Consider the following 56,988-nt stretch of genomic DNA (forward strand, 5'->3'; position numbering starts at 1 on the left):
TGTGGAGTCTCACAAGGTTGTCCTCAGGTAGACCGAGGACGCTGATGGGTGGCTGCTTGTTCAGGCTACCGTGTGGGCGGTGCCAGTTGTAGTCGTGGATCCATCGGGGCAGATGGCGTTTGCGCTCCTCTGACGTGGCGTAGGTGAAGGCGTAGGCCCACTCGCGCAGGGCGGTCTGGATAAAGCGCTCGGCCTTGCCATTGGTTCGCGGCGTGTAGGGCCGGGTGCGGCGATGGCGGATGCCCAGTCGGCGGCAGGCCTGGCTGAACGCCCGGGCGTGGTAGCAGGGTCCGTTGTCGGTCAGGACCCGTCGGATGGTGATCCCCAGGGTGGCGTAGTAGCGCACGGCCGCCTCCAGGTGCGCGATCGCATCCTGGGCCCGCTCGGCGGGATGGATCTCGCTGTAGGCGATGCGCGAGCGGTCGTCGATGGCCACATGCACGTACTCGTAGCCCGCTCCGATGGAGTCCTTGGCGCGGACGCCGGTCACGCGGTGGCCCGGGTGACGGAAGCGCGCCAGCTTCTTGATGTCGAGGTGGAGCAGATCGCCGGGGTGTTCGTGTTCGTAGCGCCGGGGTGGCTCGGCCGGCTCCAGTGCGCTCAGGCGGTTCAGGCCCTCGCGCCGCAGGATGCGGCTGACGCTGGCCCTCGAGATCCTTGTGAAGGTCGCGATGCGATCCATGGTCCAGCGCTGGCGCCGCAAGGCGACCACCTGCCGTTGGATCCGTCGGGGGGTTCGCCGCGGCTGGCTCCGCGGCCGGGACGAACGGTCCACAAGTCCGGAACGGCCGGCCTCCTGGAACCGCTGGACCCAGCGCTGCACGGTCTTCGGATCCACGTCAAAGGCGCGGGCCGCTGCACGAAGGCTCAGGCCGTGATCCACGACCAGGCGAGCCATCCGCTCTCGACCGCGGGGACCCATTAAGGCATTTTGATGAAGGTTCACGGGGCGTCCTCCTTGGGAATGGCTCAGTCCGCAAACTCAGCATCCTTCGGAGTCGTCCCGTGGACAACCTATTGAGAGATCACACCTAGAGGCACTGAAAGGCGACCGCGCGGGTCAATACAGCATCAGGATCAACGACCAGTGGCGCATCTGTTTCGAATGGCGAGACGGTCACGCCTACAACGTCGAGATCGTGGATTACCACTGATCCGACGACCACCAGGGAGGCAACGATGACAGCACAGGATATCGAGGCCCCGATCCATCCGGGCCAGCACCTGGCCGAATTCATCGAGGAGGCAGGCATCAGCCAGTACCGCCTGGCGCACGACATCAGCGTGCCCCCCCGCCGAATCAACGAGATCGTGCAGGGCAAGCGCGCGATCACGGCGGATACGGCGCTTCGCCTGGGCCGTTATTTCCGCACCTCGCCCGAGTTCTGGATGAACCTCCAGGATCACTTCGAGCTCGAGCAGGCCCGCCAGTCCCTGGGGCCTCGGCTTGAACAAGAAGTACATCCGCGCGTTGCCTGATTCACGCGGCCCCCTCATCGACTGCCCCGCCGCAACCGATCCCCGCAAACAGGGCCGCTTCTGATGGGGTCGGTCGCCTTTACCCTGGAGATGGGGATCGTGTTCGGCCTACTAGGGCTGACGATCCTGCTGTTCGTGACGGAGGTGATCCGGATCGACCTGGCGGCGCTGAGCGTGCTGTTCCTGCTCGGCATGGTCGCGCTGGTGCCGGGGGTGGCGCCGATCGTCGAGGGCGAGGCACTGTTTTCCGGCTTTGCCTCGAACGCGGTGATCGCGATCATCGCGGTGATGATCATCGGCAAGGGGCTGGACCGCTCCGGGGTCATGAACCGCCTCGCGGACCTGATCCTGCGCTTTGGCGGGCAGACCGAGCGCCGCGTGATGGCCACCACCTCGGGGGCCGTGGGCATCATCACGAGCTTCATGCAGAACATCGGGGCCGCCGCATTGTTCATGCCGGTGATCAACCGCATCGGGGCCGCCGCGCGCATCCCGCGCTCGCGCTTGCTGATGCCGATGGGCTTTGCCGCGATCGTCGGCGGCACCCTGACGCTGGTGGCCTCCAGCCCGCTGATCCTGCTCAACGACCTGTTGCCCGGCGAGGTCGAGGGCTTCGGGCTGTTCGACGTCACCCCGATCGGACTCGCCCTGCTGGGTACGCTGATCCTCTACTTCGCGCTGTTCGGACGCTGGGTCCTGCCGGCCCGCGATCCCCAGACCGAGGACCCGGACGAGAGCCGGGTGCAGACGACCTCGGCCTGGTTCCGCGATGTCTACGGCATGGATTTCGGCGTGCGCGAAGCACGCCTGGACGAGGACAGCTCCCTGGCCGGAATGCGTGTGGGCGATTTCGAGGCGGCCTTCGGGGTACACGTCGTGGGCGTCACCACGGGCGACGAGACCCGCATCGAACCCAACCGGGACGTGGAGCTGGAGCGCGGAGCACACCTCGCCATCCTCGGACCGGTCACCACCATCGAGACGACCTGCGACCACACCGGCACCGTGCTGAAGGACGAACTGGACGTGTTCGCCCGCGCCCTGTCCGCCCGCCACGGCGGCATCGCGGAGGTGATCATCCCGCCCGGCTCCGAGCTGATCGGACAGACCGTGCGCGACAAGGGCATGCGCCGCAGCTACGGCATCTCGGTGCTGCGCATCCAGCGCGGCGATGACCTGATCGTCGACGAGGTCCCGGATACCCCGCTGAAGGCCGGCGACACCCTGGTCGTGCACACGCCCTGGGAGAACCTGCAGGCGCTGGAGGACGACCGCGACTTCGTCGTGGTCACCAGCCGCTATCCGCGACGCAAGCAGGAGGCCTCAAAGACCCACCGGCCACTGGCCGCGCTCGGCTCCCTGGCGCTGGGGCTGGGACTGGTGCTGTTCACTGACCTGCCGCTGGCACTGGCCCTGCTGGGCGGGGCCCTGGGGATGATCTTCACCGGCGTGATCACGATGGACGAGGCCTATCGCGGCATCAGCTGGAAGACCGTCTTCCTGCTCGCCTCGCTGATCCCGCTGGGGCTGGCGGTGGAGAACTCCGGCGCCGGTGAGTGGATCGCGACCAACGGCATGCAGCAACTGGAAGGGATGCCGGTCTGGGTGCTGCAGGTCGCGGTGTTCCTGCTGACCACCTTCTTCACGCTGGTGATGTCCAACGTCGGGGCAACGGTTCTGCTGGTCCCGCTGGCGGTCAGCTTCGCGAGCGTCGCCCAGGGCATGGGGATCGACGCCGACCCGCGGGTGTTCGCGCTGATCGTCGCGATCGCCGCATCCAACTCCTTCATCCTGCCCACCCACCAGGTCAATGCCCTGATCATGGATCCCGGCGGGTACCGCGTGGCCGACTACCTGCGCGCCGGCGCCGGTGTGACACTGCTGTTCATGGTCGTCTCGCTGCTCGTCATCAACCTGCTCTTCTGAGGGAAACACTGAGCCCCGTTCAGGGCCGGTACAGGCTACTCGGACAGACTCGGCTACAAACCCACACGGAAATCGCGCATGCCCGCAACGCTTCGTCTGTACCCGGTCCTGGCAGCCCTGGCGCTGCTGCTGGCCGCCTGCAGCCCGCGGATCTACGGGGTAAGCGAGGAACAATGGGACGCCATGGGCGAGGCCGAACGGGTCGAGGCCATCCGCGCCTGGGAATCGGTGCAGAAGGCCCGCGAGGCCCGGCTGCAGGCCGAAGCCGAGCAGGAGGCGGCACGGGCAGCCGAACGCGCCGAGCGGGTCGCGGCCATCCGCAGTGGCCAGGCCGGCCTGCCCGGAGACCTGATCCGCGTCAGTCTCAGCGGCGGCACGCTGCGGATCGGCGGTCGCGAACGCGCGCTGGAGCCAACGGCCTTTACCCTCGCCAGTGGCGAGAGCCGCAGCATCGAAGTACACGCCGAGCGCTACCGCAGTGAGCTCGAGGTCGCCTATGAAGACGGCCTCTTGCTGATCGACCTGCCGCGCCATTCGCGCACCGGGGCGGCCCGCCTCGCCTGGGACGGCGCCTGGATGCAGGGGGCCGAGACCCGCATCCGGTCGGAAGGTCCGCACCGGCTGCGCGACGTGCGTGCCTTCGTCCAGGTCATTCCGCCACCGGGTCGCCCGCTGCGGCGCTACTGAGGCACCGCCGAGTCAGCCCGTGGAGAACTCGCGCGGCGCCGGCTCCGGGGGTTCCAGCTCCTCGGCCTCCACCGCATCCACCCGCGCCATGCGCGGCCCGTCGGCCAGCCACTCCTCCAGCGTGTCCAGCGCCCTGCGCGGGCCCACGGCCAGCACCTCGACGCTGCCGTCCGGCTCATTACGGGCATAACCGGTCAACCCGAGCCGCCGGGCCTCGTCGCGGGTAGAGGCGCGGAAGAACACCCCCTGCACCTGACCGCTGACACGCCAGCGGCGGGCATGGTTATCATTGGCCTCCGTCATTTTTCGTCCTCCGGAGTGGATTCATGTCCGATGCCCCTACGCTGTACCACAACCCGCGCTGCAGCAAGTCGCGCGCGACCCTGGCACTGCTGCGCGAGCAGGGCGTGGAGCCGCAGATTGTCGAATATCTGAAGACGCCGCCGGATGCCGCCACCCTGCGCGCCATCGTCGACCGGCTGGGCATCGCCCCGCGCGATCTCCTGCGCACCGGCGAGGCGGAGTACCGCGAACTGGGCCTGAAGGATGCCGAGCTGGACGACGAGGCGCTGATCCAGACCATGGTGCAGCACCCGAAACTGATCGAACGCCCGATCCTGGTCATGGGTGACCGCGCCCGCATCGGGCGCCCGCCCGAGCAGGTGCTGGAGATCCTGTCATGAGCGCGGCCCCCGAGGTCCTGGTGCTGTACTACAGCCGCTACGGCGCGACCGCCGAGCTGGCCCGTCACGTCGCCAGCGGCGTGGAGCGGGCCGGCGCCGTCGCCCGCGTGCGCACTGTGCCGCCGGTGAGCACCAACATCACCGGCGAGGCGCCGGCGGTTCCCGCCGACGGCCCGCCCTACGCGGAGACCCGCGACCTGGAGGAATGCGCCGGGCTGGTCATGGGCTCGCCCACGCGCTTCGGCAACATGGCCGCGCCGCTGAAGCACTTCCTCGACGGCACCAGCGGCCTGTGGGCCAGCGGCGGCCTGGTCGATCGCCCGTTCGGGCTGTTCACCAGCACCGCCACCCAGCACGGCGGGCAGGAAACCACCCTGCTGACCATGGCCCTGCCCCTGATCCACCAGGGGATGCTCTGGGTCGGCGTGCCCTACACCGTGCCGGAACTGAGCACCACGACCTCCGGGGGCTCGCCCTACGGCGCCAGCCATGTCGCCGGTGGCCAGGGCGAGCACCCGGTGACCCGCGAGGAGCAGCGCATCGCCACGGCCCTGGGCGAGCGGGTCGGGCGGATCACGCGCCGCCTGCAGAACGGGGAATCGGCATGATCCTCGCGGCGCGCGCGCTGGCGCTGGTCGCCTATCTGGCCCTGATCGGCCTGATCCTGGTCTGGACCACCTGGATCGACCAGCCGGAGATCGTGCCGGTCTCGTTGGCGCTGGTGACCCTGGTCCTGCCGCTGCTGTTCCCGCTGCGCGGGATGCTGCACGGGCGCCGCTACACCCACGCCTGGTCCAGCCTGCTGGCGCTGGCCTACGTGACCCTGGGGATCACGCTGGCCGCGGCGGCCGACGCGCGCCTGTACGGGCTGCTGATGACCGCCGCCAGCCTCGCCTGGTTCGCCGGCTGCCTGCTCTACGTCAAACTCGACGCCCGCCGCGCTCGCAAGCTTACTTCCTGATTTTCACCACGAAGCGCACGAAGACACGAAGAAGGTCAAAACCCGTTCACAGGAAGACGGGAAGGCTGGAAGAGGGCATTTTGTTTACAGGAGGTTGCGGGAAAGTCCTTTCCGGTGCGCAATGTACCCACGCTTCGGCCGGAGCGAGGCGCCCAGCCAGCATCCCCGGGCCGAGGACCGCCTCCCGGTACGCCCCATCCAGAATCTTCCGTCCTTCCCGTCTTCCTGTTAAACGCCCTTGACCTGGCCCTTCTTCGTGCCTTCGTGTGCTTCGTGGTGAAGATCAGGAACGCGCGAGCTGGTCGCGGACGAAGGGGATGGTCAAGCGCCGCTGTTCGGCCAGGGCGGCCAGGTCCAGGCGGTCCAGCAGGGCCAGCAGGGCCACCAGATCACGGCGGTAGTGGCGCAGCAGGTAGTCGGCCACCGCCTCCGGCAGCTCCAGCCCGCGCAGTGCGGCGCGCTGGGCGAGGATGCGCTTGAGGTCGTCTTCCTCCGGTGCCTGCATCCGGAACACCGGCCCCCACGCCAGGCGCGAGGTCAGGTCCGGCAGGCGACTGCCCAGCCCGTCCGGCGCATGGGTCGCCGCCAGCAGTACCCGGCAGCCGCTGTCGCGCAGGCGGTTCAGCAGCCCGAACAGGGCTTCGTCCCAGTCGCCCTGCCCGACCACCTCGTCGAGATCGTCCAGTGCCACCAGGCGGGCACCCTCCAGGCCGTCCAGCACCGCCAGCGGCGGGGCGGATGCGACCTCGCCCAGCGGCAGGTAGGACACCGGATCGCCGCGTTCGTGGCTCTGATGGCAGGCCGCCTGCAGCAGGTGGGTCTTGCCGACGCCGGACGGCCCGTGCAGCAGGATCTGTGGCTCGCTCATGCCAACCCCGACGGCCAGCGCCTCGACGGCATCCCGGGCGAGCGGATTGCCGCCGGGATAGAAGCCGGCAAAGCGCGACGTATCCCGCAGGCGCAGGTCCAGCGGCAGCTGGCGCTGCGGGGCAGCCTCGCGACCCTGGCCGGCACTCATTCCCCGGGACCTCCCGGCTCCGAGGGCGCTTCCCCGGCATTCAGGCGCCGGTAGTGCACCAGCAGGTGGCGCACGCCGACAGCCAGCACCGCCGCCACCGGCAGCGCCAGCAGCACGCCGAAAAAGCCGAACAGCTGTCCGCCGGCCAGCACGGCAAAGATCACCGCGACCGGATGCAGCCCGGTGCGGTCGCCCACCAGCCAGGGCGTCAGCACCATGGACTCCAGCACCTGGGCCACGGCGAAGATCGCCAGCACGATCAGCAGCAGGGTCCAGCCGTCGCCCTGCACCAGCGCGGCGGCGCTGGCCAGCAGCACACCGACGATCACTCCAACATAGGGGATAAAGCTGACCAGCCCCGCGATCAGGCCAATCGCCAGCCCCATCTCGACCCCGGCCACGGTCAGGGTGACCGCATAGAACAGGCCCAGCGCCAGCATCACCAGCATCTGTCCGCGCAGAAAGGCCCCCAGCGTTTCGTCCGACTCCGCAGCGAAGGTCATCACCGCCGAACGCCAGGCCCGCGGCAGCAGGTCGCGCAATCCGTCCAGCAGGCGCGGCCAGTCGCGCAGCAGATAGAAACTCACCACCGGGATGAGCACCAGGTTCAATACCCCCAGCACCAGCGCGCCGGTGGAGCTGCCGATCCACTGCAGTACACCCCCGGCCAGCCCGCCGGCCTCGCGCCAGTGCTCGGTGACCAGCCCCTGCAGCGCACCGGCGTCCAGCGGCGGCAGGCCGTCCCCGGCCAGTTCCTCCAGCCACGGCCGCACCTGCGCATCGAACCAGCCGAGGATCTGCGGCAGCGCCAGCGTGAGTCGTTCGAACTGGGCGATGGCCAGCGGGATCAGGATCAGGATCAGCGCGGCCAGCCCGAGCATCACCAGCAGGAAGATGACCACCGTGGCCAGGGTGCGCGAACGCCCGGTGCGCACCGCCAGACGTGTCACCAGCGGATTGAACAGATAACCGATCAGCAGCGCCACGACGAAGGGGGTGAGGATTGGCGCGAGCAGGTACAGCGCCCCGCCCAGTACCAGCAATCCGACCAGGGCGGCCAGGGTCGCGGCCGAGACCGGCCCGACGCGCTCGCGCAACTCGACCCCCGTGCTCATGACGCCCTCCCGTTCGCCGCGTCCGACCCGCCCTGGCCGCGCAGGTAACGCCACGCATACAGGCCCCACTGCACGGTATAGGCCAGACCGCTGGCCAGGGTCGTGAAGGCCACGACAATAATCAGCAGCTGCACCCAGATCGGGTCCAGTGCCAGCAGACCGACCTTCACGATGGCCACCAGCACCAGCGCGATCTGCAGGAAGGTGTTCACCTTGCTGATCAGCAACGGCCGAATGGCCAGGGGCCCGACAAACACCCGGTACAACGCGGAGCCAAGGGTCAGCCAGACATCCCGCCCCACCACCAGCAACAGCAGCCAGAGGGGCAGCAGTCCGGACAGGGTCACGGCCACATAGATCCCCAGCATCAGCAGCTTGTCCGCCGCCGGATCCAGCCAGGCACCCAGCGGCGTATGCCAGCCGTAACGCCGGACCAGCCAGCCGTCCAGGGCGTCACTCAGTCCGGCGATTGCCAGCAGCACCACCGCCACCAGGTAGTGCTCCAGCGCCAGCAGCACGACAATCGGCGGGATCAGCAGGATCCGGCCGATCGTGACGGCATTGGGGATCTGGTGGCGGGGCAGCATCCGGTTCGCCGCGACAGCAATCAGCGCCGATCAAGCCAGGCATCGGCCTCGGGTGCCGCATCCGGCGCTTCGGCCCGGGCAAAGCCGGAGCCGCGCAGCAGGTCGACCAGGTCATCGCGATCAAGGCCGGTGCGCACCTGCAGCACCACGCTGTCGCCGGCCAGCGCATCCAGACGCGCCGCCTCCACCGCCTGCAGCCGCGCCAATTCCGCGCGCAGGCGCTCGAAGGCCGCAAAGCCCTGGATCCCGGCAAACCCCAGGCGCAGCCATTCCGGCTCGGCCGCGACCCGTGCCAGGGGCTCGGCCACCCGGTCCAGCGCCCGCGCCACCGCCTCGCGGGCCGCCACTGCGGGGCTGTCCCCACTGGCGGAACTGCGGTATTCACGGGTGTCGTGCACCGCGACCACCCGCGCCTCGGCCCCGCTCGCGGTCTCGCGCACGTGCAGCAGCAGAACCCCGTCGGCCTCGTATCGGCGCGCGGCCGCAACCAGCGGCTCGCTCACACCGCCCACGATATCGGAGGGCTGGGCGGACCGGCGATCCTCCAGATCGCCGAGCGGGAACAGCAACGGCATGTCCCGGGCCTCGGCCAGCTCGTCCAGCGCCGCGAGGATCCCCGGGCCGTCCACCGCATCCCCGAGCAGGTCACGCTGCCCGCCGGCATCATGTACGGCCCATACCAGCAGCGCCGGACGCTCGCCCAGCAAGGCCGGCACACCCGCGTCTCGCAACGCGGTGCGCAGACGAAACGGGTCGAACTCCAGGCGGTAGCGGTCCTCTTCGAGCTGTTGCCGCCGCTCCAGCGCCGCGATCCAGCCCTCGTCGTCGCGGCCTTCGAGCAGTTCACCCGCCAGATCCAGCACCGGGCCCGAACGCAGCCCCGCCAGCCTTACCAGCGCCTGTTCCAGCCCCTGCTCCAGGGCCCGGGCCTCGTCCTCGGCGGTGACCGTCACCACCAGCGCGTCATCGGCGGCCCCGGCCGGGGTCAGCACCAGGAAAAGGAGGCCCAGCAGTAAGGCCAGGCGGGAATGCGCTCGAGGATGCAGGGGCATGGTCATGATCGGTTGTTCGACAGGCGCCACAAAATACCACAGGCATGCGCCCCGGCATCGCCGGAGAAGGCTCGCCAGCGCCGCCCGTTCGCACCCGACTTCTTCGCCGCGAAACGCTTCCCGGCTTTGCACCCCCGCACCCGGCTCGCTACCATGCCGGGTTCTGCGAGACCGCCGCAGCGCGCGGCCTCCACCCGCGCTCATTCAACATCGGGGAACCCATGTCCGAATCCCGTTCAGGCCTGACCTACCGCGAGGCCGGTGTCGACATCGAGGCCGGCGCCGAGCTGGTCGAACGTATCAAGCCGCATGCGGCGCGCACCCGACGCCCCGGCGTGATGGCCGGCCTGGGTGGCTTCGGGGCCCTGTTCGAACTGCCGATGGATCGCTACCGGCAGCCGGTCCTGGTATCCGGCACGGACGGCGTCGGTACCAAGCTGCGCCTGGCGCAGGAGACCGGCCGGCATGACCGCATCGGCATCGACCTGGTCGCGATGTGCGTCAACGACATCGTCGTCCAAGGGGCCGAACCGCTGTTCTTCCTTGACTACTACGCCACCGGCCATCTGGACGTGGACATCGCCGCGGACGTGGTGACCGGCATCGCCGAGGGCTGCGAACAGGCGGGCTGCGCCCTGATCGGTGGCGAGACCGCCGAGATGCCCGGGATGTACCAGGGCGAGGACTACGACGTGGCCGGCTTCGCTGTCGGCATCGCCGAGAAGGACGCCCTGATCGACGGCAGCCGAGTCGCCGCCGGGGATGTCGTCCTCGGCCTGGAGGCCAGCGGCCCTCATTCCAATGGCTACTCCCTGATCCGGCGCGTGCTGGAGCACGCCGGCACGCGCCTCGACGCACCGCTGCCGGGCGCCGACGGCGTCACGCTGGGCGAGGCCCTGATGGCCCCCACCCGGATCTACGTGCGCCCGTTGCTGGAACTGCTGGAGCAGTTCCCGGTGCACGCCATGGCCCACATCACCGGCGGCGGCCTGACCGAGAACCTCCCGCGCGTGCTGCCCGACACCCTGGGCGCACGCATCGACCCCGACAGCTGGGCGCGGCCGCCGGTGTTCGACTGGCTGCAGCAGGCCGGCGACATCGCCGACGAGGAGATGCTGCGCACCTTCAACTGCGGCATCGGCATGACCGTCATCCTCCCCGAGGACCGGGTCGAGGCCGCCAGCACGCAGCTCGCGCGGGCCGGCATCCGCAGCTGGCCGATCGGCGTGATCCGCGAACGCGACGAGTACCAGCCCGGCGTCACCTACGCCGCCGCATGAGCGGACCCGCCGGGCAATCGACCGCGGCCCCGCGCCGCCTGGTCGTCCTGATCTCCGGGCGCGGCAGTAACCTCGGCGCCCTGATCGAGGCCTGCGAACAGGGGCGCATCCCGGGGCGAGTGGTCGGGGTCATCAGCAACCGGCCGGATGCCGGCGGGCTGGAGTTCGCGGAACGCCACGGCATCCCCCACCGCGTGCTGAACCATCGCGACTACCCCTCGCGCGAGGCCTTCGACGCCGACCTGGCCACCGCCATCGAGGACTATGCCCCGGACCTGGTCATCCTGGCCGGCTTCATGCGCATCCTGACCCCCGGTTTTGTGGACCGATTCACCGGCCGCATGCTGAACATTCATCCCTCGCTGCTGCCCAAGTATCGCGGCCTGGACACCCACGCCCGCGCCCTGGCCGATGGCGAGACCGAGCACGGCGCCAGCGTCCACTTTGTCACCCCGGAGCTGGACGGCGGACCGGTGATCATGCAGGCCCGCGTGCCGGTGGCGCCCGACGATACGGCCGACACCCTGGCCGCCCGCGTGCAACGGGCCGAGCACCGGCTGTACCCCGAGGTCGTCCGGCGCGTGTGTTCAGGCGAAATTCAGTGGTGCGGGCGGATCCTGCAAGACGACGGCAGGCCGCTTGAGGCACCGCTGCAACTCGACGAGGACACCCATGAACGTTCAGGCCCCGACGACCGGCGCTAGCCGCGCGATGACCCGGCGTGCTGTTTCCATAATGCTGACCCTGGTGCTGGCCCTGCTGGCCACCCCGGCAGCCGCGGACCGCGACCTGCGCCCGATCCCGCCCTACACCGCCAGCTACGAGGCCAGCGCCATGGGCAATACGCTCAAGGCGCGCATCACCCTCAACCACGAGGACGTGCAGACCCGCATGGCGATGGATGCCCATGTCTCCGGCTTCCTGCGCATCCTCGGCCGCTTCGAGCTGAGCCGCGAGGCCTTGATGAACAGCCGCAACGGCGACCTCCAGCTGGTGCAGTCGCGCAGCCAGCAGATCACCCCGCGCCGCGAGCGCAAGGTCGAGACGCGTTTCGACTGGGAGAGCAACCGCGCGATCGGCACCATCAATAGCGAGCGCTTCGATCTCGAGGTCCCGGAACAGACCCTGGACTTCCTCGGCTCGCTGTACCTGATGATGCAGCGCCTGGAGACCGGCGAACTGGCCGCCGCGGGGGACCGCGAGACCATCCAGGCGCTGGAACGCGACCGCCTGCGCGAATACGAGTTCGAGGTCGTCGGACGCGAGACCATGGACTCCCCGATCGGCCGCGTGGAGACCATCCGCATCGACCGCCGCAGCAAGGACAGCGACGTTGCGCTGTCCGCCTGGTTTGCGCGCGAGCTGCGCCACGTCCCGGTGCGTTTCGACTACGAGGCCGACGGCCGCGTGTTCGAGCTGAACCTCACGCAGCTGGAATGGCACGACCCGATCATTGACCTGACCGAGTAGACACCATGAGCGAGACCTTTGACCTGGCCATCATCGGCAGTGGCCCCGGGGGCTATCGTGCCGCCGTTCTGGGCGCCCTGCGCGGACTGAGCGTCGTCATCATCGAGAAGGGCGACTGGGGTGGCTGCTGCCTCAACCGCGGCTGCGTACCCAAGAAGGACTGGTACCACACCGCCCGCACCGTCGCCGCGCAGCGCCACTTCGAGGGCCGCGGCATCAGCGGCAGCCTCACGGCCGACATGGATCGCGCCTGGGACCACCAGAAGGACGTGGTCACCGAGGTGCGCAACTCCTACCTCGGCTACATGAAGCACCTGAAGATCCAGTACCGCCACGGCACTGCGAGCTTCCGCGACGCCGAGATCCTGGAGGTCGTCACCGACGACGGCACCGAGACCGTCAGCGCCCGCCACACCATCATCGCCACCGGCGCCACCGCCACCGTTCCGGCCCCGTTCACGGCCGAACCCGGGCGCGTACTGACCACCGACATGCTGTTCGACGACAAGCCGCCGGCGGGCGCACGCGTCGCGATCATCGGCTCCGGCGTTGTCGCCACCGAGTTCGCCTGGATCTTCCATCATCTCGGCAAGCAGGTGACCTGGCTGTCGCGCTCCAAGCCGCTGTCCAACCAGAAGTTCAGCCCGCAGGCACTGGGCACGCTGAAGGAACAGCTGGCCGCGGACGGCATCGAGCCGGTGCGGGTCAAGGGCTACGAAAGCGTCGAGACCTCGGATGACGGCGTCACCATCACCGACAGCGAAGGCAACAGCTTCGAGGTCGACTGGGTCCTGCTCGGCACCGGACGCACCCCGCACACCGAGGGCCTGAACCTCGACGCCATCGGGGTGAAGACCGACGCCCGCGGCTTCGTGAAGCGCCGCCCCACGCTGCAGACCGATGTCGACACTATCTACGCCATCGGCGATGTCGCGAGCGAATGGCAGACCGCCAACCACGCCCTGGCGGACGCCACCATCGCGGTGGAGAACATCCAGAACGGCAATACCCGCGAACAGGACGAGCGCTTCGTGCCAATCGCGATCTACTCCGCGGTGGAGATGGCCCGCCTTGGCATGGACGAGGACGACGCCGAGGACGAGGAACTGGAACCGGCGGTCGGCTTCGCCGCCTTCGAGACCTCCCCGCGCGCGCTGGGCCAGGACGAGCCCGAGGGCTTCGTCCGCCTGATCGGCGACATGGACACCGGCGCCCTGCTGGGCGGCGAGGTCATCGGCAGTGATGCCGGCGAGCTGATCCACATCCTGTCTCTGGCCCCCGACCGCGACACCGCGCTGGCCTGGATCGCCCAGGGCCAGTGGAACCACCCGGCCCGCGCCGAGGAGTTCCTCAACGCCACCGAGACCCTCGCCTCCAAGTGGAACCTCAAGTCCGAGATCTTCGGCCTCTGAACCACCGGCCCGTGTGCGGCCGGCAGGACCGCCGCCGCGGGTGATCCGGGGGGCCGGGCCGGGCTCTACTTTGCCTTGCGGGCGCGCTTGGCCGCGAGGACCTCGGCGTCGGCGCGTTGTACGAGCATCTCGAGCTGCGTATCGGCGGCCTCGAAACCGGCGACCCCAAGGCTCAGGGCCACACCCGCGTCCTCCTGCACCTGAGTACGCAGGCGCTCGCCCATCTGGCGCGCGGCCGCGAGGGGCGTATCGGGGAGGAGCAGCACGAACTCATCCCCGCCATAGCGGGCAAACAGGTCATTCGCGCGCAGGGTCGTCTGCACGCTCGCCGCTACCTTTCTCAACACGGCGTCGCCCGCCGCGTGACCGTCCTGGTCGTTGATGCTCTTGAAGCCGTCGAGGTCGAACATGAGCAGGGACAAGGCGCCACCATGCCGTCGCGCGCGTTCCATCTCGCGCTCGGCCCCCGCCTGGAAATGCCGGCGGTTGCCCACCCCCGTAAGGGTATCGCTCGAGGCGAGCGCCTCCAGTTGCCGGTTCGCCTCCTGGAGCTGCTGGTTCACCGCGTTCAGGGCCCGTGTGCGCTCGTCGACCACGGCCTCGAGGTCGCGGTTGTAGCGCTCCAGGCTCGCGCGCGCCAGCCGCAGCTCGGTGACATTCTGGGAGACCCCGAACAGGTGCGTGATGGCCCCGTTCGGGTCGTGTACGGGCACCAGCAGGGTCAGCCAGTGCCCCTCGCGTTCCTGGCCACGGGCATCGTGAAAGGTCGCGTGTTCCTCGTAGCGCAGAGGGGCATCCTGGCGCAGACACTCGCGGTAGTGCGCCACCACCTCCTCCGCGACCGACCAGGGCAGGAAGTCGTGCAGGCGCTTGCCGCTGCAGTCCTGCCCAAACAGTTCCGTCATCTTCGGGTTGGCCGCCTCGACCAGGAAGTCCGGCCCCTCGACCCGGATCAGGAACATGTTCTCCGGGAAGTACTCCCAGATCTCCACCAGCAGGCCCGCCTGCTCGATGGCTTCCAGAAATCCCGGTTGCTGGCGGTCCGTCATGCGTTCGATCCCTCTGGGTCCGGGTTGCGTGCCCGGCAGCCCCGGGCTCAGCGCATGTAACCGTAGCCGTCCTGTTGCTGCAAGCGCACGATCTCGGCATCGGCCATCGGGACCACGCTGGCGAAGCCGTGGAAGTCCTCCGGTCCATAGCCACGGCGGGCGGCGCCGGCCTGGCAGATTCGGTACTCGATGACGCCATTCAGCGTGAGCCCGCGGGCGCGGGTCATCAGGGTTTCATGTTCGGCAAAGTGTTCACGCGCGAACAGGTCCAGTGCGTCCCCGTGGATGACCAGCACGATGTGACTGTCGAACGGATCGTCACCCGTCATGCGGCTCAGGTAGGCGGCGTGATCCAGCACGTCCTCCAGGGCCTCCGGGGTACCGGCCGTCACATCATAGACGGCCTTCAGGCCCGCATAGTCCTGCTCCACCGGCGCGGCGCTTCCCCAGGGTGCCGGGGTCTCCTCCGCGTGAACCAGGGCGGCCGGAACGGCCAGGAGCCCAATCCACAATCCGGCAAGCACCCGCGACCGCCACCTGCCCTGCCGTATCCGAATCATTCCTGCTCTCCTTGGGTATCAATCGTCCCGTGATCGGCGGCGTCCGTTCCGGCCGCAACCAGTGCCTCGAAATCGGCCACCGGCATCGCGTGGTGGTACAGATAGCCCTGGAAACGATGGCAGCCGTGGCGCACCAGGAAGTCCCGCTGGGCCTCGTTCTCGACCCCCTCCGCGATCAGGCTGAGCCCCATGTTGTGGGCAATGGCGGCGATGGTCGCGACGATATTGGCGTCATCGGCGTCGTGTTCGATGTCCTGGACAAAGGAACGGTCGATCTTCAGCACGTCCAGCGGCAGGCGCTTGAGGTAGCCAAGGGACGAGTAGCCGGTCCCGAAGTCGTCCAGCGCCAGGGCGACGCCCCGGGCCCGCAGGGCCTCCAGGTTGGCAATCAGGGGCTGCGAGGCATCCGCCATCACGCTCTCGGTAACCTCGATATGCAGCCGCTGCGCGGCGGCCCCGGTCTCGTCCAGGATGGCGGTCACCTCCTCCATGAGCCGGGGCTGGCGCAAATGATGCGGGGACAGGTTCACCGAGATCGGCAGCCTGTCCAGAACCGGGCGCCCCTGCCAGGCCCGCAGGGTGTGGCAGGCCTGCTGCAGCGCCAGGCGCCCGACCTCGAGGATCTGGCCGGTGTGTTCGGCCACGGGGATGAATTCACCGGGCGAGATCCAGCTGCCATCGGGCTGCGGCCAGCGCATCAGGGCCTCCGCCCCGAGGATCCGCCCCTCCGGGTCGACCTGGGGCTGCAGGTGGATCACCAGTTCCTCGCCCTGCAGGGCCCGGCGCAGCTTGCGCTCGAGTTCCGCCTCGCGCAGCAGCGTGCGCTGCATGGCGGGATCATAGAAGCGCACCCCGTTGCGCCCCTGCTGCTTGGCCTGGTACATCGCGAAATCGGCCTGCTTGAGCAGCTCCTCCGGGGTGTCAAAGCCACGCGGGAACAGCGTGATGCCGATGCTCCCGGACATCACGTGCTCGATATCGTCGATGCGCACCGGCTCGCGCATGGCCTTCAGCAACTCGCCCGCGATGCGCTGGGCGTCCGCGCCGGCCTGCGAGCGATCCGGGCTCAGCTCCTCCAGCAGAGCCACGAATTCGTCCCCGCCCAGGCGGGCCACGATATCCTGATCGCGCAGGCGCGCGGTAAACCGCTGCGCGAGGGCCTGCAGCAGGCGGTCGCCGGCGGAATGGCCGCAGGTGTCGTTGAGCGTCTTGAAGTTGTCCAGGTCGATCAGCAGCAGTGCCGCGTGGCGCCGGGTGCGGTTGACCGTGTGGATGGCGTGCTCCAGGTGCTCCAGCAGCAGCCGCCGGTTCGGCAGGTCGGTGAGGGCATCACGAAAGGCCAGCCGGGCATTCTCTTCCTCGATCTCCACGATATGCCCCAGGCGGCCGGCCATGGTCCGGGTCACCTCCTGCAGGCGGGCGATCTCGGCCACGCGCGAGTCGGCTTGCAGATCGGTCTCGAAGTCCCCGTGACCGATCCGGTCGAGCGTGTCCATGGCCCGCCGCATCGGGCGCAGGGTGCGCCCCAGCCACCGGTACAGCCCGCCGGCAATCAGCACGAGCATCCCGAAGGCGGCGACGTAGGTCGTGGCATTGATCAGGTTCTGGGTCGCCACCGATTCGGTCAGATCCCGCGCCAGGACCACCGTGGCCGTCGCCTCTTCGCCACCAAACGGGACCAGCGGCAGGTAGACCAGCTGGGAATGCCGGCCATCTGCGTCAACGCGGCTGGCCGCCGCCTGCTGGTGCAGTCGCTCGCCCGGCGCGAGCGCCATCAAGAACGGCGCGGTCAGCGCCAGCGGCCCGCGCTCATCCAGCAGCGCGGCGCGCCCCCCGATGGCTTCGGCCATGGACTCGAGCGCGGAGGTCGACAGGTCGCGCAACTGCACGACTGCACCGATCGGATTGCCCCCCGATACACCGGGATCGCCAGCCCGGCATAGACCCGCTCCCCGGGTACATGATGCAGCCCCTCGTGGAAGCGCCCGTCCTCCAGCGCCGCGCGCGCCAGCGGGACGCGTTCGCCGTGGTTGTCCGCGGAGTCGTAGCGCACGCCCCCCTGGGCATCGACGACCACGATCCGGTCCGCGATACCCCCGGCGCGCAGCCGGTTGTACAGGGGGTCGGCATAGGTCCGGATGCCGGCATCGTCGCGCAGCGCGCCGATCAGCGCCTCGTTGCGGGTCACGGCCGTCGCCTCGGCGCGCATCCGCTGCCATTCGTTCGCCAGCGTCTGGCGCCAGGCGGCCGACTGGCCCTCCACGTCCAGCCGGTCCAGGCGCTGCTCGGCCTGACCCACGGCGAGATGAGTGCCGGTGGCCAGCGTCACGCCCAGCACCAGGAGCCCGGCGAACATGACCCCGGCCAGGATCGTCTGGAGCCGGATTCGCCGCCCGGTGGGTGCGCCTGCAGACACCACGCGATTATTCAAACGGATAGCCCGAACGGATCCACTCCGGGAAGCCGCCGGGGAAGTAGTAGAGGTTCGTAAAGCCCCATTCCAGGGCGCGGCGGGTGGCCGCCTCGGTACGCCAGCAGTCCCGCTCGTTGCAGTACATCACCAGCGGTGCGTCGACATCGCCGATGAACTCCAGCAGGTTCTCGCGGGTGAAGCGATTCCGCTCGTCGTCCCGGTCGCGCATGATGGTCAGATTGCGCGCCTCGGGCACCCGCCCCGCCTCGTAGTCCGCACGCAACCGGGTGTCGACAAACGGCACCCCCGCGCGGAACAGCCCCCAGGCCTCGGCGGCCTCGATGGTCTGACTCCCCGGGATCATCTCCGGCGCGCGGTAGGGCCCCTGGGCCGCCGCCTGCTGCGCGAATAACAGCAGGCACAGGACCACCAGCCCCACCCGGACGAGCGATCCGCGGCGGGGCCGGAAAAGGGCCTGGTGAAATACAGCATTCATGCGCGAACGGTAGCACGGTCCGCGTCCCGAACCACGCGAAAATGCGGCCGTTTCGGGGCAGATCCGTGCAGGCACGGCCCGCATCAGCCCTCCCCCGCGCACCCGGCCCCACACGAAAAAGCCCCGCACAAGGCGGGGCTCTTCAACAACCTGGCGCTTGCGCGCCGGGGTTGTCTTACTGCGCTTCGACGTTCGCGGCAGCCGGACCCTTCTGGCCCTGCTCGACGTCGAACGAGACGCTCTGGCCTTCGGCCAGGGACTTGAAGCCACTACCCTGGATGGCGCTGTGATGGACGAACACGTCCTTGGAGCCATCAGTCGGGGTAATAAAGCCAAAGCCTTTTTCGTCGGAGAACCACTTCACTGTACCTGTAGCCATTTCGGTTACCTCTGTTTTGTACGTACTGGATTGGGATTTCGAGGGGGGAGAGACTGGAGGGCAACCGAACGACGGTGAAGATTGATCGTGATTCTCTGCGGCCCCAACCGGGACCGGAACTGCGAATCTGAACGCCCCTTGCGGGGTGTCGCCTGGTGCTGCATGGAGCCTGTTACCGTTACCTCGCGGCCATTGTCCGCCCAAACCGCGGTGCATTGATAGTGTTTTTTCGGGTTTTCTCGAGCGCCAGCCAGAAACCCCTTTGGGATCCGTGACTTGCCATCGAATTTATTTTTCGGTTCGCACACGGGCCAGACCGTCCCCGCGGCAACCGAGCGCAAAACCCGCGATTCTGCCCGCATCGCGTTCAGACGCCGCCCTCGCCGGTCGGCTGGGATCCAGCCCAGTCGTCCACGGCCAGCGGCAACGGGACATGCAGCGCGGCCGCCATCACCCGCATCAGTTCGACCTCGGCGGTCACCACCTGCCCGCCATGGCTCGCGGTGGTGACCATGGCCTGGATCAGCTGGTCCTTGTCGCGCATGCGCAGGCCATCCAGTTGCTCCAGCACACGGTCCAGCACACTGGCCCAGGCGCGGGTCCCGGAGGGACCGGTCAGGGCCTCCGGGAGCTCGACTGTCAGCGGCAGGGCGCCGGTCAGGACACCCACGCCGGCCGTCAGCGCCGCGCGCGCCGCGGCCGGATCGGCCGCGTGACCGTGATGGGCAAGCACCGCCAGCAGGAAATGCGCGCCCTCCTGGTGGTCCTCCAGGGCAGCGTGGCGCGGCCGGGACGCGGCGGCCGGGTCCTGAATGTCCCCGAGCTGCCGGTCAAGAAGACGCCCCAGCGCGTATTCGAAGACCGCCACTCGCCCGTCGGCATGGATCAGGCGATCGACCAAGGACCGCAGGCGTGCCCTGTCGTCCGCGTCCAGGCGCCGCAGGGCCGGGAATCCGAGCTCCAGCAAGGGCAGGCGCAGATCGTCCCGCAGCTCGGGTTCCGCTGTCTGCAGGCGGCGCACGGCCTCCTGGAGGTCACCACCCAGCGCCTCGCCAATCAGCGCCAGCTGCCGTTCGCGTACCTCCGGGTCCGGGTTCAGGATCAGATACAGCACCACCTCGATCGCCCGCGCCTCCGAGCGCGCGGCCCAGGCCAGCGGCCCCGGGATGGCGGCCAGCAGCATCCCCGCCCCCAGGATGTGGGTCAGGGCCGGATGGCCGCCCAGGGCGTCCTCCACGGCCTCCGCCCCGGGCAGACGCCCCTCGCGCTCGCGCTGCATGCCGTCCACCGCGCGCTCGCGCGCCCGTTCGCGCACGCGGGCATTGAGCCGCTCGCGCAGGCCCTTGAGCTCCTCCGGATCGAATTGCGGCTGCAGGATGCGTACACGCTCCAGCAGCGGCGGATGGGTCTCGAAGAGCTGCCCGATCGCGTCGCTGGCAAACAGCATATGGGTGATCTCCTCGGTATTGCCGTTGAGACCGGCATAGCGCGCCGCCACCTTCTTCAGGGCACCGGCCAGGCCGTCCGGCTCGCGGGTAAACTGCACCGCGTGGGCATCCGCCAGGTATTCGCGCTGGCGCGAGATGCCCGCGCGGATCCAGCGCGCCAGCGCCAACCCCGCATAGCCGACCACGATCAGCGTGACACTGAGCACCCCGACCCCGGTATCCGCGACATCCCCCTTGTGGCGGCGGCGCCGGCGCGCCAGCCCGCCCTGGCCCAGCAGCGCCAGGACCTCGATGCCGTAGAGGATGCCGATCAGGCGCATGTTGAGGCGCATGTCGCCATTGAGGATATGTCCGAACTCGTGCGCGACCACCCCCTTCAGCTCGGCCCGCTCCAGGCTGTCCAGGGCGCCGCGGGTGACCGCGATCACCGCGTCATTCGGGGCAAACCCGGCCGCGAAGGCGTTGATGCCCAGGTCCTGTTCCAGCACGTAGACCTCGGGCACCGGCATCCCGGAGGCAATCGCCATCTCCTCGACCACGTTGCGCAGCCGCTGCCACTGGGGGTCGGCGGGGTTGCCCGCGATGCGCACGCCGCCCATCTCCTGCGCGATCAGGCCGCCACCCCCGGCCCGCAGCTGCCAGGCCCGGTACAGGCTCGCGAGCACGATCAGCCCCGCCGTGATCCCCATGGTCCAGGCGATCGCCGCACCGCTGCCGCCCAGGAGCCAGACCGCAATGCCCAGCACTCCGACAACCGCCAGCACCGCCAGGGCGAACAGAACCAGCAACCAGCGGGTCCTGCGCTGCACCTGGTCCTGCTGTTCGAAAAAGTTCATGGCTGTCCCTCGCCCGCGCTAGGGAGACACTGATTGAATCGCACGTCCGCGCTCGAGTCACTTTTGCGTGCGTTTAATGCGCGGTGACTGCCGTGCAGTCATTCTGCACAAGGGATCCGCAACGCCGTGCGCGCGCCCGTTTTCGATCAACAACGGGCGGCCGAGCCCGCTCTTTCAATCACTTGTCGGGTTGGTGCCCCCTGTTCCCCGATCCTCCGTTGCGCCCCAATCCATCAGAAACGGGCGGGTAGAACCACTACCCGCTGCACGACGCGCCTTGTCTCGGAGCGCTTTGTTTCGAAAAACTGGGGGGCACCAACGCGGACGTGCGATTCAATCAGCGTCTCCCTAGGCCGCCGCCTCGCGGGGTCGGGCGGTCACGGCCATGCAGCCACACGACGAGCGTAGCAGCGTGGAGGGTACCGGGGAATGCGCCGCGCACGCCCACTGCCGGGCGCGCGCCGCGAGGGCGGCTCAGTCGCCGGCGACGGTCATCGACTCGATCAGGATGGAGCCGGTGTGGATGTTGCCGCGGCGGTCGACATCGGTGCCCACGGCCGCCATGCGCCGGAACATGTCCTTCAGGTTGCCGGCGATGGTGATCTCCTCCACCGGGTACTGCAGCTCGCCGTTCTCGACCCAGAACCCGGCAGCCCCGCGGGAGTAGTCGCCGGTCACCATGTTCACGCCCTGCCCGATCAGCTCGGTCACCAGGAAGCCGGTACCCATCTCGGACAGCAGGGCGTCAAAGTCCTTGTCCCCCGGGGCCACGGTCACATTGCGCGCGCCACCGGCGTTGCCGGTAGTCTCCAGCCCCAGCCGACGCGCAGCGTAACTGTCCAGGGTATAGCTCTGCAGGACGCCATCGGCGATCAGCGGCCGGTTGCGGGTGCGCACCCCCTCGCCGTCGAAGGGTGCGCTGCCCAGCGCGCGCGGGGTCAGCGGGCGTTCCTCGATCTGCATCCAGGCGGGGAACACGGTCTCGCCCACGGCATTCAACAGGAACGAACTTTCGCGGTACTGGGCCGGCCCGGAGATCGCGCGGGTGAAGCTGCCGATCAGGGTGCGCGCCATCTCCGGCGCGAACAGCACCGGGCAGGTGCGGGTGGAGAGCTTGCGCCCGCCCAGCCGGCGCACGGTGCGCTCGGCCGCCTCGCGCCCGATCGCCTCGGCGGCGGTCAGGTCGCCCGCGTGGCGGGCCACGGTGTAGGCATAGTCGCGCTGCATGCCGGCCGCGTCGCGCGCCACCAGGGCGCAGGACAGCGAGTGCCGGGTACTGCGATAGCCCCCCATGAAGCCCTGGCTGTCGCCGAGAAAGGCCATGGCGCGCCGCGTACTGACGCTGGCGCCCTCGGAGTTCTCGATCCGGTCGTCGGCCGCGAAGCCCGCGGCCTCGATCGCGCGGGCCAGTTCGGTCGCCTCGGTGGCGCTGCAGCCCCAGGGGTGGTCAAGGTCGAGGTCCTCCCAGTCGCTCGCCTTGAACGCGGGGTCCGGCATCCCGGCATACGGATCCGGCTCGGTGTAGCGGGCGATGCGGCAGGCGGCCTCGACGGTGTCGATCAGGGCCTGGTCGCTGAAGTCCGTGGTGGAGGCCGCCCCCTTGGACTGGCCGAAGTAGACGATCAGCGACAGGCTCTGGTCGCGCTCGTGCTCCAGGCTCTCGATCTCCCCCTTGCGCACACCCAGCTCCAGCCCGACGCTGTGGCTGACCACCGCCTGGGCGTCCGAGGCCCCGCGCTCGCGCGCCGCCTCCAGCGTGCGCTGGACCCGTGCCTGGAGGGATTCCGGCGAATGGGACAGGGCCTGGACCTCGCCGTCCTGGGACAGGGATTCCGGGCTCACGCGTTCGGGAGATGTACTCATGCAGGGTTCCGCTATAAAGGGACGAGTCGGGGATATCCGTCAGGGATACAGAAACAGGGAAGCGGCCCCGGGCCATTCAGCCCGGAACCGCATGCGGTGCCGGGCGATCTAGTCGACCCGGGCGCCGTGCTTGTGGACCGCGCCGGCGTTGCCCCAGCGCTCAAGGTCGTCGACATGCACGCCGACCCAGTACAGCATGCCGACGCTGTCCCGGGTCCAGCCGCCGACCAGGTCCTGGCCCTCGCCCAGCTCGACGTGGTGGGCAAACTGCTCGGCCTTGTCGCGCGCGCGGAACACATGCCACTGCACGATCTGGTCGTGGCCATGCCCTTCCGGCAGGGAACGTTCCTGTTCGAGGAAATCGAGATTCATCTGTTGCCTCCTTGTCCTTGTCGCCGTTTCGACGCCGATTCTCCGGTCCCGCAGCGCTCACGCCGCCTGGGTACCGCCCACGGTCATGCCATCGATCCGCAGCGTGGGCTGACCCACGCCAACCGGCACGCCCTGGCCCTCCTTGCCGCAGGTCCCGATACCGGAATCGAGCTTCATGTCGTTGCCGATCATCGATACCCGCGTCAGCACATCCGGGCCATTCCCGATCAGGGTCGCACCCTTGACCGGGTACGTCACCTTGCCCTTCTCCACCCGATAGGCCTCGGAGGCGGAGAACACGAACTTGCCGGAGGTGATGTCCACCTGGCCGCCGCCGAAATTGACTGCGTACAGGCCGTCGTCCACCGAGGCCAGGATCTCCTCCGGGTCGGCGTCGCCGCCGAGCATGTAGGTATTGGTCATGCGCGGCATCGGCAGCCGGGCATAGGACTCGCGGCGGCCGTTGCCGGTGGAGCGCGTGCCCATCAGGCGGGCGTTCATCTCGTCCTGCATGTAGCCGCGCAGTACGCCGTCTTCGATGAGCACGGTCTGCTGGGTGGGGTTGCCCTCGTCGTCGACGTTCAGCGAGCCGCGCCGCCCCTCCAGGGTGCCGTCATCGACGATGGTGATGCCCTTCGCCGCGACCTGCTCGCCGACGCGCCCGGAGAACGCCGAGGTGCCCTTGCGGTTGAAGTCGCCCTCCAGCCCGTGGCCGATCGCCTCGTGCAGCAGCACGCCCGGCCAGCCGGGGCCGAGCACCACCTTCATGGTCCCGGCCGGGGCCTCGCGCGCCTCCAGGTTGACCAGCGCCTGGCGCACGGCCTCGCGGGCATAGCCGGCGGCCCGGTCCGACTCGCGGAAGTACTGGTAGCCGAAGCGTCCGCCGCCGCCCGAGGTCCCGGATTCGCGACGCCCTCCCTGTTCGACGATGACCTGCACGTTCAGGCGCACCAGCGGGCGCACGTCGGTCGTCAGCTCGCCGCGGGCATTGAGAACCAGCACGACCTCGTGCACCCCGGCCAGGGAACACATCACCTGGGTGACGCGCGAATCCTCGGCGCGGGCCACGGCATCCACCTCCTTCAGGAGGTCGATCTTGGTCTGTTCGTCCAGCGAATCCAGCGGGTTGTCGGGGGCGTACAGCGCCGGGCGCGACGGCGACCGCGAGGCCACGGCGATGCGCCCGCTCTGACCGGCGCTCGCGATGCTGCGCGCGGTCTTCGCGGCCTCCAGCATGGCCGGCATCGCGATATCGTCGGAATAGGCGAACCCGGTCTGCTCGCCACGCACCACGCGGATGCCGACCCCGCGCTCGATATTGAAGCTGGCGGACTTCACGATGCCATCCTCCAGCGACCACCCCTCCTGGCTGGCGAACTGGAAGTAGCAGTCGCCCCCGTCGATGTCGTGACCGAAGGTGGTACCCAGAAGGGTGCTCAGCTCGCTGTCGCCGAGACCGGCGGGGTCGAGCAGGGTCTGTTGCGCAAGACGGTCGATCATGCAGTCCTCTCGGGTTCGGAGATCGGCTGCCCCGCCGCACTCGCAGGCGGGGCAGCACTTGTCGGTTCAGTATGGAGCTTGGGGCACCGCCCGCGCTTTCAAGCGCGCCGGCGTTGCGGGTTTATGTCGCCGGATCAGGTGGTCCCGGGGCACGGCAGGCGGCGATGCTCCACGGCCGGGAAGCTGTTGCGGATGCGTGCGGCCTGGGCCCGGTCCAGATCGGCCAGCAGCACGCCCGGGTTGCGCTGGAGCTGGCCGACGATCCGGCCCCACGGATCCACCAGGGCGCTGTGGCCATAGGTTTCGCGGCCGTTCACATGGAACCCGCCCTGAGCCGCCGACAGCATGTAGCACTGGTTCTCGATGGCGCGCGCCCGCAGCAGCACGTCCCAGTGCGCCTGCCCCGTCTGCGCCGTGAAGGCCGCCGGCAGGGCGACCCATTCCGCCCCCTGATCCAGCAGGGCCCGGAACAGCTCGGGGAAGCGCAGGTCGTAGCAGATCGCCAGGCCCATGCGGCCGGCCGGCGTATCCACGACCACCACCTGGTCGCCGCGCTCGAAGACCTTCGATTCGGTATAGGCCTCGCTGCTGTCCGGCAGGCGCACGTCGAACAGGTGGATCTTGTCGTAGCGCGCCACCTGCTGCCCCTGATCGTCGAACACCAGGCAGGCGGACCGCACCCGGTCGCCACCCGCGGTCTGCAGCGGGATGGTCCCGCCGACAATCCACAGCCCGAGGCGCCGGGCCTGCTCGGCGAGAAAGGCCTGCAGCGGACCGGCCCCGTCGGCGACCTCGGCGATGCCGAGGACATCGGTCTCCTGCATGCCCATGAAGGCGAAGTTCTCCGGCAACACCGCCAGGCGCGCGCCCTTGTCGGCCGCCTCCTGCAGCAGTCGCTTGGCCTCCAGGAGGTTCGCCTGGGGCTGGGGTCCGGAGGCCATCTGGATGGCCGCTACCTGAGTCATGTTGCTCCGCTTGTCCGTTGCGAGACCGGTCGGGGCGCCACTGCCCGCGCCGGTATCAGTCGTTGTCGGCCCCGTCGGTCTCCGCTGCCGGCTCCACCAGCACGCGTACCTGCGGGTCGTCCCAGGGGCCCGTCACCGCGTACTCGACGCGGGCCGCCTCTTCTATCTGATCCCCGATCCCCAGCACGCGTTCCGCAAGAAGCACCACAACCCCGGTCACGGGGCCGCCCACCAGGGCCCCGACGATCGGGAGCGCGGTGCGCAGGCTCGGCACGACCACGATCTCGTGATCATAGTCACGTGCCACCAGCCCGGTGCGGCCGCTCAGACGCACCTTGGCCGAGGGTCCCTCCAGGCGCAGGTCGGGCACATGCAGGTCCCCGTCGCGCAGCACGGCGTCCGCGGTCAGCTCGCTGAAGGTCAAACCCTCGGTGAACACGTCGCGGAAATCCAGCCGCAACCGCCGCGGCAGTACGTCCAGGCTGACCAGCCCCAGCAGGCGACCCGCCCCCGGCTCGACATCCGCCAGGCGCCCGTCGGACAGCGACAGCTCCACGGACCCTGTCAGCTGCGCCAGGCTCGGGGCGTACAGCGGCCCCGGCCAGACGAGCGACAGCGACCCGTCGCCGGCGCCCCCGACCAGGGCCCGCGACAGCCCCGCCGACCGCAGGGCCGCGCCCCAGTCGTCACCGGACAGGGTCGCATCCAGGCGTGTCTCCGGCAGACCCTCCCCGGACACCCGCCAGATGCCGACGGCGTCGGCGTGGAGATCGCCTTCCGGGGCACGGACCTCCAGGTCCCGGATCACCAGACCGCTGGACTGCGGCTCCAGGCCCAGTTCGATATCCGCGAAACGGTAATCGCCCAGCGCCAGGCTGTCGAGCGTCAGGTCCACCGCCGGCCAGGCCCGCGGATCCTCGAAACTCCCGGCCGTGACGGGCTGCACCTCCGCTTCGGCCTCTTCGCCAGCGCCGGTCCACTCGAGATCGTCCAGAATCAGGTGACGCAGATGCGCCTCCCAGCGATCACGCCCGCCAGCGGCCATCGGGCGCCAGCGGGCCTCGCCGGCCAGCCAGTCGGACGCCACCTCCAGATCCCAACCCGCGTCCCCGCGCCGGCCCAGAAAGCGCAGCCCGCGCAGGTCCCGCCCGCTCCAGCGGATACGGTCGCGGATATCCAGTTCCAGGCGCGTCAGCGCCACGGCCTGCTCCGCCTCCTCGGCATCGTCGCCGGCCGCGCCCAGATCCACCGCACCGCCCCAGGGGGCCTCGCCCAAGGCCTCGAGCCACGGGTCCACCTCCAGCCGTGGCAGGCGGGCACGCACCGACACACCCGCCCCCGGCAGGGCCAGGGCGCTGGCCCGGGGAGCGCCGATCTCCAGCGCCAGGGCCTGCAGGGCAACCCCGCGCGCCGCCGTGCGGGGCTCGGCGCCGCGCACGGCCGGATCCTCGGGGGCAGCAGTCGGGGAGAGACGCAGGTGGGCCCGCAGGACAGAGCCCAGTGTCAGGTGGCCAATGCCCGCGCCGTCATGCCCCAAGGGCAGCGTCAGTTCCAGCGCGCGGGCCTCCTCCGCCGGCTTGCCGATCGGCTCCGGCCAGTCGATCGCCACACCCACCAGATCCGAGCTCAGGCCCAGACGCACGCCATCCACCGCCTGGCCAAGGCGCAGTTGCGCCTCCCACTGCGCCGCACCCTCCAGGTAGGGGGCAAGCTCCGGAAAATCCTCCAGCCAGGGCCCCAGGGGTTGTCTCCCGCGCGCCGTGAGCCGTGCGGTCTCGCCATCCAGGGGCCAGTCCGCCCCCAGGGTGACGGTCTCGTCATGGACACGCGCGGTCACATCCTCCGCCGCGATGCGATCGGCGGTATCGAACCGGACCTGGCCCTCGACGGCCTCCAGCACCGCGGGCCAGCCCGGGACCTCGGCGCGCGTGCCCTGGAGATCCAGCGTGCCGGCGACCCGCGTCTGGTCCATGCGCCCCTCCTGCAACGGCAGGGTCAGGGAGAGCCCCAGCCGGGTCGGGCCCGTCAGGCGCGCCTGATCGCGCAGTTCCGCCGCCTCCTCCAGCAGGTCGGCCTGACGCAGATAAGTCAGCAGATCAGCGGCATCACCCTCGGCCGTGCCCTCCAGTTCGAGGACCGCGTTCTCCATATCCTCGATCCCGATCCGGGTGGCATGCACCTCGGTGTCGAGGATGCGACCCCGCGCGTCCTCGGCGCGGAAGCCCGCGTTGTGGAACAGCAGCCGCCCGCCGACGTCCTCGGCCCTGGGCCAGCCCTCCTGGTAGTCGAGGATGCCCGCCTCGACATCCGCCCACAGGTCGAACACCCCCTCGCCGTCGGCAAACGGGAAGTCCTCTCCGCGTCCCCGGTAGGCCATGCCGCCCCCCGTGGAGACCCCGGTCACGATGCTGTCCACCAGCCACTGATAAGTGTTCTCCGGCAGGTGATACAGCGGCAGGTAGCGCGCGGTACGGTCGCCGTTGGCACGCAGGATGTCCATGGCGATATCGACCCGCGGGCCGGCCGCGTGCCCGTCCAGCCGCATCCGCATGCGCCCGCGTACCGCGGCGTCGGCATTCGCGGCATTCAGGCCCTCGCCCGCCAGATGCCAGTGCCCGGAGTCGTCACGCTCGGCGCGCAGGCGGCCACGGGCGGTGTCCAGCACCACCGGCTCGGCCAGTACCCGCGGCAGATCGATCTCCAGGTCGCGGCTGTCCAGCAGCAGTTCCACGCCGCCGCGACGCCACTGCAGGTAGCCCGCCGCCCCCTGCACCCCGAGCCCATGCCCGGCGGCCCGCCAGCCGAGATCCCGCACATCGGCCTCGGCCCAGACCGGCTGCAGCCGGTCCGACTCGCGGCGCGCCTCGAACCGGGCCAGGTCCAGTGTTCCGCGCGGATGGAGGTCGGCGATACGCTCGGCCAGCTCGGGCGCCGCCTGGCGCAGCAGGGTGAGCAGGGGCGCGTAGGGCTCGACGTCGACATCGCGGGCCGCCAGCTCCACCGCATCCACCACCAGCGCGCGGGGCTCGCCCTCCAGGCGGTAGGCCAGGCGCAGGTCCCCGGAACCCGGCCGCGTCCCGCTCCAGGACGACCGGTGCCGACCGTCCCGGACCCGCCAGTCGAATCGATGGCCGATGGCCGGACCGTCCGGTTCCCCGGCCAGGCTAAGAGTCGTCTCGTGATCCCCGCGCAGCCAGGCCATGCGGCCATCGTCGAGCGCACCCCACAGGCGCAGCGTCGCGGTGCCCTCGGGCGCGGGCCAGCCCAGGTAGGCCAGCCACGGCTGCCAGGCGGTCAGGTCCACCGCATCCGCTTCGAGGAAGAAACGCGCATCGCGCAGATCGGCCGCCGGCGCCTGCAACCCGAGCACGAAATGCCCACCCGCGTCCGGCGCGTCCAGGGCCCCGTCGAGAAACAGCCGCAGCGAGCCGTCGTGCGCCGTGCGCAGGGCCGCCCGGTCCAGCCGCGCGGCGGACTCCAGGCCCGCGCCGCGGTCCTCCCAGATCAGCCGGATCGCCTCCGCCTCGACATCGGGCCACTGCGCCACCGGGATGGTGAGCAGCCGCCCCTCGCCCATGCCGATCTCGCGCCCGTGGAGAGAAAACCGGCCATCGGCATGGCGCACCAGGCGCAGGTCCACCCCCTCGACCCGCACCGCCAGCGCCGGATGCCGGCTGCGCAGGCTGGCCCCGGCACTCAGCGATATCCCGAGGCGCTCGATGGCAACCGGCTCGCCCTCGGGCATCGCCACCCGGACCTCCCGCGCCACCAGCGCCGGGGACCAGCCGGCCCAGCCCAGTTCGATGCCCGCGGCGGAGACCTCGCGCTCAAGCTGCTCGCTGGCGGTCGCCTCCACCCAGGCGTGCAGGCCGTCCCAGTGCGGCAACGCCAGGCGCAATGCCAGGATGGCGATCACCAGTGTCAGCACCAGGGCCAGCAGGATCCCCAGGGCCACCCGTACACTTTGTGAACGGATGCTCATTTCTCACCCGTCCAATCACAGCGCGGCCTGCCCGGCCGACCGGGACCCCGATCCATGCTGGGTCCGCACGCGTGCTTCACCTTGGTGTCTCTCCCTCCCCGCTGGCGACAATCGCCCGCACCGGGCGAGCATCTAGACTAGGTATAGCTCAGACGAAGACCACGTCGAACTGTTCCTGGGTGTAGAGCGTCTCCACCTGGAAGCGGATGGGGATGCCGACAAAGCTCTGCAGCTCCGCCAGCGCGGCGGATTCCTCGTCCAGCAGCAGGTCGATCACGTTCTGCGACGCCAGGACCCGCAGCTCGCGCGCGTCGTACTGGCGCACCTCGCGCAGGATCTCGCGGAACAACTCGTAGCAGACGGTCTCCGCCGATTTGAGGTAGCCGCGCCCGCCACAGACCTGGCAGGGCTCGCACATCTGGTGCTCCAGGCTCTCGCGGGTACGCTTGCGGGTCATCTCCACCAGCCCCAGCGGCGAGACGTCGCAGATCTGCGTCTTCACGTGATCCCGTTCCAGCGCCTTTTCCAGCGCTCGGATCACCTGGCGCTTGTGCTCGTCGTCCTGCATGTCGATGAAATCGATGATGATGATCCCGCCGAGATTGCGCAGGCGCAGCTGGCGCCCGATGGCCTGGGCCGCCTCCAGGTTGGTCTTGAAGATCGTCTCCTCGAGCTTGCGATGGCCGACAAAGCCGCCGGTGTTGATGTCGACCGTGGTCATCGCCTCGGTCTGGTCGAAGATCAGGTAGCCACCGGACTTCAGCTCCACCTTGCGCTCCAGGGCGCGGTGGATCTCCTCCTCGACGTTGAACAGGTCGAAGATCGGGCGCTCGCCGGGGTAATGCTCGATGTGCCCGATCAGTTCCGGCAGGTAGCGTTCGACGAAGCTGCAGACCTTCTGATAGGTCTCGCGCGAGTCGATACGGATGCGCTCGATATCCACTCCCACCATGTCGCGCAGGATGCGCTCGACCAGCGGCAGGTCGGCGTAGACCTCGGTCCCCGGCGGCGCGCTGGCGGCCTGCTCCTGCAGGCTATCCCAGACCTTCTTCAGGAAGGCGGTATCGTTGTACAGGGCCTCGTAGTCGGCCAGCTCCGCGGCGGTGCGCACGATGAAGCCGTGCTGCGGGGCCAGCTCGTCACGCAGCTGCTCGATGGACTCGCGCAGCCGCGCGCGCACGCCCTCGTCCTCGATGCGCGTGCTCACCCCGACATTCGACTGGTTCGGCATCAGCACCAGGTTGCGCGACGGCAGCGTGATGTAGGTGGTCAGGCGCGCGCCCTTGGACCCCAGCGGGTCCTTGACCGCCTGGACCAGGACGTCCTGCCCCTCGCGCAGCAGTTCGCGGATGCCCTCGCGCGCCGGCGCCGCGCCGCCATTGGCGGTCCCGTTGCCCGCGGCGGTTGCCGGGGCATCCCCGCCCGACAGCGCATTGCCATTGAGCTCCTCGCGCTCCACCGGCGCCACGTCGGAGGCGTGCAGGAAGGCGGTGCGCTCCAGGCCGATGTCGACAAAGGCTGCGTCCATGCCCGGCAGCACGCGCACCACCCGGCCCTTGTAGATGTTGCCCACGATCCCGCGGCGACGGGTGCGTTCCAGGTGCAGCTCGGTCAGGACGCCGTTTTCCACCAGGGCCACACGGCTCTCCTGGGGCGTCACATTCATCAGGATCTCGGTTCCGGTCATGCGTTCTTCTTGTTATCGAATGGGGACCAACCAGCCGCCGGGCCCGCGGGCGGGCGCGGCGGAGGTCCGGGATTTCGGGCTACTTGGTGACGGCTTCGGCCGAACCGGCCTCGCCGTCCGTCGAGGTTTCGGGCGGCGGGTGCTGGGCTCGCGGCCAGGACTTGATCACCGCATGCACCAGGGTCGCCAGCGGGATGGCGAAGAACACCCCCCAGAGCCCCCAGATGCCGCCAAACACGAACACCGCGGCGATAATCGCCACCGGGTGCAGGTTGACCACCTCGGAGAACAGCAGCGGCACCAGCACGTTGCCGTCGAGGAACTGGATCACCCCGTAGGCGATCAGCACCCAGGCGAACTCGGAACTCAGGCCGAACTGGAAATAGGCGACCGCGGCCACCGGGATGGTCACCACCGCCGCCCCGATGTACGGGATGATCACCGAGATGCCCACCATGAACGACAGCAGCACCGCGTATTCCAGCCCGAACCAGTTGAAGGTCAGGAAGGTGACCGCCCAGACGATCACGATCTCGATGAACTTGCCGCGCACGTAGCTGGCGATCTTCAGGTTCACCTCGCGCCACACCTGGCTGGCCAGGTGGGTATCCCGGGGCATGAACCCGCGCACCCAGCCGAGGATCAGGTCACGGTCCTTCAGCATGAAGAACACCATCAGCGGGACCACGATCAGGTAGATCACCACGTCCACGATGTGCCGCGCCGAGGACAGCGAGAAGGACACCACGCGCTGCCCCAGCAGGGTCGCCTCGGCGCGGATCGCCCCCATCAGCTCGAGGACCTGTTCGTCGGTAATCAGCTGCGGGTAGCGCTCGGGGAGCTGCAGCAGCAGCTTCTGGCCCTCCGAGATCATGCCCGGCAGCTCGCGCACCAGCTGGGTGACCTGGGCCGACATCAGCGGCACCACACTGAACAGCGCCGCAACGGTGAGTGCCAGAAAGGCCAGCAGCACGCAGGTGACCGCGAGGATACGCGGGATGTGCCAGAGGACCAGCCTCCGTACCGCGCCCTCCAGCAGGTAGGCAATGATCAGCGAGGCCAGCAGCGGCGCCAGGATACGCCCGGCAAAGATGATGACCAGGAATCCCGCGAGCAGCAGAAACGCCAGGATCACCACCTGCGGATCGGTGAAATGACGCTGGTACCACTGACGCAGGATGTCGATCATCGCGACGCTCCTCCCGCCTCCGGGTCATCCCCGTCCGCGGAACGGGTCGGGTCCTGGGCCACCGCCTTCTCGTAATGGGTACGGAAGACGACCTCCAGCTCGTCGATCACCTCCACCGCCGGGCGCCCCTGCATCACGTGCTGGCCCATCAGGGCCGAGGTCTCGTTCAGCAGCTTGGAGCGATCCAGCATGTGGTAGGTGGCGGACAGGCGGCGCATGGCCTTGATCACCGACTCGCTCTCCGGCCGCGGAATGGGCTCCGGCTCGGGCACCGGCTCCGGTGCGGGGGCCGGCGATTCCTGCTCCAGAAAGCGGGCAAACTTCAGCAGGCTGGCCTGGTCCTCGGGCGACAGCCGCGCCGCGATCTCGGCGATCGCCCGCGCCGGGTCCTCGCGGCCCTTCTTGCGCGCACCCCCCAGCACCGAGCCGAGATCGCCTCCCGACAGACCGCCATCGCTGCCCATGCCCAGTGGAGGGATCATCCCTCGTCCTCGATCTTCAGGCTGAACACCGGCATCTTGCGGCGTTCCTGCATCAGGCCCAGCGCCTTCACCAGCGCCACGATCACGTCCTCGGTCACCTTCTGCATCTCGCCCCATTCCATGCGCGCCTCGCCCAGGAGTTCGCCCATGTTCGGCGGCGGGTTGTGACGCGCCTCCATGATGATGTCCTCGAGCATCCCGGGCTTCATCTCGGGTCGAAACAGCATGCCATAGGTCAGTTCGTCCGGCCGGATCGCCAGCCAGTCGCCGTCGCCGTCCACCAGTACCGGCTGCACGCCGTCCGGCAGGTCGACCCGGCCATTGACCAGTTGCAGCACCCGCCGGCCATCCAGGGCCTCGGCGAGTTCGTCGCCCTCGCCCGCCGCGGTCTTGTGCGCGGTCACGAAGCGCGCGCGATACATCGGGTCCTCGTGGGCGGTGCCACCGGCCTGCTCGGCCACCAGCAAACCGCCCATGCCGATCCCGACCACCGGGCGCTTCGAACGGCGAAAAATGTCGATCAGCGACAGCTCGTCCGGGACCTGCGGGTTCTCCTCGTGATCCGCGGTCGGCCAGGCGCCGCCCAGCAGCCACAGCCCGTCGAACTGGGCCGCGGAACCGGGCAGGTCCTGCCCCACGAACGGCCGATAGTAGGAAAAGCCGATATCGCGTTTTTCCAGCTGTGACTCGATCAGTCCGAGAAACTCGGAATAGGTATGCTGCACTACGCAGTAGTTCTTCATGTCGCGTCAATCCTGATTTTGTATTCGGGTCCGGGCGAGGGAAACACGGATCGGGGCCGGCTCGCGGCGGTGTCACTCCGACCGGCGAACAACGCACATGACGGTGGTGCCGTTGCCCGGCACCGCGCACCTCAATCCCGGTTTTCCTCTGCCGTGCAGTATCCGCGCAGGAACTGCATCAACACCTCCAGCGTGGGCACGCGGAACTTCTGCCGCGCGTGCACCAGGGAGATCGGCCGCTCCAGCGGCGGTGACAGTGGCAGTGCCACCAGTTCGCCCAGTTCCAGCTCCTTGGCCACCACCGCCTCGGACAGCACCGAGAGCCCCATACGGGCCACCACCGCGCCCTTGATCGCCTCCGAACTGCCCAGCTCCATGCAACCCCGCAGGCTGCTGCGGTCGTACCCGGCGCGCCCAAGGTACTCCATGATGACCTCGCGGGTCCCGGAACCCTCCTCGCGGCATATGAATGGACGCTCGATGAAGTCCGCGACGCGGACGCTCTCGCGCGTGGCCAGTTCGTGATCCGGCGGCACGATCAGGCGCAACTGATCGACCAGGCAGGGCTGCACCTGCAGGCTGCGGTGAGTCACCGGGGCCTCGACAATGCCGAGATCCACGCTGCCCTCCTCGACCATGAGCACCACGCTCTCGGTATTGCCCACCCGCAGGCGGATGCCGATATCCGGATGCCCGCGGCGAAAGGCCCCCAGCAGGGCCGGCAGCATGTACTCCGCCACCGTGGTACTGGCCCCGATCACCAGCGCCCCGCCATTCGCGCCCTTCAGCTCGCGCAGGGCGGCCTCCAGCTCGCCGTAGGTGTCGAAGATGCGTTCGGCATAGCGCTGCACGAGCCGCCCGGCATCGGTCAGTGTGACCCGATTGTGATTGCGATCGAACAACCGGGTATCCAGCTGTTCCTCCAGCTGCCGCACCTGGAAGGTCACCGCCGGCTGCGTCATGTGCAGCACCTCGGCGGCGCGGGTGAAGGACAACAGGCGCGCAACCGTTAGAAAAACCTGCAACCGCCGATCAGCCATGCCGCCCCGTCCTGGAGAATAAAGTCCGTACCATCCCCGGATGCTACCAAGCCCCCGCGACGGGCAACAGCGACCCGCCGCCCGGATGCATCGGCCCGGATTATGCCCCCGCCCGCGCGAGAAACGTCTATAAGGGAATCACGACATCATGGCGCAAGCCGAAGGAACCGGAATGGGGGCATCCCCGTACCACGCCGGGTCGCATGGGCGCTCGCAAGGCATCCACAAGCGCTGGAGGGTCGCCGGGACTGCCGCCGCCGCGCTCCTGATGGCACTGGTCACCCTGCTGGTCTTTCAGACCGGCGGCACCTCCACGGCCTATCTCAACTTCATCCTGATCCCGGTGCTGCTGGGGGCGGCCCTGTTCGGCCTGTGGGGCGGGTTGGCCTTCGGGCTGCTGGCCGGCCTGCTCCTAGGGCCCTTCATGCCCCTGGACACCACCACCGGGGCGGCCCAGCCCGCCCTGAACTGGCTCACGCGCACGGGCATCTACGTGGTGCTGGGCGGCTTCTCCGGCTGGCTCTTCGACACCCTGCGGCGGCATTCCGGCCGCCTGCTGGAGCAGGCCTACACCAACCCGGTAACCAACCTGCCCAACCGCGAGTCGCTGGAACAGTACGTCCAGCAGCTGATGCGCCAGGCGGAGTCCCCGCAGGCCGCCGCCACACGGGTGTTCGTGATCAGCCTGCAAATGGACAACTACCAGGACAGCATCAGCGCCCTCGGCCTGGCCGCCGAGCGCCCCCTGCTGCGCGGCATTGCCGACCGCATGCAGGGCGTGGCCGGTCCTGCCGGGGCCGACGTGTTTCATGTCCACGACGACCACTTCGCCCTGATCCTGCCGCACCGCGGGCGCAAGGAGGCCCTGGCGGTAACCCAGGCGGTGATCGACGCCCTGCAGGTCCCCTTCGAGGTCTACGACATCCCGGTCTATCTCGGGGCCCACGCGGGGATCTCGTCCTTCCCCTTCCACGAGCAGGACGAGCCGACCCGGCTGCTGACCAAGGCCTGGATGGCCATGCACCAGGCGAGCCACTCGGGCCGTCGCTACCGCAGCTATGACCGGCGCAGCGACGACAACAGCCTGCATACGGTCGAGCTCCTCGGCGAGCTCCAGGGCGCCCTGGACGACGGCCAGCTGCACCTGCACTACCAGCCCAAGGTGGACCTGGAGACCCGGCAGCTGATCGGGCTGGAGGCCCTGCTGCGCTGGGAACACCCCACGCGCGGCCGCATACCCCCGGGCGAGTTCATACCGCAGGCGGAGCGCACCGGGCTGATCCACGAGCTGACGCGCCGCGTCCTGCGCCTGGCCCTCGCGGACCTCGCCACCCTGCGCGAGCACGGCCTGACCATGCCGGTCAGCATCAACATCTCCGCACGCAATTTCCTCGACCCGGCATTCGCCGATGATCTGCTGGAACAGGTACACGCCTCCGGCCTGCCCCCCTGCGCCCTGGAGCTCGAGTTCACCGAGACCGCCCTGATGGCCGATCCGGACGAGGTGATCACCGCCCTCAACCGCCTGACCGCCGCCGGGCTGGCGCTCGCCATCGACGACTTCGGCACCGGCTACTCCTCGCTGGCCTATCTCAAGCGGATGCCGGTCACCACCCTCAAGATCGACCAGGCCTTTGTGCGCCAGATGCTGGAACACGCGGTGGATGCCCAGATCACCCGCGCCAGCATCAGCCTGGCCCGCGACCTCGGGCTGAAGGTGGTGGCGGAAGGGGCGGAGGACGCCGCCACCCTGGACACCCTGCAACAATGGGGCTGCGACGCGGCCCAGGGCTTCGGCATCGCCCGTCCGATGCCGCTGGACGCAACGCTTGCCTGGGCCCGCGAATGCGGCGTGGCGCCCCGGGTCCGAGCACACTGCGCCCCCGGGGCCAACTGAGCGCGCCGCGCCAGACCCGTTTCTCCCTTGCACCGGCCCCGGGGCTGCGCTATAGTCCGCCGTCTTTCTGGTAGACCCAAATTCCGGAGTCCCCCGATGGCCCGAGTATGTCAGGTGACCGGCAAGCGCCCGGCGACCGGTAACAACGTTTCGCACGCCCACCGCAAGACGCGGCGGCGCTTCCTGCCCAATCTGCACTCCCACCGTTTCTGGGTGGAGAGCGAGAACCGTTTCGTACGCCTGCGCGTCAGCAGCAAGGGCATGCGCATTATCGACAAGCGCGGCATCGACGCGGTCCTGGCGGACTGCCGTGCCCGCGGTGAAAAGGTCTAAGGAGGCTTCACGATGGCTGCCAAGTCCGCACGCGACAAGATCCGCCTGGTGTCCTCCGCCGGCACCGGCCACTTCTACACCACGTCGAAGAACAAGCGGAACATGCCCGAGAAGATGGAGATCAAGAAGTTCGATCCCGTCGTCCGCAAGCATGTGATGTACAAGGAAGCCAAGATCAAGTAATCGCGCCCCCCGGCACGATTGCCTGATCCCGGGCAAAAAAGGGCCCGGCCCGCTCACGCGGTGCCGGGCCCTTTTTGTGTCTGCGTGCCGGAAGCCCCGGATGCACCGCAGCGCGCACCCGGGGCCCATCCTCAAACCGGATCCGGCTGACCACCCTTCCCGGATGCCGCGCTGCCCTCCGCGGCGGTCTCCGCCCAGCGCGTCATCACGCGTCCCCAACGATGCGCGGTCGCCGGGTCCAGTTCGATCTTGGTATAACGTTCGCCATCGCGGATAATAACTCGCAGCAACGGAACCCCCGAGTCGTGCAGGATCTGGCGCAACTCCACGACTTCGCCAAATGGCGCATCAATCGAATCCATGGTGCGTGTGTTCCTCCCGAGCCGGCCTGCCGCACTTCGTCGTGGCCGCCCATCCGTGATTGATCGTGTTCACCTGACGCAAGCATGCAACCAATTTTTGTCGGCCGGCAACCCATCTTCGACGATCAGGAGAACCTGGTCGGCTTCGAGCTCCTCTTTCGCGCGGGGCATATGGATACCGCCTCGGTCACCGACGGCGACCTGGCCACCTCCGATCTCCTGCGCAGCGCCTTCATCGACATCGGGCTGGAGCATCTCGTCGGCGAGCACCTGGCGTTCGTCAATCTGACCCGCGGCTTCCTCGAGCACGACGTCATCACCAGCCTGCCACCGGAGCAGGTGGTGCTGGAGATCCTCGAGGATGTCGAGATCGACGCCGAAGTGGTCGCCGCCGTGCGCCGCCTGAAGGCCCGGGGCTTTCGCATTGCGCTCGACGACTACCAGTTCCAGGAGAGCCACGCGGAACTGGTCGAGCTGGCCGACCTCGTCAAGCTCGACGTGCTGACCCTGGGCCGCGAACGCCTGGCGCAGGAAGTCGACACCCTGCGCGGCTTCGGAGTGGAACTGCTGGCCGAGAAGGTCGAGACCGCCGAGGACTATGCGCGCTGCCGCCACCTCGGGTTCAGCCTGTTCCAGGGCTTTCACCTGTCATTTCCCCACGTGATCGAGGGGCAGCGCCTGGAGAGCCTGGAGCTCGCCCTGCTGCGCCTGCTCAAGGCCCTGCAGGCCCCCGATCCCACGCCGGCCGAACTGGAGCGCCTGATCGCCGCCGAACCGGGGCTGGCGATCCAGTTGCTGCGCCTCGCCAACAGCCCGGCCTACCGGGGCCGGCGGCCCACGGACTCCCTGTACGATGCGATCCTGCGGCTGGGCCAGGGGCGGATCAAGCGCCTGGCGATGCTGATGGTCCTGCGCGGCGCCGACGGCCAGAGCCACGGTCTCGAACAGGTCATGATCCGCGCCCGCATGGGCATGCTGATGGCCCGCGCCCTGGGCCTGCCCCCGGAGGAATGCGAGCGCTATTTCACGCTCGGCATGCTGTCCGGCCTGGACCGGGTGCTGGGTGTGCCGCTGCGGCGCATCCTCGGCGAACTCCACCTGTCCACGGAGATGGAACAGGCACTGCTGGAGGGGAGCGGCCCGCTGGCGCCGCTGCTGGCGACCATCGCAGCCTTCGAGGGCCCGGCGCTGCCGCCCGACAGCGAGAATGCCCCCGTCCCCGCGCCGGTCTCCAGCCGGCTCTACCTGGAAGCCGTACGCTGGACCGAGGACCTTCTCGCATCCCTGGCGGAGCCCTAGACGATGCCCCTCACCCTGCGCAGCCAGCTGATGCCGGAAGCCGCGACAGGCCCCGACACGGGGTTGCGGATCCGGCTGCGCGAGCCCGCAGGGATCGAGGCCGCGCGCGGCACCCTCGAGATCCATCCGGGCCTGAGCCCCCTGGCACCGGATGACTATGTCGAATACTGGACCGCCCCCGGCACACCGCGCTCATCCCGCGAGGGCCCCGTGCACCTGCTGGAACACGACGATGTGCTGTTTGCGAGCTGGACCGGCCCGGACCACGGACTGCGGGAGCAGACCGAACAGGCCTATCAGTCGCTGCTGGCCGCCTGCCGCACGCGCGGCTACGAACACCTGGCGCGCATCTGGAACTTCTTCGGCGATATCCACGGCGAAGAGGACGGACTGGAACGCTACCAGGCGTTCTGTGTCGGGCGCGCCGCCGCCCTGGAGGCCCTGCAAGTCCCGCTGGCCAGCATGCCGGCCGCCACCGCGATCGGTGGCGACCGGCGCCAGCTGGTGATCTACCTGATCGCCACCCGGACACCGGCGAAACCGCTGGAGAACCCGCGCCAGGTCAGCGCCTACCACTACCCGGCGCGCTACAGCCCGAAGAGCCCGACCTTTGCCCGCGCCACACAACTGGATACGGCCGACGGCCCGCTGATCCTGCTCTCCGGCACCGCCAGCATCGTCGGCCACGAGAGCCGGCACCCGGACGACGTGGTGGCCCAGGCGCGCGAGACCCTCGCCAACCTCCAGGCCCTGCACAATACCGCCGGGCGCAAGCTGCCCCGGCCGTCCTGGTTGCGTGTCTACCTGCGCCGCCCGGAGGACCGCCCCCGGGTCGCGGCCGTGCTGGCGGAACACTACAACGCGGCCCACCCGGGTCCGATCGTGCAGTGGGTGCGCGGCGACATCTGCCGCCGCGAGCTGCTGCTGGAGATCGAGGGCGTGCATGCCTGAACTGCCCGAGGTCGAGACCACCCGACGCGGACTGGAACCCCTGCTGGCCGGGCGCCGCATCACCGCCTTCGAGGTCCGCGAGCCACGCCTGCGCTGGCCCGTCCCCGAAGACCTGACCACGCGGCTGGCCGACGCGCAGGTCCACCGACTGGCCCGCCGGGCCAAGTATCTCCTGCTGGAGACGGATCGCGCCGGCGTGCTGCTGCACCTGGGGATGTCCGGCAGCCTGCGCCACTGCCCGCCGGAGACACCACTGCGGCGCCACGACCACCTGATCGTTCACCTCGACAACGGCTATCAGGTCCGACTGCATGACCCGCGCCGCTTCGGCTGCTGTCTGCCGCTACCAGACGACGGCACCCCGCATCCGCTCCTGGCTGAGCTCGGCCCGGAACCCCTGGACCCCGCATTCGATGGCGACACCCTCTTCCTGCGCAGCCGCGGCCGCCGTGGCCCGGTGAAGGCCTTCATCATGGACCAGGCCATCGTGGTCGGGGTCGGCAACATCTACGCCACCGAGGCCCTGTTCCTCGCCGGCATCCGGCCCGGTCGCGCGACCGGCCGGGTCACCCGCGCGGAATACCAGCGCCTGGCCGCACACATCAAGGCCGTACTGGCCGAGGCCATCGAGCAGGGCGGGACCACCCTGCGCGACTTCCTCCGCGAGGACGGTACCCACGGCTACTTCCGCCAGTCCCTGCACGTCTACGGCCGCGCCGGGGAACCCTGCCACGTCTGCGCCGATGTACTGCGCACCCGCCGCATCGGCCAGCGCGCCAGCAGCTACTGCCCCACCTGCCAGAAATAGCCGCCCGTCTAACCGAAAGGCCGCGAAGAACTTTTCACCACAGAGTGCACAGAGGACACGGAGAAGGGCGGGTCACAGGAAGACAGGAAGCTCGTGAAGATGCCGGATGGAATGAATGTGGTCAGTAGCAATGCGGGCCACCGCGGCTACAATGATCCACCCAGACCCGTCGTCATCCCGGCCGCAGCGCCGCGAAGAGCCGAGATCTCCCACGGCACCCTCAGCGCCTGGCGCTCTGCCCGTTTTCGGCCATCCCGGATAACCGCTGCGCGGTTTCCCAGATGGCGCCGGTCAGTCCTGTTTTCAGAATCATAAACGGGCCTTCAGATAATTACCGACCAAGGCACACGGGAGCCCGAACCCGGGTCTTCTCCGTGCCCCCTGTGCCCTCTGTGGTGAAAACGCCCTTGACCTCGCCCTTCTTCGTGTCTTCGTGCGCTTCGTGGTGCATCGAAACGGCATTCGCAAAGATGTGGGGCACTCCCGCAGAGTCAGAGGTAGCGCGAGACGCGGGGCACGGCGTCCAGCAGGTGGCGAGTGTAGTCGGCCTTCGGGCTGGCCAGCACCTCGGCGGTGGCGCCGATCTCTTCCATGCGTCCGTCGTGCATCACCAGCATGCGATCGGAGAAGTACTCGACCACGCCCATGTCGTGGGTGATGAAGATCATCGCCAGACGCCGCTCGGCCCGCAGCCGGGCAAGGATCTGCAGCACCTCTGCCTGCACCGACACGTCCAGCGCACTGGTGACCTCGTCGCAGATGATCACGTCCGGATCCAGCACCAGGGCCCGCGCGATCGCGATGCGCTGGCGCTGACCGCCGGAGAACTCGTGCGGATAGCGCCACAGGGTATCTTCCGGCAGCGCCACCTGCTGCAGGACCTGCCCGGCCAGGGCGATGCGTTCGTCCACGTCCGCCCCGATGCCGTGCACCGCCATCGGCTCGGTCAGCAGCGTCAGCACGTTCAGGCGCGGATTCAGGGACGAGGCCGGGTCCTGGAACACCACCTGCAGGTGGCGCCGCAGTCGGCGCAGGGGCTTGCGCGGCATGCGGGTCAGCGACTCGCCGCGGTAGCGGACCTCGCCACCGGTCGGTTCCACCAGGCGCAGGATGGCCCGGCCCAGGGTGGTCTTGCCACAGCCGGATTCGCCGACCACCGCCAGCACCTCGCCGTTCTCCAGCTCGAAACTGACATCGTCCACCGCGCGCACCACGTCGACCTGGCGGCGCATCAGCCCCTTGAGCACCGGGAAGTGCACCTGCAGCCCGGAGACCTGCAGCAGCGCATTGCGTCCGGCGCCCGGCACCGGCGGCAGCGGGGGCAGATTCTCCGGCAGGGCCTGGATCAGCTTGCGCGTATAAGCATCCTGCGGGTCGCGCAACAACGGCAGGCACTCGCCCTGCTCCACCAGCCGCCCCTCGCGCATCACCGCCACCCGGTCGGCCACCGAGGCCACCACCCCGAAGTCGTGGGTGATCAGCAGCACCGCCATGCCGTTCTTCTCGCGCAGGCGGTCGATCAGCTTCAGGATCTCGGCCTGGATGGTCACGTCCAGCGCGGTAGTCGGCTCGTCCGCGATCAGCAGGTCCGGCTCCGCCACCAGCGCCATCGCGATCATTACCCGCTGGCGCTGCCCGCCGGAGAGCTTGTGCGGATACTCGTCGCGGCGCTGTTCGGGGTTCGGCAGCTGCACCTCGCGCAGCACCTCCAGCGTGCGCGCGGCGCGCTGCTCCGGGCTCATCTGGGGGCGGTGCAGACGCAGCACCTCCTCGATCTGATCGCCCACGGTCAGCACCGGATTCAGCGAAGTCATCGGCTCCTGGAAGATCATCCCCACTCGGTCGCCGCGTACCTGCTGCATCGCCGGGGCTGGCAGCCCCAGCAGTTCCTGGCGTCCCTCGCGCCCGGCCAGCCAGACCTCGCCCGTGGGGCGCTCGAAGCCCTCGTCCAGCAGGCGCATGATGGCCAGCGCGGTGATCGACTTGCCGGAACCCGACTCCCCGACCAGCGCGAACAGTTCGCCGCCGCGGATGGCGAAGCTCGCCTCCGCAACCAGCGGTGCCTCGCTGTCACGGTGACGGATCTGCAGGTTGCGCACTTCCAGCATGTTCAGCGCACCCCGCCGCTGGTCGCGCTGGTGGCACCGGCCGCCGGACGCGCGCCGGCATCGCGATTGGCACTGCGCGCGGCCGAGCGCGCGTGCGGGTCCACGGCGTCGCGCAGGGCCTCGCCGATCAGGTTGTAGGCGAACACCGTCAGGAAGATCGCCCCGCCGGGGAAGGCCGCCATCCACCAGTTGAAGGTGGAACTCTGTACCGCCTGGTTCAGCATCTGCCCCCAGGAGGGATCATCCACCAGACCCAGGCCGAGGAACGACAGCGTCGCCTCGGCGAGGATGGCCGAGGCGACCCCGAAACTGGCTGCCACCAGGATCGGCGCGATCCCGTTCGGCAGCATGTGCCGGAACAGGATCGACGGCAGCGACAGCCCCGACGCGATCGCCCCCTGCACGAAGTCCTGCTGGCGCAGGCGCAGGAACTCCGCGCGCACATAGCGCGCGTAGCCGGACCAGGAGGTCAGGCCGATGATCAGCATCATCAGGTACAGCGAGCGGCCGAAGAAGGCAACGAAGGTCAGCAGCAGGAACAGCGTCGGGATCGCCTCGAAGATCTCCACCAGGCGCATGCCGATGATGTCCACGATCCCCGAGAAGTAGCCCATCAGCCCGCCCAGGATCACCCCGATCCCCAGCGCGATCCCGGTGGCGATGAAGCCGATGGACAGCGCGATGCGCGAGGCGTGGATCATGCGCGAGAGGACATCCGCACCGGTGTCGTCAGTGCCGAACCAGTGCACCCGGTCCGGCGCCTCGCGCGGGGCCTCCAGGCCGGTATCGGCATAGTCGCGCAGGTAGTCGCGCGGCGAATACGGGATCGGGGCGCGAATCACCGTCTGGTATTCGCCCATGCGCTCGGCCTCGCGGTACTGATCGTGGATCACCAGCGACGGCGGCGAGACCGTCTGCCAGGCCACCGCGGCCAGCACCGCGCCCAGCGCGGCCCACAGCCCGAAGCGTCGCCAGGGCCGCCCGGGCAGGCGCCAGAAGACCAGCGCCAGCACCAGCAGACCGAACAGCGTCACGTCGGCTGCCGTCAGATAGCGCAGGAAGGGCATCGCCCACTCGCCGTCGGTGGTCTGCACCAGCAGCGGATGGGAGGTCGCCAGCACCGGCGCGAGGATCGCCACCAGGGTCAACAGCGCGATCCAGCCAATCCCGAGGCGCGCGCCCCAGCGCAGCAGGACCTCGCCCACCACGCGCCGCGCCCAGGAGCGGCTGCGGCGACCCCCGGTTTCCGGATGGCGGCTCGGCTCAGTCATAGTTCACCCGCGGATCGACGATGGCGTAGGCGAGGTCCGCCAGCAGGTAGCCGACCAGGGTCAGCACCCCGGAGATCAGGGTGATCGACAGCACCAGTTCGCGGTCGCGCGTCTGCACGGCCTCCACCGCCAGCTTGCCCATGCCGTCAATGGAGAAGATGGCCTCCACGATCACCGACCCGGCCAGCAGCGAGGGCAGCAGGGTGGCGGACACGGTGATCAGCGGCAGCAGGGAGTTGCGGAACACGTGGCGCCACAGCACGTCGTGCTCGGCGACCCCCTTGGCCCGCGCGGTGCGCGCATAGTCCGAGGTCAGGTTCTCCAGCACCGCCGAGCGCGACAGCTTGGCCAGGAACGCCAGCCCGCCGTAGGACAGACACAGCACCGGCAGCACCAGATGCCAGGCCCGATCCAGCAGGAAGCCGGGCACCATGCTGCCCGGCGCCAGTCCGAGGGCCAGCGCAAGCCCCGCGCCCAGCCCCAGCGTGCCCAGATAGAAGCCGCGCAGCACCCCCCAGTCACTGTGCGCCATCAGCCAGCCGACCGCGGCGCCGACCCCCATGGCGACCCCGGTACTGACCGTCCCGGCAACGGCCAGGTCGCGGAACATCAGCCAGCCACACAGGGCCCCGAGCACGGCCCCGAGCCCGCCACGGATCCGCGCCGGCAGGGTTCGCGCCAGGTAGATCCCCAGGGCCGCGCCCAGAAACGGCAGGACCAGCAGCAGCGGCAGGGCCCACACCACCTCCACCGTCGGCAGGAAGGTCATGTCCAGTGCCGCGCGCTGGCTGATGCCCCCGGTGGGAAACCACTGCCAGAACTGGTCGGAGGCGAGGAAGCCGATCAGCAGCACGCCCGCCAGCATGGTCGGCACCGACCACAGCGCCAGCAACACCACGCCGGATTGCGAGTCGAAGGCCTGGCCGTGCTGGGTGGCCGCGCGCACCCCCACGGCCACCGCGACGATGTAGATCAGCGGGATCGACAGCACGTTCAGCAGCAGCGTAATCGGCAACCGCTCCGCGATCAGGTCGACCACCGGGCGGCCGTAGCGAAAACTGGTCCCCAGGTTGGGCGCCTTGAAGTGCGGCCATCCGGTCAGCGAACCGTCCGCGTCCTGGGCGAATCCGATCGGCGAGATGTTGTTGAGCCAGCGTCCGAACTGCACCGGCGCCGGTTGATCCAGGCCGTAGAGGCGGTTGTAGTACTCCTCCATCGCCTTCTGCGCCTGCGGCTCCAGGCCCTGCCCCTCCACCAGGGTCAGGGCGCTGATGCCCCCGGGCGCCGCCGCCATCACCGCGAACACGACCACGGTGATGCCGAACAGGGTCGGCACCATCAGGATCATGCGGCGCAGGATATAGGTCAGCATCCCGCGCGCCGCCTGCCGATCGGTTCCACTGCGTGGCCCATGGGCGACTACTGCCCGTAGCGCTGGAGTTCGAAGGGCACGTAGACCTCCAGTGGCACCGCCCCGAGGTTCAGCCCCAGCGCGGTCTGTTCCAGGTTCTGGATGCGCCGGTCGATGAAGGCCAGCGTCTGGCGCCGCATCAGGAAGGTGTAGGGCTGGTCCTCGTGCAGGATGCGCTCGGCCTCGCGCCACAGCTCCATGCGCGCCGGCTCGTCCACCTCGCCGCGGGCCGCCTCGATGATCGCGTCCAGCTCGGGGTTCTGGTAGTGGATAAAGTTGTCGCCGCCGGAAACGGTCTGGCTGGAGTGGAACATCTGGTAGATATCCACCTCGACGCCACTGGTCCAGCCCAGCGTGATGGCGTCGAAGTCCTGGCGACTGAGCTTTTCCAGCATCACCGACCACTCGGTCGGCTGGGGTCGCATCTCCACTCCGGCACGCGCATAGAGATCGCGCAGGAACAGAGCGATCCGTCGGGTGTCCTCGTTGTCCTGGAAATACGCCAGTTCGAAGGAGAACGGCTCCCCGTCCTCGTTGACCAGCACGCCGTCGCGATTGCGCTCGCGATAGCCGGCCTCGGCGAGCAGCTCCAGGGCCCGCTCGACATCAAAGGGGATGGGTTCGAGATCCGGATTGTGCTGATCGCTGCGCGGCGAGAACGGCGAGATCGCCCGCTCGGCATACCCCAGCATGACCTCCTCGATCAGCCGGTCGACGTCCGTCAGGTAGCTCATCGCCTTGCGCACCCGCGGATCGGCGAAGCGCGTTGGCTCGCCGTTGCGCTGCTGATTCCAGGCGATATAGGAATAGCCCGCCGTCGGACTCATGTACTCGTGGGTGTCCGCGCGTTCGCGCAGCGCCTCGTCGTCACGTAGCCGGGCGTATTCACGGGGCCGGGCGCCGTAGACATCGATATCCCGGTTGCGGAAGGTGGTCAGGCGCGCGCTGTCGTTCTGGATTACGCGCCAGACCAGGCGATCCAATGGCGGCTCGATCGGACCCCAGTAGCGCGGGTTGCGCTCCAGCTCGATGCGCCCGGCGTCCGGCGTCCAGCCGGTCGGGTCCTCCAGCCGGTAGGGGCCGGAACCGAGCAGGATGCCGCGCGACTCGTTGAAGGTCTCGGGGTCCTCCAGGTAGCGCTCGTAGAAGTGCTTCGGCAGCACATCGAGGCCCCCGGCCACCCGCATCGCATCGAAAAACGGTTCCTCGAACACGAACCGTACCGTGCGTTCGTCCACGGCCTCCACCGCCTCGACCTTCTCCAGGAAGGCACGCGCCCGCGGCACCGCGATAGCATCGGTCATCAGGAAATCGAAGGTGAACTCGACGTCCTCCGCGGTCAGTGGCTCGCCATCGGAAAACTGCGGCCCCGAACGCAGGCGGAAGGTCAGCTCCGTCCCGCTGTCGTCAAATTCCCAGGACTCGGCCAGCAGACCCTGCCATTCCAGGGTGTCCGGATCGCGAACCACCAGCGACTCCAGCACATAGTTCTGCACCTCGGAGGCATAGGCATCCGAGGACACATACGGCGTAATGGTCGCGAGCCCGGTGCCAAAGGCCTGCACCAGCCAGTCACCCTCGGCGTAGTCCTCCTGCTCCGCGGCCCGTGCCGCGCGGCGGAAGGCCGACGGGACCGCGTCCGCCCGCGGGCCCTGCTCGGCCTCCATGCCGGCGAAACGTCCCGAGGCCAGGTCCGACTCCAGCCCCTGCAGGCTGCGCCGCAGCGCCCGCAGGTCCCGAGCCTGCTCGCTCATGGTGTTCTGCATGGAGGCCATGCGCTGCCACTGGCGGTCGATCTGGACCATCACCAGCAGCAACAGGATGCCCAGCACGATCAGGGTCACGATCCAACCGAAATGACGACTCACAAGACCTCCGGGTTGTTGCGCTGGCCGCCCGCCACACTGTTTTCGGCATGACGGGCGAGCGGTCGCGGGGACCGCGGGTGCTGGCACTATAGCAAGCCACCTGCTTCGGCTCATCGGGTGCTGGCCGCACTAGCACCACATCGGTATGATCCCGGAGACAGTCGCGCCCGTCCCCGGTTCCGCAGCCGGGCGGGCGCCGTCGAGACGGCCCGCCCGGGTACGTCCGCACGGATCCGAACCAAGGAGTGTCACATGGGTTTTCTGAAGGGCAAGCGCGCACTGATCGTCGGCGTTGCCAGCAACCGTTCCATCGCCTACGGCATTGCCGCGGCCATGCATCGCGAGGGCGCCGAGCTCGCCTTCACCTACCAGAACGAACGCCTGCGCGATCGCGTCGAGAAACTGGTCGCTGACTTCGACTCCGACATCCTGGTGCCCTGCAACGTCGAGGATGACCGCGAGATCGAACAGGTCTTCGAGCACCTGGACAATTACTGGGACGGCGTCGACATCCTGGTGCACTCGGTGGCCTTCGCACCCAAGGAGCAACTGGAAGGCGACTTCCTCGACAACATGACCCGCGACGGCTTCCGCATCGCGCACGACGTCAGCTCCTACAGCCTCGCGGCCTTTGCCAAGGCCGGCCGCGCGATGATGAAGGATCGAGACGCCTCCATCCTTACCCTCAGCTATCTGGGCGCCGAACGCTCGATGCCCAACTACAACGTGATGGGTCTGGCCAAGGCGAGCCTGGAGGCGAACGTCCGTTACCTCGCCTATACGCTGGGGCCGGAGAGTACCCGGGTGAACGCGATCTCCGCCGGCCCGATCCGCACCCTCGCGGCCTCCGGGATCGGCGAGTTCAAGCGCATCCTCGACCACGTCGAGGCCAATGCCCCGCTGCGGCGCAACGTGACCACCGAACAGGTCGGAAACGCCGGCGCCTTCCTCTGCTCCGATCTCGCCTCCGGCATCACCGGCGAGATCATGTATGTCGACTCCGGCTACAACACGGTGGGCCTGGGCGCGGCCGAGATCGGCCTCGACAACAAGTAGCTCGCAGGCTTCGGCCCCGATGCCGCCTCTTCCCGTGGCAGACATGGAAAAGCCCGGCCCGCATGAGCGGAGCCGGGCTTTCTTGTTTTCGGGCTGCAACCGGTCTCGGCCAATCAAACCCGCTCGGCATTAGCGGCCATAAGGCAAGGGCGTTGAACCACAGAGTGCACAGAGGACACGGAGAATTCGCAGGGACTGCTTAGCGCGAAGGTATTCCGAGAGACAGGACAAACGCATCGCTCCCCGCGCCCCGTCCAGTCAGTCACAATCGACGTTCTCCGTGGGCTCCGTCTCCTCCGTGGTGTTACGTCCCTTGGCCTTTCCAAACAACGACTCAGGCTAGTCGAGCGCGTCGGGGAAGCGCTTGATGTCGGCCTGCTCTTCCAGCCAGGAGAGGTAGGCCCGGAATTCGGCGCTGCCATAGGCATTACCGATCTGGTCACGCGCCTGCTGGCGTGCAGCGGCATCGGCGGCGTCCTCGCCCATACGCACCTCTTCCAGCACGGTCACGGCAAAGTCGCCGTCGCCGATCCGGGCACCGGCGATCTCCACCGCGCCCTCGCCCGGGGCCGGCAGGCGGAACAGGTGGTCCTGCAAGCCGGTGGGCAGTTCCGCGGCGCGCTCGCGGGTGACCTCGACCGAGCGACTCCAGGCCCCGTTCTCGTCCGCCTCTGAGGCCCAGTCCTCCGCCGCGGTCAGGCGCTCGATCAGGGCCTCGCCGGCTTCACGGGCAGCATTGGCCGCCGCCTGACGCTGCAGGCGCTCGCGAATCGTGTCTTCCACCTCCGCCAGCGGGCGCAGCTCGGACGGCTGGTGTTCGTCGATCCGCAGGATCACGGTGGAGCCGTCCTGCAGGTCGATCGCCTCGCTGTTGTGGCCGTCTTCCAGCACCCGCGGATCAAACGCCGCGTTTCGAATGGAGCGGTGCCGCGCAATGCCGTCCCCGGAGCCCCGCGAGAACCAGTCGCTGGTCTGGATCTCCAGCCCGGTCGCATCGGCCGCCGGCTCCAGGCTGTCGGGGAACTCGATCCCCAGCGCCATCATGTCGTCCAGGGCGTCAATCTGCATCTGCTCCGCCGTGCGATCGCGCAGATCCTGCTCGACCTCGTCGCGGACCTCTTCGAACGGCTGCGGCTGGGCCTCCTGGATCGCGGTCACCTCCAGGATGAACCAGCCTCGCTCGGTGCGCACCGGCTGGCTGATCAGATCCTTCGGCAGGGTGAAGATCACGGTCTCCAGCGTCGAGCCCAGGTCCCCCCGGGCGATCTCGCCCATTCGCCCGCCACGGTCGGCGGTCAGGCTGTCCTCCGAGTATTCCTCGGCCAGCTCGGCAAAGTCCTCGCCGGCCTCCAGCCGCTCGCGCAGCTCGCGGATGCGGGCCTCGCCCTCCTCGCCCGTGTCCTGAATACGGATCTGGCGCACCTCGCGCAGCTCCGGCTGCTCGTAGCGGCTGCGGTTCACCCGGTAGTGCTCGCGCACCTGGTCCTCGGTGACCTCGACCCCGGCCTCCAGGCCCTCCGGATCCAGCCGGAGATAACTCACCCGTACGCGCTCGGTGGTGGTGAACTCATCGGGATTGGCTTCGTAGTACGCCTGGATGGCGTCCTCGTCCACCACGTCCGGACGGTCGAACTCGTCCGCGGAGAAGACCCGCCAGCTGGCCACGCGGGTCTGGTTGCGCAGACGACTGTAGTCTTCCACCAGGCTTTCCGGTACCACGCCGGTCGCCTGGATCCCCCGCTGGATCTGCGACAGCACAATGCTGCGCGCGATGTCCTGTTCGAAGTCCGCAGGACTGATGCGCTGGGCGTTCAGCAGCTGGCTGTAGCGTTCGCGGCTGAAGCGCCCCTCTTCCTGAAAGACCGGCATGCCGCGGATCTCGCGCAGCACGCTGTCTCCGGCGGCCTTGAAGCCCGCGGAATCCGCCGCCTGGCGCAACAGCTCTTGCCGGATCAGCGACTCCAGGGCCTGCAGGCGGATGCCCTGCTCGTCGAGCACATCATCGGGGATCTCGCCGCCGAACATGCGCGCCATTTCGTCGCGCTGGGCGCGCGCTTCCTGATGCACATCGCGCACCGCGATATCCGTGCCGTTCACCTCGGCCGCCACCAGCGGGCCGGCCCCGCCGAAGTACTCGCCCAGGCCCCACAGGGCAAAGGGAATGGTGATCAGGCCGATGATCACATAGGCGAGCCAGCCGCTCGCCCGGTCACGAATCGCTTGCAACATGATGGTCTCTGCTCACTCCGCCGTGGAGAGGAAATCGGGAATCAACCGCCGATGGTAGCAGGCGCGCCCGCGCACGTCTGCGCCTAGGTTATCCACCACGAAGCGCACGAAGGCACGAAGAAGGGCAAGGTCAAAGGCGTTTGCACCACAGAGGACACGGAGGGCACGGAGAAAGTCGATAGCGATCCGCGGGAAGGACAGAGCATCGTAGGATTGGAAGGATGAAGTTGTGTCAGGGGGGGCAAGCCGCGTGTTGCCGCGGCCCCGAATTCCTTGCCCTTCTCCGCGTCCTTCGTGTTCTCTGTGGTGCAAACGCCCTTGACCTTCTTTGCTCCTGGATCGCAATAGCCAAGAAAAGAAAAAGGCGCCACAAGGGCGCCTTTCTCGGAGATGGCGGAGCGGACGGGACTCGAACCCGCGACCCCCGGCGTGACAGGCCGGTATTCTAACCAGCTGAACTACCGCTCCGTATTCTTGCAGTGCAACCAGGGTCAGGGTTGCACTTGGTGGGTGCTGACGGGTTCGAACCGCCGACATTCGCCTTGTAAGGGCGACGCTCTACCAACTGAGCTAAGCACCCGATAAAGCGCGCTAGTTTACTCGATCCTTGAGCGCTTTACCAGCCTTGAACGAAGGCGTTTTCGAAGCGGCGATCTGGATGGTCTGACCGGTACGCGGGTTACGACCGGTGCGGGCCTCACGCTCGCGCACCAGGAAGGTACCGAAGCCGACAAGGGAGACCTGGTCACCCTTGGCGAGGGTGTCGCCAACAACACTTACCATGGCATCCACGATCCGGCCGGCCTGGGCCTTGGGGACATCGGCTTCCGCCGCGATCGCGTCGATCAGTTCGGATTTATTCATGAAGCGCTTCCTTATCTCAGTGGTGACTCAGGCTTTCTGCCGGACTGGGCCTAGCTTACACCAGCCGGAGGCCTTTTCTCCATGGCCCCGCAACTGCCCTCGGCGAGAAATCAGGTGATGCGGATGGGGTTATAGCAAGCCCCCGGAAAACGAGTCAAACGCGATCTCGTAACCGCCCCCGAACGGGTGTGATCCCGTGCACAAAAAAACCGCGGGGCCCGGTCTGCGGGTCCCCGCGGTTTCCGTCCGTTTACAGACGGTTAGTGATGCCGAACCCGGCGGCGGCCGGATTCCTTGGCCGGCTTGACGACTTCCTCGACCTTTTCCGGGGTCTCGCCCGCCTTGCCGTCCGGCATGTGCGTCAGCGCCACCTCCAGGACCTCGTCGATCCAGCGCACCGGGCGAATATCGAGCTTCTGCTTGATGTTCTTCGGGATGTCGACCAGATCCTTCTCGTTTTCTTCGGGGATCAGGACCGTGCGGATCCCGCCGCGATGGGCGGCCAGCAGCTTCTCCTTCAACCCGCCGATCGGGAGGACCTGGCCGCGCAGGGTGATCTCCCCGGTCATCGCCACATCCGCTCGCACCGGGATCCCGGTCAGTGCCGAGACGATCGCGGTGCACATGCCGATACCGGCAGATGGTCCGTCCTTGGGCGTCGCACCCTCCGGCACGTGGATATGCAGGTCCTTCTTCTCGTGGAAGTTTTCCTCCAGCCCCAGGGCCTCGGCACGCGAGCGCACCACGGTCAGCGCCGCGTGGATGGATTCCTGCATCACGTCGCCGAGCTTCCCGGTCTGCTGGGTCTTGCCCTTGCCCGGGACCACGCTGGCCTCGATAGTCAGCAGCTCGCCCCCGACCTCGGTCCAGGCCAGACCGGTCACCTGACCGATCTGATCGTTCTCCTCGGCCAGGCCAAAGCGGAACCGGCGCACGCCCAGGTACTTCTCCAGCGTCTTCGGGGTCACCGACGTGGTCCGCGCACGCTCCTTCTCGCTGGCCAGCAGGCGCTGCTTGGCCACCTTGCGGCAGACCTTGGCGATCTCGCGCTCCAGCGAGCGCACACCGGCCTCCCGGGTGTAATAGCGCACGATGTCGCGCACCGCCGCATCGGAGATCTGGATCTCGGCCGGCTTCAGGCCATTGGCCTTGATCTGCTTGTCGAGCAGGTAGTTGTGGGCGATGTTGACCTTCTCGTCCTCGGTGTAGCCGGACAGCCGGATGACCTCCATGCGATCCAGCAGCGGCCCGGGGATGTGCATGCTGTTGGCCGTGGCCACGAACATCACGTCGGACAGGTCGAAATCGACCTCCAGATAGTGGTCGCTGAACGTGTGGTTCTGCTCCGGATCCAGCACCTCGAGCATGGCCGAGGCGGGGTCGCCCCGGAAATCCATCGCCATCTTGTCGATCTCGTCGAGCAGGAACAGCGGGTTGCGTACCCCGACCTTGGCCAGGTTCTGGATGATCTTGCCCGGCAGCGAGCCGATGTAGGTGCGACGGTGGCCGCGGATCTCGGCCTCGTCACGCACCCCGCCCAGCGCCATGCGCATGAACTTGCGGTTGGTCGCACGAGCGATGGACTGACCCAGCGAGGTCTTGCCGACGCCGGGCGGGCCCACCAGGCACAGGATCGGGCCCTTCAGCTTGCGCACTCGCGACTGCACGGCGAGGTACTCGAGGATGCGTTCCTTGACCTCTTCCAGGCCGTAGTGGTCCTCGTTGAGGATCTTCTCGGCACGCGCCAGATCCTTGCTGACCCGGGTCTTCTTCTTCCACGGGACATTGACCAGCCAGTCGATGTAGCTGCGCACGACGGTGGCCTCGGCCGACATCGGCGACATCATCTTCAGCTTGTTCAGCTCGGCGGTGGCCTTCTTCTTGGCCTCCTCCGGCATCCCGGCCTTCTCGATCTTCTCGGCCAGGTCTTCCTGTTCGTTCGGCGCGTCCTCGAGGTCGCCCAGCTCCTTCTGAATGGCCTTCATCTGCTCATTCAGGTAGTACTCGCGCTGGGATTTCTCCATCTGCTGCTTCACGCGGCCGCGGATCTTCTTCTCGATCTGCAGCACGTCCATCTCGCCCTCGATCTTGGCGACCAGGTGCTCCAGGCGTTCGCGCACATTGGCGATCTCGAGGACCTGCTGCTTCTCCTCGAGCTTCAGGGACATGTGCGCGGCGATGGTATCGGCCAGGCGCGAGGTGTCGTCGATCCCGGCCAGCGAGGTCAGGATCTCCGGCGGGACCTTCTTGTTCAGCTTGATGTACTGCTCGAACTGGTTCAGCGCGGACCGCCCGAGGACCTCGAGTTCCTTGTCCTCGGTGTCGTATTCCTCGTCGATCAGGCGAATGTCGGAGACGAAGTAGTCCTCCTCCTTCTCCGCATCGCCGGTGGTGGAAACATCCATCACGCGGGCGCGCTGGGCCCCCTCCACCAGCACCTTGATGGTGCCGTCGGGCAGGCGCAGCAGTTGCAGGATGTTGCCCAGGGTACCGATATCGTGCAGATCGCCGGCTTCGGGTTCGTCGACCTCGGCGCTCTTCTGGGCGACCAGCAGGACCTGCTTGTTCTCGGCCATGGCCGAATCCAGCGCGCGGATCGACTTCTCGCGACCCACGAACAGCGGGATGACCATGTGCGGATAGACCACGACATCGCGCAGCGGCAGCACCGCGACGCGCTTGACGGGGGAGTCCACCTCGTTCTGGGAGGAGTGGGTATCGGTCATGTTGCCCCCTCAGGGCTGGACGAATGTACAGGAGGAAGTGGGGGCGGCGGCGCCCATTTCAAGGGCGCCGCAACACTTCCGCTCAGGAATCCGCGGCCGCCTGCTTCTTGGCGAACGAGTCGTTCTCGTACACCAGATACGGTTCGGCATCGCCGCGGATCACCGCCTCGTCGATCACCACCTTGCTGACGCCTTCCATGGAAGGCAGCTCGTACATGGTGTCGAGCAGGATGTTCTCCATGATGGTGCGCAGGCCACGCGCCCCGGTCTTGCGCTCCATCGCCTTGTGGGCGATCGCGGACAGGGCGTCGTCGCGGAACTCCAGCTCCACCCCTTCCATCTCGAACAGACGGGCATACTGCTTGACCAGGGCGTTCTTGGGCTGGGTCAGGATGGTGATCAGCGCGTCCTCGTCCAGCTCGTCCAGGGTCGCCTGCACCGGCAGGCGCCCCACGAACTCGGGGATCAGGCCATAGCGCACCAGGTCGTCGGCCTCCAGCTGCTTGAGCCACTGGCCACCGGACTTGGCCGCCTCGGTGGTACGCAGCTCGGCGCCAAAGCCGATGCCGCCCTTCTCGGCGCGCTGCTGGATGACCTTCTCCAGCCCGGAGAAGGCCCCGCCGCAGATGAACAGGATGTTGCTGGTATCGACCTGCAGAAACTCCTGCTGCGGGTGCTTGCGCCCGCCCTGCGGCGGGACCGAGGCGGTGGTGCCCTCGATCAGCTTCAGCAACGCCTGCTGCACACCCTCGCCCGAGACGTCACGGGTGATGGAGGGGTTGTCCGACTTGCGCGAGACCTTGTCGATCTCGTCGATGTAGACGATGCCGTTCTCGGCCTTCTCCACATCGTAGTCGCACTTCTGCAGCAGCTTCTGGATGATGTTCTCGACATCCTCGCCCACGTAACCGGCCTCGGTCAGCGTGGTCGCGTCGGCGATGGTAAACGGGACGTTCAGTACTCGCGCCAGCGTCTCGGCCAGCAGCGTCTTGCCGGAGCCGGTCGGGCCGATCAGCATGATGTTCGACTTGGACAGCTCGACATCGTCCTTGCCGGCCTTGGCCTGCAGACGCTTGTAGTGGTTGTACACCGCGACCGAGAGGATCTTCTTCGCGGAGTTCTGGCCGATCACGTAGTCGTCCAGGATCGCGCGGATCTCGTGCGGGGTCGGGAGGGAATCCCGCTCGGTGTGGCCGGCCTCCTGCATCTCCTCGCGGATGATGTCATTGCACAGCTCGACGCACTCGTCGCAGATGAATACGGATGGCCCGGCGATCAGCTTGCGCACCTCGTGCTGACTCTTTCCGCAGAAAGAACAGTACAGGAGCTTGCCGTCGGCGGAGGGGGTGGTTTCGTCGCTCATCCGTTTGCCTCGGTTGCGATTTCAGTGTTCTTCAAAACATGCCCCGTTTGCCTGTGAGTTGCAAACGGGCCAAGCAGAAGTCCGGTATTGAGGCCCCGCCCCGGAGCCGGTCTCCGGGGCGCGGTTGCGATCGGCGCGGACGAGGGGATCAGTCGTCCGCGGAGTTGCGGTGGGTCAGGACGTGGTCGACCAGGCCGTATTCCTTGGCGTCGGTCGCGGTCATGAAGCGGTCGCGATCGGTGTCCTGCTCGATCTTCTCGATCGGCTGGCCGGTGTGGTGGGCCAGTACGCGGTTCAGCTCGTCGCGGATCTTCAGGATCTCGCGGGCATGGATATCGATATCCGACGCCTGACCCTGAAAGCCGCCCAGCGGCTGGTGGATCATCACCCGCGAGTGCGGCAGCGTATGGCGCTTGCCGGGGGCCCCGCCCGCCAGCAGAACAGCGCCCATGCTCGCGGCCTGGCCCACGCACAGCGTGCTGACCTCGGGCTTGATGAACTGCATGGTGTCGTAGATCGCCATGCCAGCGGTGACCGCGCCCCCCGGGGAGTTGATGTACAGGCTGATCTCCTTGTCCGGGTTCTCCGACTCGAGGAACAGCAGCTGAGCCACGATCACGTTGGCCATGTAGTCCTCGACCGGACCCACACAGAAGATGACCCGGTCCTTCAGCAGACGGGAATAGATGTCGTAGGCGCGCTCGCCGCGGGCGGTCTGTTCGACCACCATCGGGACCAGGTTCAGGCCCTGGGCATGCTGCGCACCCTGGTCGGCCATGTCGTGGCTCATTCAGTCGACTCCTTGTTCGGATTCATGACGTCCTGGAAGCTGGTTTCCTTCTCGGTGACCTTGGCCTGCTCGACCACCCAGTCGACCACCTGGTCTTCCAGCACCAGCGACTCCAGGTTGCTCTTGGCCTGGGGATTGGAGCGGTAGTAGTTCTTCACCTCTTCCGGGTCCTCGTAGGTCGCGGCCATCTCCTCGAGATCGCGCTCGACGCGCTCGGCGTCCACCTCGAACCCCTTCTGGTCGATGATCGCACGCAGGGCCAGCCCCAGGCGGACACGGCGCTTCGCCTCGTCCTCGAACAGGCTGTCCGGCAGCGGCTGGGTCTGCTCGGCGCCACCGAAGCGCTTCTCGGCTTCCTCGCGCAGACGGTTGATCTCCGACTTCACCAGGGCGTCCGGCAGGTCGAAGTCGTGCTTGTCGACCACGGCCTCCAGGACCTGCTGCTTCACCCGGCCCTTCAGGGCCTGACGCAGTTCCCGCTCCATATTGGACCGCACATCAGCGCGAAGTTTCTCCACCGAGCCGTCCTCGATGCCGAATTTCTTCGCGAACTCTTCGTCGACCTCCGGCAGCTTGGGCCCCTCGACCTGCTTGATGGTCAGGGCGAACTGCGCGGTCTGGCCCTTCAGGTTCTCCGCCGGGTAATCCTCGGGGAAGGTGACGTCGATGGTCGGCTCCTCGCCGGCCTTCACGCCCTTGAGCTGCTTCTCGAAGCTCTCGATCAGGCGCCCGGCGCCGACCTCGACCTGGAAGTCCTCGGCCTTGCCGCCCTCGAACTCCTCGCCGTTCAGGGTG

49 protein-coding genes, 2 tRNA genes and 2 pseudogenes (1 of these 53 only partly in view) are annotated in these 56,988 nt (G+C 68.3%); 18 read left to right on the plus strand and 35 right to left on the minus strand.

The features are described from left to right. Positions 1–946: IS481 family transposase (locus D103_RS13535; RefSeq protein ID WP_081618355.1), on the minus strand; the 946-nt coding region annotated here is incomplete at its 3' end. Positions 947–1,028: 82 nt separating this feature from the next. Between D103_RS13535 and D103_RS14110 the strand changes: the two are divergent. The 4 genes and pseudogenes from D103_RS14110 to D103_RS0111615 form a co-directional block, all read left to right on the plus strand. Further along, positions 1,029–1,154 (plus strand): annotated as a pseudogene (locus D103_RS14110) (type II toxin-antitoxin system RelE/ParE family toxin); the annotation flags it as partial. Positions 1,155–1,179: 25 nt separating this feature from the next. Further along, entirely contained in the window at positions 1,180–1,479 is a 300-nt protein-coding gene (locus D103_RS0111605; protein WP_018867453.1) for a HigA family addiction module antitoxin, read from the plus strand. A 63-nt stretch (positions 1,480–1,542) separates the two neighbouring features. After that, the gene (locus D103_RS0111610; RefSeq protein ID WP_018876911.1) at positions 1,543–3,405 is read left to right on the plus strand and encodes an SLC13 family permease; all 1,863 of its coding nucleotides are present in this window, start codon (positions 1,543–1,545) and stop codon (positions 3,403–3,405) included. 78 nt (positions 3,406–3,483) lie between these two features. Beyond that, a complete protein-coding gene (locus D103_RS0111615; RefSeq protein WP_018867455.1) occupies positions 3,484–4,092 on the plus strand; it encodes an Hsp20/alpha crystallin family protein in 609 nt (202 codons plus the stop codon). A 12-nt stretch (positions 4,093–4,104) separates the two neighbouring features. Here the strand turns inward: D103_RS0111615 and yccX are convergent, their stop codons facing one another. After that, positions 4,105–4,395: an acylphosphatase gene (gene yccX / locus D103_RS0111620; RefSeq protein ID WP_018867456.1), complete on the minus strand. Its 291-nt coding sequence runs from the start codon at positions 4,393–4,395 to the stop codon at positions 4,105–4,107. Between the two features lie 23 nt (positions 4,396–4,418). Between yccX and arsC the strand changes: the two genes are divergently transcribed. Genes arsC through D103_RS0111635 form a run of 3 tightly spaced genes read left to right on the plus strand, consistent with a single transcriptional unit; the run spans position 4,419 to position 5,736 of the window. Then, positions 4,419–4,775 carry an arsenate reductase (glutaredoxin) gene (gene arsC / locus D103_RS0111625; protein WP_018867457.1) on the plus strand — a complete coding sequence of 119 codons (357 nt, stop codon included), beginning with the start codon at positions 4,419–4,421 and terminating at the stop codon, positions 4,773–4,775. Beyond that, positions 4,772–5,383, plus strand: a complete 612-nt coding sequence (gene wrbA, locus D103_RS0111630; protein ID WP_018867458.1) for an NAD(P)H:quinone oxidoreductase — start codon at positions 4,772–4,774, stop codon at positions 5,381–5,383. The genes arsC and wrbA overlap by 4 nt, the downstream gene beginning before the upstream one ends. Continuing rightward, a complete protein-coding gene (locus D103_RS0111635; protein WP_018876912.1) occupies positions 5,380–5,736 on the plus strand; it encodes a DUF2069 domain-containing protein in 357 nt (118 codons plus the stop codon). The genes wrbA and D103_RS0111635 overlap by 4 nt, the downstream gene beginning before the upstream one ends. Before the next feature lie 283 nt (positions 5,737–6,019). On the opposite strand, the gene hda is transcribed toward D103_RS0111635, so the two are convergent. Genes hda through D103_RS0111655 form a run of 4 tightly spaced genes read right to left on the minus strand, consistent with a single transcriptional unit; the run spans position 6,020 to position 9,508 of the window. After that, on the minus strand, positions 6,020–6,754 hold the full coding sequence (hda, locus tag D103_RS0111640; RefSeq protein ID WP_018876913.1) for a DnaA regulatory inactivator Hda: 735 nt from the start codon (positions 6,752–6,754) through the stop codon (positions 6,020–6,022). Further along, complete coding sequence (locus D103_RS0111645; RefSeq protein ID WP_018876914.1) at positions 6,751–7,869, minus strand: AI-2E family transporter; 1,119 nt, start codon at positions 7,867–7,869, stop codon at positions 6,751–6,753. The genes hda and D103_RS0111645 overlap by 4 nt, the downstream gene beginning before the upstream one ends. Then, complete coding sequence (locus D103_RS0111650) at positions 7,866–8,456, minus strand: CDP-alcohol phosphatidyltransferase family protein (RefSeq protein ID WP_018867462.1); 591 nt, start codon at positions 8,454–8,456, stop codon at positions 7,866–7,868. The genes D103_RS0111645 and D103_RS0111650 overlap by 4 nt, the downstream gene beginning before the upstream one ends. Before the next feature lie 20 nt (positions 8,457–8,476). Further along, positions 8,477–9,508: a DUF2066 domain-containing protein gene (locus D103_RS0111655; protein ID WP_018876915.1), complete on the minus strand. Its 1,032-nt coding sequence runs from the start codon at positions 9,506–9,508 to the stop codon at positions 8,477–8,479. A gap of 221 nt (positions 9,509–9,729) precedes the next feature. Here D103_RS0111655 and purM point away from each other — a divergent pair, with 221 nt between their 5' ends. Genes purM through D103_RS0111675 form a run of 4 tightly spaced genes read left to right on the plus strand, consistent with a single transcriptional unit; the run spans position 9,730 to position 13,670 of the window. Further along, complete coding sequence (purM, locus tag D103_RS0111660) at positions 9,730–10,788, plus strand: phosphoribosylformylglycinamidine cyclo-ligase (RefSeq protein ID WP_018876916.1); 1,059 nt, start codon at positions 9,730–9,732, stop codon at positions 10,786–10,788. Beyond that, positions 10,785–11,492, plus strand: coding sequence for a phosphoribosylglycinamide formyltransferase (purN, locus tag D103_RS0111665; protein ID WP_018876917.1), 708 nt, complete (start codon positions 10,785–10,787; stop codon positions 11,490–11,492). The genes purM and purN overlap by 4 nt, the downstream gene beginning before the upstream one ends. Before the next feature lie 31 nt (positions 11,493–11,523). Further along, a complete protein-coding gene (locus D103_RS0111670) occupies positions 11,524–12,258 on the plus strand; it encodes a DUF3108 domain-containing protein (RefSeq protein WP_018876918.1) in 735 nt (244 codons plus the stop codon). A 5-nt stretch (positions 12,259–12,263) separates the two neighbouring features. Next, positions 12,264–13,670, plus strand: a complete 1,407-nt coding sequence (locus D103_RS0111675) for an NAD(P)/FAD-dependent oxidoreductase (protein ID WP_018876919.1) — start codon at positions 12,264–12,266, stop codon at positions 13,668–13,670. Positions 13,671–13,735: 65 nt separating this feature from the next. Here the strand turns inward: D103_RS0111675 and D103_RS0111680 are convergent, their stop codons facing one another. The 16 genes and pseudogenes from D103_RS0111680 to D103_RS0111760 all read right to left on the minus strand — a co-directional run bounded on the left by D103_RS0111680 (position 13,736) and on the right by D103_RS0111760 (position 34,674). After that, entirely contained in the window at positions 13,736–14,719 is a 984-nt protein-coding gene (locus D103_RS0111680; protein WP_018876920.1) for a GGDEF domain-containing protein, read from the minus strand. A gap of 47 nt (positions 14,720–14,766) precedes the next feature. Next, the gene (locus D103_RS0111685; protein ID WP_018867469.1) at positions 14,767–15,231 is read right to left on the minus strand and encodes a DsrE family protein; all 465 of its coding nucleotides are present in this window, start codon (positions 15,229–15,231) and stop codon (positions 14,767–14,769) included. 44 nt (positions 15,232–15,275) lie between these two features. Continuing rightward, positions 15,276–17,635 (minus strand): annotated as a pseudogene (locus D103_RS0111690) (putative bifunctional diguanylate cyclase/phosphodiesterase). 67 nt (positions 17,636–17,702) lie between these two features. Continuing rightward, complete coding sequence (locus D103_RS0111700; RefSeq protein WP_018876923.1) at positions 17,703–18,131, minus strand: rhodanese-like domain-containing protein; 429 nt, start codon at positions 18,129–18,131, stop codon at positions 17,703–17,705. A 232-nt stretch (positions 18,132–18,363) separates the two neighbouring features. Beyond that, positions 18,364–18,567, minus strand: coding sequence for a cold-shock protein (locus D103_RS0111705; RefSeq protein WP_018140642.1), 204 nt, complete (start codon positions 18,565–18,567; stop codon positions 18,364–18,366). Between the two features lie 367 nt (positions 18,568–18,934). After that, complete coding sequence (locus D103_RS0111710) at positions 18,935–20,851, minus strand: M48 family metalloprotease (protein WP_018876924.1); 1,917 nt, start codon at positions 20,849–20,851, stop codon at positions 18,935–18,937. A gap of 474 nt (positions 20,852–21,325) precedes the next feature. After that, complete coding sequence (gene pmbA / locus D103_RS0111715; RefSeq protein ID WP_026280355.1) at positions 21,326–22,714, minus strand: metalloprotease PmbA; 1,389 nt, start codon at positions 22,712–22,714, stop codon at positions 21,326–21,328. Between the two features lie 108 nt (positions 22,715–22,822). Continuing rightward, positions 22,823–23,086 carry a hypothetical protein gene (locus D103_RS0111720; RefSeq protein WP_018867474.1) on the minus strand — a complete coding sequence of 88 codons (264 nt, stop codon included), beginning with the start codon at positions 23,084–23,086 and terminating at the stop codon, positions 22,823–22,825. A 57-nt stretch (positions 23,087–23,143) separates the two neighbouring features. Beyond that, positions 23,144–24,586, minus strand: a complete 1,443-nt coding sequence (gene tldD, locus D103_RS0111725) for a metalloprotease TldD (RefSeq protein ID WP_018876926.1) — start codon at positions 24,584–24,586, stop codon at positions 23,144–23,146. Positions 24,587–24,720: 134 nt separating this feature from the next. Beyond that, the gene (locus D103_RS0111730; RefSeq protein ID WP_018867476.1) at positions 24,721–25,551 is read right to left on the minus strand and encodes a carbon-nitrogen hydrolase family protein; all 831 of its coding nucleotides are present in this window, start codon (positions 25,549–25,551) and stop codon (positions 24,721–24,723) included. 55 nt (positions 25,552–25,606) lie between these two features. Further along, a complete protein-coding gene (locus tag D103_RS0111735; protein ID WP_038028860.1) occupies positions 25,607–29,533 on the minus strand; it encodes a YhdP family protein in 3,927 nt (1,308 codons plus the stop codon). Positions 29,534–29,681: 148 nt separating this feature from the next. After that, on the minus strand, positions 29,682–31,220 hold the full coding sequence (gene rng / locus D103_RS0111740) for a ribonuclease G (RefSeq protein ID WP_018867478.1): 1,539 nt from the start codon (positions 31,218–31,220) through the stop codon (positions 29,682–29,684). A gap of 79 nt (positions 31,221–31,299) precedes the next feature. Further along, on the minus strand, positions 31,300–32,409 hold the full coding sequence (locus tag D103_RS0111745; RefSeq protein ID WP_018867479.1) for an AI-2E family transporter: 1,110 nt from the start codon (positions 32,407–32,409) through the stop codon (positions 31,300–31,302). Then, a complete protein-coding gene (locus D103_RS0111750; RefSeq protein ID WP_019583982.1) occupies positions 32,406–32,891 on the minus strand; it encodes a hypothetical protein in 486 nt (161 codons plus the stop codon). Before D103_RS0111750 ends, D103_RS0111745 begins: the two co-directional genes overlap by 4 nt. After that, entirely contained in the window at positions 32,888–33,634 is a 747-nt protein-coding gene (locus tag D103_RS0111755) for a type 1 glutamine amidotransferase (protein WP_018876928.1), read from the minus strand. The genes D103_RS0111750 and D103_RS0111755 overlap by 4 nt, the downstream gene beginning before the upstream one ends. Before the next feature lie 131 nt (positions 33,635–33,765). Next, entirely contained in the window at positions 33,766–34,674 is a 909-nt protein-coding gene (locus D103_RS0111760; RefSeq protein ID WP_018876929.1) for a LysR family transcriptional regulator, read from the minus strand. A gap of 172 nt (positions 34,675–34,846) precedes the next feature. Here D103_RS0111760 and D103_RS0111765 point away from each other — a divergent pair, with 172 nt between their 5' ends. The 3 genes from D103_RS0111765 to rpmG all read left to right on the plus strand — a co-directional run bounded on the left by D103_RS0111765 (position 34,847) and on the right by rpmG (position 37,087). Then, complete coding sequence (locus D103_RS0111765; RefSeq protein ID WP_018876930.1) at positions 34,847–36,571, plus strand: bifunctional diguanylate cyclase/phosphodiesterase; 1,725 nt, start codon at positions 34,847–34,849, stop codon at positions 36,569–36,571. 96 nt (positions 36,572–36,667) lie between these two features. Next, complete coding sequence (rpmB, locus tag D103_RS0111770) at positions 36,668–36,904, plus strand: 50S ribosomal protein L28 (protein ID WP_017941409.1); 237 nt, start codon at positions 36,668–36,670, stop codon at positions 36,902–36,904. A gap of 12 nt (positions 36,905–36,916) precedes the next feature. Then, a complete protein-coding gene (gene rpmG / locus D103_RS0111775; RefSeq protein WP_017941410.1) occupies positions 36,917–37,087 on the plus strand; it encodes a 50S ribosomal protein L33 in 171 nt (56 codons plus the stop codon). A 131-nt stretch (positions 37,088–37,218) separates the two neighbouring features. Here rpmG and D103_RS0111780 read toward each other — a convergent pair whose 3' ends face one another. Beyond that, positions 37,219–37,449: a hypothetical protein gene (locus D103_RS0111780; protein WP_018867485.1), complete on the minus strand. Its 231-nt coding sequence runs from the start codon at positions 37,447–37,449 to the stop codon at positions 37,219–37,221. 84 nt (positions 37,450–37,533) lie between these two features. On the opposite strand from D103_RS0111780, the gene D103_RS0111785 reads away from it, so the two are divergent. The 3 genes from D103_RS0111785 to mutM are packed head-to-tail and all read left to right on the plus strand — an operon-like array spanning position 37,534 to position 40,507. Then, positions 37,534–38,748 (plus strand): EAL and HDOD domain-containing protein, encoded by a 1,215-nt coding sequence (locus D103_RS0111785; RefSeq protein ID WP_018876931.1) that lies wholly within the window; start codon positions 37,534–37,536, stop codon positions 38,746–38,748. A 3-nt stretch (positions 38,749–38,751) separates the two neighbouring features. Then, positions 38,752–39,699, plus strand: a complete 948-nt coding sequence (locus tag D103_RS0111790; RefSeq protein WP_018867487.1) for a hypothetical protein — start codon at positions 38,752–38,754, stop codon at positions 39,697–39,699. Next, the gene (gene mutM, locus D103_RS0111795) at positions 39,692–40,507 is read left to right on the plus strand and encodes a bifunctional DNA-formamidopyrimidine glycosylase/DNA-(apurinic or apyrimidinic site) lyase (RefSeq protein ID WP_018876932.1); all 816 of its coding nucleotides are present in this window, start codon (positions 39,692–39,694) and stop codon (positions 40,505–40,507) included. Before D103_RS0111790 ends, mutM begins: the two co-directional genes overlap by 8 nt. Before the next feature lie 491 nt (positions 40,508–40,998). Here the strand turns inward: mutM and D103_RS0111800 are convergent, their stop codons facing one another. From D103_RS0111800 to D103_RS0111815, 4 genes are read right to left on the minus strand one after another with little or no spacing between them, the layout of a single operon-like run. Further along, complete coding sequence (locus D103_RS0111800; RefSeq protein WP_018876933.1) at positions 40,999–42,615, minus strand: ABC transporter ATP-binding protein; 1,617 nt, start codon at positions 42,613–42,615, stop codon at positions 40,999–41,001. A 2-nt stretch (positions 42,616–42,617) separates the two neighbouring features. After that, entirely contained in the window at positions 42,618–43,886 is a 1,269-nt protein-coding gene (locus tag D103_RS0111805) for an ABC transporter permease (RefSeq protein ID WP_018867490.1), read from the minus strand. After that, positions 43,879–45,258, minus strand: a complete 1,380-nt coding sequence (locus tag D103_RS0111810; RefSeq protein WP_018876934.1) for an ABC transporter permease — start codon at positions 45,256–45,258, stop codon at positions 43,879–43,881. Before D103_RS0111810 ends, D103_RS0111805 begins: the two co-directional genes overlap by 8 nt. Before the next feature lie 47 nt (positions 45,259–45,305). Beyond that, positions 45,306–47,165 carry a peptide-binding protein gene (locus tag D103_RS0111815; RefSeq protein WP_018876935.1) on the minus strand — a complete coding sequence of 620 codons (1,860 nt, stop codon included), beginning with the start codon at positions 47,163–47,165 and terminating at the stop codon, positions 45,306–45,308. Between the two features lie 252 nt (positions 47,166–47,417). Between D103_RS0111815 and D103_RS0111820 the strand changes: the two genes are divergently transcribed. After that, complete coding sequence (locus D103_RS0111820) at positions 47,418–48,221, plus strand: enoyl-ACP reductase (protein ID WP_018867493.1); 804 nt, start codon at positions 47,418–47,420, stop codon at positions 48,219–48,221. Positions 48,222–48,560: 339 nt separating this feature from the next. On the opposite strand, the gene D103_RS0111825 is transcribed toward D103_RS0111820, so the two are convergent. The 8 genes from D103_RS0111825 to tig all read right to left on the minus strand — a co-directional run. Next, positions 48,561–50,450 (minus strand): SurA N-terminal domain-containing protein, encoded by a 1,890-nt coding sequence (locus D103_RS0111825; protein WP_018876936.1) that lies wholly within the window; start codon positions 50,448–50,450, stop codon positions 48,561–48,563. A 391-nt stretch (positions 50,451–50,841) separates the two neighbouring features. Beyond that, positions 50,842–50,918: transfer RNA gene (locus D103_RS0111830), tRNA-Asp, on the minus strand. Positions 50,919–50,954: 36 nt separating this feature from the next. After that, positions 50,955–51,030, minus strand: a tRNA-Val gene (locus tag D103_RS0111835). 11 nt (positions 51,031–51,041) lie between these two features. Next, positions 51,042–51,314, minus strand: a complete 273-nt coding sequence (locus tag D103_RS0111840) for an HU family DNA-binding protein (protein WP_017940837.1) — start codon at positions 51,312–51,314, stop codon at positions 51,042–51,044. Between the two features lie 260 nt (positions 51,315–51,574). Then, on the minus strand, positions 51,575–54,040 hold the full coding sequence (lon, locus tag D103_RS0111845) for an endopeptidase La (RefSeq protein WP_018876937.1): 2,466 nt from the start codon (positions 54,038–54,040) through the stop codon (positions 51,575–51,577). Positions 54,041–54,122: 82 nt separating this feature from the next. After that, positions 54,123–55,403 carry an ATP-dependent Clp protease ATP-binding subunit ClpX gene (gene clpX, locus D103_RS0111850; RefSeq protein WP_018867496.1) on the minus strand — a complete coding sequence of 427 codons (1,281 nt, stop codon included), beginning with the start codon at positions 55,401–55,403 and terminating at the stop codon, positions 54,123–54,125. Positions 55,404–55,551: 148 nt separating this feature from the next. Next, positions 55,552–56,193, minus strand: a complete 642-nt coding sequence (gene clpP / locus D103_RS0111855) for an ATP-dependent Clp endopeptidase proteolytic subunit ClpP (RefSeq protein ID WP_018867497.1) — start codon at positions 56,191–56,193, stop codon at positions 55,552–55,554. Continuing rightward, positions 56,190–56,988: the 3' portion of a trigger factor gene (gene tig, locus D103_RS0111860; RefSeq protein WP_026279296.1), read on the minus strand. 509 nt of this gene lie beyond the right edge of the window; 799 of the gene's 1,308 nt are visible here — the last part of the coding sequence; its start codon lies off the right edge, out of view — the gene reads right to left on this strand; the stop codon is at positions 56,190–56,192. The genes clpP and tig overlap by 4 nt, the downstream gene beginning before the upstream one ends.

This window comes from Thioalkalivibrio sp. ALE31, assembly GCF_000377405.1.
Taxonomy (GTDB): Bacteria; Pseudomonadota; Gammaproteobacteria; order Ectothiorhodospirales; family Ectothiorhodospiraceae; genus Thioalkalivibrio.

Excerpts from the sequence above, each read along its gene's own strand:
- D103_RS0111820 (WP_018867493.1), top strand. The coding sequence starts at position 47,418 with ATGGGTTTTCTGAAGGGCAAGCGCGCACTGATCGTCGGCGTTGCCAGC.
- D103_RS0111650 (WP_018867462.1), bottom strand. The coding sequence starts at position 8,456 with ATGCTGCCCCGCCACCAGATCCCCAATGCCGTCACGATCGGCCGGATC.
- D103_RS0111840 (WP_017940837.1), bottom strand. The coding sequence starts at position 51,314 with ATGAATAAATCCGAACTGATCGACGCGATCGCGGCGGAAGCCGATGTC.
- D103_RS0111765 (WP_018876930.1), top strand. The coding sequence starts at position 34,847 with ATGGGGGCATCCCCGTACCACGCCGGGTCGCATGGGCGCTCGCAAGGC.
- D103_RS0111635 (WP_018876912.1), top strand. The coding sequence starts at position 5,380 with ATGATCCTCGCGGCGCGCGCGCTGGCGCTGGTCGCCTATCTGGCCCTG.
- D103_RS0111730 (WP_018867476.1), bottom strand. The coding sequence starts at position 25,551 with ATGACTCAGGTAGCGGCCATCCAGATGGCCTCCGGACCCCAGCCCCAG.
- arsC (WP_018867457.1), top strand. The coding sequence starts at position 4,419 with ATGTCCGATGCCCCTACGCTGTACCACAACCCGCGCTGCAGCAAGTCG.
- purN (WP_018876917.1), top strand. The coding sequence starts at position 10,785 with ATGAGCGGACCCGCCGGGCAATCGACCGCGGCCCCGCGCCGCCTGGTC.
- mutM (WP_018876932.1), top strand. The coding sequence starts at position 39,692 with ATGCCTGAACTGCCCGAGGTCGAGACCACCCGACGCGGACTGGAACCC.
- D103_RS0111785 (WP_018876931.1), top strand. The coding sequence starts at position 37,534 with ATGCAACCAATTTTTGTCGGCCGGCAACCCATCTTCGACGATCAGGAG.
- D103_RS0111800 (WP_018876933.1), bottom strand. The coding sequence starts at position 42,615 with ATGCTGGAAGTGCGCAACCTGCAGATCCGTCACCGTGACAGCGAGGCA.
- D103_RS0111745 (WP_018867479.1), bottom strand. The coding sequence starts at position 32,409 with ATGATCGACATCCTGCGTCAGTGGTACCAGCGTCATTTCACCGATCCG.
- clpX (WP_018867496.1), bottom strand. The coding sequence starts at position 55,403 with ATGAGCGACGAAACCACCCCCTCCGCCGACGGCAAGCTCCTGTACTGT.
- D103_RS0111710 (WP_018876924.1), bottom strand. The coding sequence starts at position 20,851 with ATGAACTTTTTCGAACAGCAGGACCAGGTGCAGCGCAGGACCCGCTGG.
- D103_RS0111675 (WP_018876919.1), top strand. The coding sequence starts at position 12,264 with ATGAGCGAGACCTTTGACCTGGCCATCATCGGCAGTGGCCCCGGGGGC.
- D103_RS0111720 (WP_018867474.1), bottom strand. The coding sequence starts at position 23,086 with ATGAATCTCGATTTCCTCGAACAGGAACGTTCCCTGCCGGAAGGGCAT.
- rng (WP_018867478.1), bottom strand. The coding sequence starts at position 31,220 with ATGACCGGAACCGAGATCCTGATGAATGTGACGCCCCAGGAGAGCCGT.
- D103_RS0111670 (WP_018876918.1), top strand. The coding sequence starts at position 11,524 with ATGCTGACCCTGGTGCTGGCCCTGCTGGCCACCCCGGCAGCCGCGGAC.
- D103_RS0111680 (WP_018876920.1), bottom strand. The coding sequence starts at position 14,719 with ATGACGGACCGCCAGCAACCGGGATTTCTGGAAGCCATCGAGCAGGCG.
- D103_RS0111655 (WP_018876915.1), bottom strand. The coding sequence starts at position 9,508 with ATGCCCCTGCATCCTCGAGCGCATTCCCGCCTGGCCTTACTGCTGGGC.
- hda (WP_018876913.1), bottom strand. The coding sequence starts at position 6,754 with ATGAGTGCCGGCCAGGGTCGCGAGGCTGCCCCGCAGCGCCAGCTGCCG.
- purM (WP_018876916.1), top strand. The coding sequence starts at position 9,730 with ATGTCCGAATCCCGTTCAGGCCTGACCTACCGCGAGGCCGGTGTCGAC.
- D103_RS0111645 (WP_018876914.1), bottom strand. The coding sequence starts at position 7,869 with ATGAGCACGGGGGTCGAGTTGCGCGAGCGCGTCGGGCCGGTCTCGGCC.
- rpmB (WP_017941409.1), top strand. The coding sequence starts at position 36,668 with ATGGCCCGAGTATGTCAGGTGACCGGCAAGCGCCCGGCGACCGGTAAC.
- D103_RS0111750 (WP_019583982.1), bottom strand. The coding sequence starts at position 32,891 with ATGATCCCTCCACTGGGCATGGGCAGCGATGGCGGTCTGTCGGGAGGC.
- pmbA (WP_026280355.1), bottom strand. The coding sequence starts at position 22,714 with ATGAGTACATCTCCCGAACGCGTGAGCCCGGAATCCCTGTCCCAGGAC.
- lon (WP_018876937.1), bottom strand. The coding sequence starts at position 54,040 with ATGACCGATACCCACTCCTCCCAGAACGAGGTGGACTCCCCCGTCAAG.
- D103_RS0111790 (WP_018867487.1), top strand. The coding sequence starts at position 38,752 with ATGCCCCTCACCCTGCGCAGCCAGCTGATGCCGGAAGCCGCGACAGGC.
- D103_RS0111825 (WP_018876936.1), bottom strand. The coding sequence starts at position 50,450 with ATGTTGCAAGCGATTCGTGACCGGGCGAGCGGCTGGCTCGCCTATGTG.
- D103_RS0111755 (WP_018876928.1), bottom strand. The coding sequence starts at position 33,634 with ATGAAGAACTACTGCGTAGTGCAGCATACCTATTCCGAGTTTCTCGGA.
- tldD (WP_018876926.1), bottom strand. The coding sequence starts at position 24,586 with ATGATCGACCGTCTTGCGCAACAGACCCTGCTCGACCCCGCCGGTCTC.
- D103_RS0111605 (WP_018867453.1), top strand. The coding sequence starts at position 1,180 with ATGACAGCACAGGATATCGAGGCCCCGATCCATCCGGGCCAGCACCTG.
- D103_RS0111615 (WP_018867455.1), top strand. The coding sequence starts at position 3,484 with ATGCCCGCAACGCTTCGTCTGTACCCGGTCCTGGCAGCCCTGGCGCTG.
- yccX (WP_018867456.1), bottom strand. The coding sequence starts at position 4,395 with ATGACGGAGGCCAATGATAACCATGCCCGCCGCTGGCGTGTCAGCGGT.
- D103_RS0111705 (WP_018140642.1), bottom strand. The coding sequence starts at position 18,567 with ATGGCTACAGGTACAGTGAAGTGGTTCTCCGACGAAAAAGGCTTTGGC.
- rpmG (WP_017941410.1), top strand. The coding sequence starts at position 36,917 with ATGGCTGCCAAGTCCGCACGCGACAAGATCCGCCTGGTGTCCTCCGCC.
- D103_RS0111780 (WP_018867485.1), bottom strand. The coding sequence starts at position 37,449 with ATGGATTCGATTGATGCGCCATTTGGCGAAGTCGTGGAGTTGCGCCAG.
- D103_RS0111610 (WP_018876911.1), top strand. The coding sequence starts at position 1,543 with ATGGGGTCGGTCGCCTTTACCCTGGAGATGGGGATCGTGTTCGGCCTA.
- D103_RS0111810 (WP_018876934.1), bottom strand. The coding sequence starts at position 45,258 with ATGCTGACCTATATCCTGCGCCGCATGATCCTGATGGTGCCGACCCTG.
- clpP (WP_018867497.1), bottom strand. The coding sequence starts at position 56,193 with ATGAGCCACGACATGGCCGACCAGGGTGCGCAGCATGCCCAGGGCCTG.
- D103_RS0111735 (WP_038028860.1), bottom strand. The coding sequence starts at position 29,533 with ATGAGCATCCGTTCACAAAGTGTACGGGTGGCCCTGGGGATCCTGCTG.
- wrbA (WP_018867458.1), top strand. The coding sequence starts at position 4,772 with ATGAGCGCGGCCCCCGAGGTCCTGGTGCTGTACTACAGCCGCTACGGC.
- D103_RS0111760 (WP_018876929.1), bottom strand. The coding sequence starts at position 34,674 with ATGGCTGATCGGCGGTTGCAGGTTTTTCTAACGGTTGCGCGCCTGTTG.
- D103_RS0111805 (WP_018867490.1), bottom strand. The coding sequence starts at position 43,886 with ATGACTGAGCCGAGCCGCCATCCGGAAACCGGGGGTCGCCGCAGCCGC.